Genomic DNA, 55,490 nt, shown 5'->3' with positions numbered 1-55,490 from the left:
ATTGGTCTGGCCGTCCTCGTACCACTTGATCGAGACGTTGCCGTTGAAGGAAGTGTTCTTGACCTTGGTGAAAGGCTTGAACCAATCGATGCGCTTGCCGTGCTTGCCCCAGAACTTATCCGGATTTTTCACGCTGTCGGCATACCATTTGAGATAGGTGTCGTTGTCGATCAACGCGTTCTTCTTCCACGCCGGCTGGACGCGGTGGACATGCACATCGGACATTTCTTTGCTTTCCTCCCGAACCATCCACCGGCTTGCGCCGCCGGCGGCATCGCGGCGAAGCGGCCGCGAATTCGCGGGCATTATTAACAGTTCCGCGGCGACGGCAACATTAGACGTTGGATTCGCGTGGCGGGATGACGCAGGGGCATGCCGAAGCGCTGTCAGCACTCGCGTTCAAAGGCTGCTAACCAACTGTTTTTTCGATGGAAAACTCGGGTCTGGTATGCGAAAATCAATAGACAGTTAAGCAACCGGGCGCAGAATCCGGCGTTGGGAGGAAAGGAGATCGACCGTAAGGGGCTGCGATGCATGACCATTCCGAAATGGACCTGATGCTCAGGGGCTATGGGCTGACCACGGCCAAGATTCTCTACCACTTCCCGGACCATCCGCATCTGCTGCAGAGCTATGTCTGGCAGGACTACGACCTAGCTCCGGAATTCCCGGTGCTGATCCGCTTCATCGAGTTCTGGAAGACCAAGCTCGACGGCCCGCTGCATTCGGTCACCTATACGCATCACAAGCTGATCGCGCCGAACGAGTGGCGGAAGCTGGATGGGGAGTTTCTGGTGCACTGAGGCGGCGCAGAGTGTTTGGCGGAAACGCCCCTCGCTTCGTCATCCACGGCGAAGCAAGGAGCGAAGCGCGCGGCTGCTCCGCCCGTGGATGACGAAGCTCGCAAGGGTGCGGCTAATCGCATAAGTTTCATGATCGCCCTGGATATGGACGGCCGCGACTTAGTTACACCGCCGGCGGGTTCAGCCGGGCGAAACCTTCCTGGCGGCGATAAGGGAAGTACGGATAAGGCGCCGTCACCGCGCTTGCTTCATCGAGCGCCTTGATCTGCGTCGGCGTCAGCTCCCAGCCTACGGCGCCGAGATTCTGGCGGAGCTGCTCCTCGTTGCGCGCGCCGATGATCACCGATGCCACGGTCGGCCGCCGCAGGAGCCAGTTGATGGCGGTTTGCGGCACGGTCTTGCCGGTCTCGGCGGCGACCGCTTCCAGCGCGTCGACCACCTTGAAAAGATGCTCGTCCTCGACCGGCGGGCCGAAATCGGCGGTGCCGTGCAGCCGGCTCTTTTCCGGCAAGGGTTTTCCGCGACGGATCTTGCCGGTGAGCCGGCCCCAGCCGAGCGGGCTCCATACCAATGCGCCGACGCCCTGGTCGCGGCCGAGCGGCATCAGCTCCCATTCATAGTCGCGCCCGACCAGCGAATAGTAGACCTGATGCGCGACATAGCGCGGGTAGCCGTGCCTGTCGGCCAGACCGAGCGACTTCATCACCTGCCAGCCGGAGAAGTTGGAGACACCGACATAGCGCAGCTTGCCGGATCGCACGAGGTGATCCAGCGTCAACAGCACCTCCTCGACCGGCGTCGAGGCATCGAAGGCGTGGAGCTGCAGCAAGTCGATATAATCGGTGCCGAGGCGCTTCAGCGCCGCGTCGACGGAGCGGATCAGGCGCGAGCGGGACGAGCCCCAGTCGGCCGGGCCATCGCCCATCGGCAGCGCGGTCTTGGTCGAGATCAGCACTGCGTCGCGGCGGCCCTTGATGGCCTCGCCCAGCACCTCCTCCGAAGCGCCGTTCGAATAGACATCGGCCGTGTCGAAGAGGTTGACGCCCGCTTCCAGGCAGATGTCGACCAGCCGGCGCGCTTCCTTCGCGTCGCTGTTGCCCCAGTGGCCGAACAGCGGGCCGGAGCCACCGAAAGTGCCGGCGCCGAAGGAAAGCGCGGGCACTTTCAGGCCGGAGGCACCGAGAGATCTATATTCCATGATTTTTCTCCTTGGGACGTTGAAGGCGGAGTTCAGCCGATCAACACTGCGCCGTGACCGGCTTGCCGATCGCCCGGCCGCGTTCGAGGCGCAGCGCCATGAGCACGACGCCGAGCGCGGCGAGCGGCACCAGGCCGGCAACGAGAGGGACGGCGCCGAGGCCGGGGCCGTGATCGATGACGAAGCCGCCAAGCCAGGCGCCGATGGCGTTGCCGAGGTTGAAGGCGGCGATGTTGAAGGAGGAGGCCAGGCCCTGGCCGGCGCCCTCGGCCTTGTCCAGCACCCACATCTGCAGCGGCGCGACGGTGGCGAAGGCTGCGGCACCGAGCAGACCGACGGCGACGATCGCTGCAATGGGCTGGTGGATCGCAGCGGCCATGACGAACAGCACCGCCGACAGCGCGACCAGCGTGCCGATAACCGTCGGCACCAGATGGCGGTCGGCGAGGCGTCCGCCGAGCAGATTGCCCGCCACCAGACCGCCGCCGAAGACCAGCAGGATCGGCGAGACAGCTGACTCGGAAAAGCCGGTGACGCGGGTGAGGCTGGGCGCCAGATAGGTGAAGGCCGCAAAGACGCCGACCCAGCTCAGCACCGTGGTCAAAAGGCCGAGCAGCACCGGCCGGCGGCCGAGCACCGCGAGCGTGCCTTCGGAGGTCTCCTCTTCCTCCGTGGCTGCGGGCTGGTCGCGCGGCACCAGCAGCGCGATCACGGCAAAGGCGATGACGCCGACAAGCGTGACGGCCAGGAAGCTCGAACGCCAGCCATAGGCTTGGCCGAGCCAGGTGCCGAAGGGCACGCCGAGGATGTTGGCGACGGTAAGGCCGGTGAACATCAGTGCGATTGCCGAGGCCTTCCGGTTGGGCGCGACAAGGCTGGTGGCCACGACGGAGCCGACGCCGAAGAAGGAGGCATGGGCGAAGGCGGTCAGCACACGCGCCGCCATCAGCGTCCAGTAGTCGGGCGCCAGCGCACAGGCGAGGTTGCCGACGGTGAAGACCACCATCAGGGCAAGCAGCAAGGTCTTGCGCGGCAGGCGTCCGGTCAAGGCGCCAAGCAGCGGCGCGCCGACGACGACGCCCAGCGCATAGCCGGTAATGAGCAGGCCCGCGGCCGAGATCGAGACGCCGAGATCGGCGCTGACGTCGAGCAGCAGGCCCATGATGACGAATTCGGTGACGCCGATGCCGAAGGCGCCGGCGGTAAGGGCATAAAGAGCAAGAGGCATGGCGATCGTCCGTTTGTGCTGAAGGACGCAATAAGTCCCGCGCCCGGACCGGAAGATCGTGATCCGCCAGGTTGTGAACCAGCCTTGCATCGGGCATATTTTCTGTGAAATAGATTCACGAATGGCGAGACCGGACATCAACCGCTCCGGCGAGATCGAAGTGTTCGTCCGCGTGGTCGAGGCGGGCAGCTTCTCGGCCGCGGCGCGGGCTTTGCGCATGACGCCGTCGGCGGTGAGCAAGCTGATCGCGCGGCTGGAGGCGCGGCTTGGCGCGCGGCTGATCAGCCGCTCGACGCGCAAGCTGCAGCTGACGCCGGAAGGAGCTGCCTTCCATGACAGCGGCCTGCGCATCCTCGCCGATCTCGACGCGGCCGAGCGTGAAGCGGCGGCGGGCGCTGCGCCGCGCGGCAGACTCAGGGTCAACTCCTATGTGCCGTTCGGCCAGCACCGGCTGATGCCGCTCTTGCCGCGCTTCCTGGAAAATTATCCCGAGATTTTCGTCGAAGCCGTGCTGACCGACAGTGTCATCGACCTTCTGGAAGAGCGCGCCGATGTCGCTATCCGCGCCGGGCCGCTGCGCGAGTCGCGTCTGGTTGCGCGCAAGCTCGGCCAGAGCCGGATGGTCCTGGTCGCGTCGCCTGCGTATCTTGCAGCGCGCGGCAGGCCACGCGCATTGTCCGACCTCGCTCGCCACAACATGCTGGCCTTCGGCTTCGCCAGGCACATAGAGGGCTGGCCGTTTGTCGATGCGACGGGCAAATCGATCATCATGCCTATTGTCGGAAACATGTCGCTGACCGACGGCGAAGCGATGCGGCGAACGACGCTGGCAGGAGCCGGCATAGCGCGGCTGGCGCGCTGGCATGTCGAACCCGACATCGCCGCCGGGCTGCTCGTGCCGTTGCTTGAGGAGTTCAATCCCGGCGACGAGGAGCCGACGCATGCCGTCTATGTCGGCCAGGGCAAGCATCTGCCGGCCCGCGTCCGAGCCTTCCTCGACTTCCTCGCGGAAACCGTTCGTCTCTGAATGAGGAAAGAGCCGCGCGCTAGTGGCACGCGGCTCCGACCTGTCTGCTTGAGCGGAATTACGCCTTCGGCACGAACGGCGCAGGGCGCCGGCCGGCGCCTTGCCGCTCCAGCATCCAGCCGGGATATTCGGCAGGCAGCGCGCTTACCTCATCGAGCCTGGCGAGGTCGTCGGCATCGAGCTTCAAGCCGGTCGCGGCGAGGTTCTGCTCGATCTGGTCCATGCGGCTGGCGCCGATGAGGACGCTCATGACGAAAGGTTTGGCCAGCACATAGCTCAATGCTACCGTGGCGACGCTGACATCGTGCTTCCTGGCGACCTCGCGCATGACGGCAACCGCCGCCCAGGCGCGGTCCTCATTGACCGGCGGGAAGTTGAAGGAAGCGCGGCGGCCCTCGCCATTGCCGGGCGCGCCGGGGCCGTATTTGCCGGAAAGCAGCCCGCCGGCCATCGGCGACCAGACCATCAGGCCAAGCTTTTCCTCGTTGATCAGTGGCACGATCTCGCGCTCGAGATCGCGGCCGGCGATCGAGTAGTAGGACTGGATGGTCTCGAAGCGGGCGAAGCCCTTGCGCTCCGCGATGCCCAGCGCCTTGGCGACGCGCCAGGCCTGCCAGTTGGAGACGCCGACATAGCGGACCTTGCCGCTGGCGACCAGATCGTCGAGCGCGCGCAGCGTCTCGTCGATCGGCGTCACCGTGTCGGTGCCGTGGAGCTGGTATAAATCGATATGGTCGAGCTGCAGCCGCTTCAGACTGCCGTCGACCGAATCCATGATGTGGCCGCGCGAGGAGCCGCGCTCGTTGGGTCCGCTGCCCATGGCGCCATGCACCTTGGTGGCGATGATAACATCCGAACGTTTCACGCCGAGATCCTTGAGCGACTGTCCCAGCAGCTGCTCTGACTGGCCGAAGGAATAGACATCCGCCGTGTCGAAGAAATTGACGCCGGCGGCAATCGAGCGGCCGACGATCTCGTTGACGCCCTTCTGGTCGAGACTGGCGATCAGGCCCCATTGGGCATTCTCGCCGGCGGCGCCGAACGTCATGGTGCCGAGGCAGAGTTCGGAAACGAACAGGCCGGTGTTGCCGAGCTGATTATAACGCATGGTGAGATTCCCCGAGAAAGGAGTGAATGTGCACCAAGCAAATAGGAACGGCCCGTTTCGTTTCAAGTTCTGGCGCAAGCGCGGTGGTCAACTTGATGTGAAGTTGCCAATCAGCGGATCTTGAAACGTCAGACTTCCCAGGGATTGACGACCGTCACGCCCACGTCTTCGAAGTCAGCGACGTTTCGAGTGACCAGGATCAGGTCGTGCACGAGGGCGGTCGCTGCAATAAGGGTGTCGGCGTTCCCTCGCGTACGTCCCGCCGTGATGCGGCCCCACGCGAGGGCGATCTCTTCCGTGATCGCCAGGATGCGGTCCGTATTGTCTCGGCGCAGTTCCCGCAGCCAGACGTCAAGCCGGGCTGCCCTGTCGGGGTCGGTCTTGCGCTGCTTGACGATCCCACGTTCGATCTCACCAATGGTGATCACACTGAGACTGATCGAGGTCGGATCAACCGAAGCCAGCCAGGCGGTTGGTTTCGGTTGCCGCCTTTGTACGTCTGAAACAACGTTCGTATCGAGCAGATACATTAGAAGTCGACGTCCCGGATCATCGTATCCGGGCGGCGGGTGATTTCCTTATCAAACTCATCGTCCCAGCCTGGGCCGGTCAGAAGATATTCGGCGAGCGATTTTTTCTTCCCGGCCAGGCGGTCGTAGTCCTCGGCGGACAGCACGACCGCTGCCCGTTCGCCGCGAAGCGTCACGGTCTGCGGCCCCTCTGTGCGGGCGCGCTGGACCACTTTTGAAAAATTGTTCTTCGCGTCCTGAAGATGCCAGTTCATCCGCAGCTCCTGGTTCCCCGACATGGGGATTTTGAAAGGTTGCCGTTTGTCTTGGTGCAAGATTTTCCGTTCATTTCCGTGAAATCAGCACAAACGCCGGGGATTGGTTGAAGCCGCCTCAACCTCGTCATTCTATGGCGGAGCAAGGAGCGAAGCGACGCGCGCAGACCATAGAATCCATTCCGTGACTTGGAAGCGCCGCCGCGGTGCAGAATTTTGCTCCGTTGCATTCCTTGGCGAAGGTAACGGCATGGATTCCAGAGTCTTCGCGACGGAGCTTCGCTCCTGCTCCGCCCTAGAATGACGATCGCGATGGGCGTTTCGGCCAATCTCCAACGCATGCCACCTGCCAACGCAAACAGAGCCGACCGGTCAATATCACTGTGCAGTGCCACTAGCTAGCTTGGCTAGATATAGCGCGCAGCGGAATATCAATCAACTCCAGCGAAAGGTAGCGGGTGACGGCGTCACCGGTTGCCGAAAATCGCCGACCCGACCCTCACGCCGGTCGCGCCGAAGGCGATCGCGGTCTCGTAGTCGCCGGACATGCCCATCGAAAGTTTCGCGACGCCCGCCTCGCGGGCGAGCTTTTCCAGCAGCGCGAAATGCGGGCCGGGGTTTTCATCGGCTGGCGGGATGCACATCAGGCCTTCGATGGCGAGACCATGCACGTCGCGGCAGCGTTTGACGAAGGCGACCGCCTCGCGCGGCTCGATGCCGGCTTTTTGCGGCTCGGAGCCGGTGTTGACCTGGACATAGAGTTTCGGCGCCCGGCCCTGCCGGGTCATTTCTTTTGAAAGCTCAGCGGCGATCTTCTCGCGGTCGAGCGTCTCGATGACGTCGAAAAGCGCCACCGCTTCCTTGGCCTTGTTGGATTGCAGCGGGCCGATCAGGTGCAGCTCGATATCGGCAAATGCCGCCTTCAGCGCCGGCCATTTGCCTTGCGCTTCCTGCACGCGGTTCTCGCCGAAGACGCGCTGGCCTGCCTCGATGGCGGGGCGGATGTCCTCGGCCGCGAAGGTCTTCGACACCGCCACCAGCGTGACGGCGCCGGCCGCTCGCTTCGCCTCGCGTTCGGCATTCGCGATCTTCGCCCTGACCGCGTGAAGCTGCTCTACGGCGCTCGTCATGCCACTATCCTGCCCATAGTTTTACGCCGGAGCCGGCTCGCCGCAGTTGACGGGTCCGGCAATCCATGGTGAACACCGCGACGACATTGTCTCGGCTGCCGGCCTAGGCGTGTCGAATATTCAGGTGACGCCGGCCTGCAAATGCCGGTTTCCTGCGCTTCCGGTGCTCACGTACGAAAAGTACGCTCCGCTCCGGTTCTCGGAACCCGCCATTTTCGGCTCGGCCTGACCTGAATATCGACACGCCTTAAATCCAGCACCGCGCACCTGCTTTTAAGTGAAAAACATCCGATGGCAACCGAACGTTACAATCCGCGTACGTCAGAGCCCAAATGGCAGAAGGCCTGGGCCGAAAAGAAGCTGTTCGAGGCCCGCAACGACGATCCGAAGCCGAAATACTACGTGCTCGAGATGTTCCCCTATCCGTCGGGCAAGATCCATATCGGCCACACCCGCAACTACACGATGGGCGACGTGGTGGCGCGCTACAAGCGCGCCAAGGGCTTTAACGTGCTGCACCCGATGGGCTGGGACGCGTTCGGCATGCCGGCCGAAAACGCCGCGATGCAGAACAAGGTCCACCCCAAGGACTGGACCTACGAAAACATCGCGGTCATGCGCGAGCAGCTCAAGATGATGGGCCTGTCGCTCGACTGGGCGCGCGAGTTCGCGACCTGCGACGTCGACTATTACCACCGCCAGCAGATGCTGTTCCTCGACTTCGTCGAGAAGGGGCTGGTGACGCGCAAATCCTCCAAGGTCAACTGGGACCCGGAGGACATGACGGTGCTCGCCAACGAGCAGGTCATCGACGGCCGCGGCTGGCGCTCGGGCGCGCTGGTCGAGCAGCGCGAGCTGACGCAGTGGTTCTTCAAGATCACCGACTTCGCGCAGGACCTGCTGGACTCGCTCAACGGACTCGAAGACTGGCCCGAAAAGGTCAAGCTGATGCAGCACAACTGGATCGGCCGCTCGGAAGGGCTGCTGATCCGCTGGCCGCTGGCAAAGCCGGTCGGCGACATGAACGAACTGGAAGTCTACACGACCCGGCCCGACACCATCTTCGGCGCCTCCTTCATGGCGGTCGCCGCGGACCATCCGCTGGCGAGAAAAGCCGCCGAGAACAATGTCGAGCTGGCGAAGTTCATCGAGGAGGTCCGCCACATGGGCACCTCGGTGGCCGCGCTCGAGACCGCCGAGAAGAAGGGCTTCGACACCGGCATCCGCGTCGTCCATCCCTTTGACGAGAACTGGACGCTGCCGGTCTATGTCGCCAATTTCGTGCTGATGGAATACGGCACCGGCGCCATTTTCGGCTGCCCGTCGGGCGACCAGCGCGACCTCGATTTCGCCAACAAATATGGCCTGCCGGTGATTCCGGTGGTGATGCCGGAAGGCGAAAACCAGGGAAGCTTCCAGATCATCGAGGAGGCTTATGACGGCGACGGTGTGATGATCAATTCGCGCTTCCTCGACGGCATGAAGCCCGAGAGGGCGTCCGATGAAGTGGCAAAGCTCCTGGAGCAGAAAAGCATCGGCGGCCGGCCGATGGCGGAGCGCAAGGTGAATTTCCGCCTGCGCGACTGGGGCATTTCGCGCCAACGCTACTGGGGCTGCCCGATCCCGATGATCCATTGCGAGGCCTGCGGCGTCGTGCCGGTGCCGAAGGCCGACCTGCCGGTGAAGCTGCCCGACGACATCGAGTTCGACCGCCCAGGCAACCCGCTCGACCGTCATCCGACATGGCGGCATGCCAAGTGCCCGCAATGCGGCCGCGATGCGCGGCGCGAGACCGACACGATGGACACCTTCGTCGATTCGTCCTGGTATTTCGCACGCTTCACCGCGCCGTGGGCAAACGAGCCGACCGAGCCGAAAGCGGCCGACGAATGGCTGGCGGTCGACCAGTATATCGGCGGCATCGAGCACGCGATCCTGCATCTGCTCTATTCGCGCTTCTTCACCCGCGCCATGCGCGAGACCGGTCACCTTAATCTGACCGAGCCGTTCAAGGGGCTGTTCACGCAGGGCATGGTGGTTCACGAGACCTACCGCGTCGGCGGCCCGTCCAACAATGGGCGCTGGCTATCCCCGAGCGAGGTCAGGCTCGAGGACGTCGACGGCAAGCGCCGCGCCGTCGAGATCGCCACCGGCGAGGAGGCGACGGTCGGCGCGCTGGAGAAAATGTCGAAGTCGAAGAAGAACACGGTGAGCCCGGAAGAGATCACCGACGGCTACGGCGCCGACACGGCACGCTGGTTCATGCTGTCGGACTCGCCGCCGGAGCGCGACGTCGAATGGACCGACGAGGGTGCGGCCGGCGCGCACCGCTTCGTGCAGCGCATCTGGCGCCTGGTGCAGATCGCGGCCGAGCAGCTGCCCGGCGTGAAGCCGGCGGCGGCGAAAGATGGCGATGCGGGCGCCGTTTCCAAGGCGGCGCACAAGATCCTGAAGGCGGTCGGCGAGGACATCGAGAAGCTCGGCTTCAACCGTGCGATCGCCCGCATCTACGAGCTCGCCAATGCGCTGGCCGCGCCGCTCGCCGACGTTGCCGAAGGCAAGGCCGATGACGCGCTGAAGGGCGCCTGCCGCGAGGCGGTGGAAATCCTGGTGCACATCATTGCGCCGGTGATGCCGCATCTGGCGGAGGAATGCTGGCAGGAGCTGGGCGGCGCCGAAATGGTCGCCGAGCGGCCCTGGCCGGTCTACGACCCGGCGCTCGTCGTCGACAATGAGATCGTGCTGCCGGTGCAGGTCAACGGCAAGAAGCGCGGGGATTTGACAATTGCTCGCGACGCGGATCAAGGTGCCGTCGAAAAAGCGGTGCTGGCTCTCGACTTCGTGCAAAAAGCACTGGAAGGTAAGGCTCCGCGCAAGGTGATCATCGTGCCGCAGAGGATCGTCAATGTCGTTGCCTGATCCGGTGAAGTCAGATGCGGTCCGCCTGCGCGGCCGCTTGGCGCTCTGCGGCATGGTCGCCGCGCTGGCGCTGGTCTCGGCCTGCACCGTGCGGCCGCTCTATTCCAGCCAGCCGCTGTCGCCCGGATCGCTCAGCGCCTCCGCCGAGCTCGGCTCGATCTCGATCAAGCCGGTCAATACCCGCTACGCGCAGCAGGTGCGCAACAATCTGATCTTCGCCTTCGGGCAAGGCTCGGGCGAGCCGGCCGCGCCGGCCTACACGCTCGATCTCGGCGTCACCGAGCTCGTCGAATCGGCGGCCATCGTGCAGGTGCAGACTCAGGAAGACGAGCCGACGGCGGGCACGGTCACGCTGACCGCCAACTACGTGCTCAGGGATACCGCGACCAACACGGTGATTGCCGTCGGCAAGCGCTCGATCCCCTCGTCCTTCGACCGGCCGCGCCAGGAATTCGCGGCTTACCGCGCACAGATCGACGCCGAGAACCGCGCCGCGCGGGAGCTTGCCGATCTGCTGCGGCTGTCGATCGCGCAGGATCTAGCCAAGCATGGCAAGAAAGCCTGAGCTGTGCCGATATTCAGGTGAGGCCGGCCTGCGAACGGCGGCTCCCTGCGCTTCCGGTGCTCACGTACTTCAGTACGCTCCGCTCCGGCTCTCGGAAGCCACCGTCCTCGGCGCGGCCTGACCTGAATCTCGACACACCTTGGCGCACCGTTTGAAACTAAAAAGGCCGGTCACCCGGCCTTTTAGGTTTCACGGGAGCCGGCGTCAGCCGATCTTCTGGCCGGTCTTGGCCCAGTCGGCGAGGAAGGCGGCGAGGCCCTTGTCCGTCAGCGGGTGATTGACCAGCGCCTTCAGCGTCGCCGGCGGCGCGGTCACGATATCGGCGCCGATCAGCGCGGCCTGCTTGACGTGGTTCACCGTGCGCACGGAGGCGGTCAGGATCTCGGTCTTGAAATCATAGTTTTCGTAGATCTGCTTGATTTCCGAGATCAGCTCCATGCCGTCCGAGCCGGTGTCGTCGATGCGGCCGACGAAAGGCGAGATGAAGGAGGCGCCGGCCTTGGCGGCCAGCAACGCCTGGTTGGCCGAGAAGCAGAGCGTCACGTTGACCATGCGGTCCATCTCGGTGCGGATGGTCTTGCAGGCCTTCAGGCCGTCGAGCGTCAGCGGCACCTTGATGGCGATATTCGGCGCGATCTTGGCCAGCACCTTGGCTTCCGCCATCATGTCCTTGTACTCGGTCGCCACGACCTCGGACGAAACCGGACCTTCGACGATGTCGCAGATCTGCTTGGTGACCTCGATGATCTTGCCACCCGATTTCAGGATCAGCGAGGGGTTGGTGGTGACGCCGTCGAGCAGCCCCAGATCGTTGAGCTCCTTGATTTCCTTGATGTCAGCGGTGTCGACAAAAAATTTCATGGCGGTCTCCTTGGGGATTGCCGGGCGCCAGCCAGGCAGATGCGAGGGTCCCCTTTGATCTAGACCAAAGTCAGGGCAAGGTCACGCCTGATGATGGAAGATTCGCCCTTTGTCGCAGCCGCTCCCGTGCTGGTGCCGATGCCGGCCGAGCGGCCCTACACCTATGCCGTGCCGCCAGGCATGCGCGTGGTGCCGGGCTCGATCGTGCGCGTGCCGCTCGGGCCGCGCCAGGTCGCGGGCATCGTCTGGGACGGCGCCGTCGAAACCGTCGATGCGAAGAAACTGCGGCCGATCGAGGAGGTGTTCGACTGCCCGCTGATCGACAGGGCGATGCGCCGCTTCGTCGACTGGATCGCGCAATACACGCTGTCGGCCCCTGGCATGGTGGCGCGCATGCTGCTGCGCGCACCGGAGGCGTTCGATCCGGAGCCATGGATCGAAGGGCTGCAGCGCACGCTGGCCGAACCGGACCGATTGACCGACGCGCGGCGGCGCGTGCTCGAAACCGCGGAGGGCGGCCTTGCGTGGACGCGCTCGGGGCTGGCGCATGCCGCGGGCGTGTCCTCGACCGTCATCGACGGGTTGCGGGCACAGGGCGTGTTCGAGACGGTGATGATCCCGCCGCGTCCGGTGGTGGCGGCGCCCGATCCCTCTCATGCCGTGCCGGAATTGATGCCTGACCAGAAAGCGGCGGCGGAGAAGCTGCGCGCGGCAATCGCGGCCGACACTTTCAACGTCACCCTTCTCGACGGCGTCACCGGATCGGGCAAGACGGAAGTCTATTTCGAGGCGATAGCGGCGGCGCTCGACAAGGGCAGGCAGGTGCTGATCCTGTTGCCTGAAATCGCGCTGACGCATGCCTTCCTCGAACGTTTCCAGGACCGGTTCGGCGCCAAGCCGGCGGAGTGGCATTCCGACCTGCCGCCCCGGATGCGCGAACGCGTCTGGCGCCAGATTGCGGAAGGCGGGGTGCGCGTCGTCGCCGGCGCGCGTTCGGCGCTGTTCCTGCCGTTCAAGGAACTCGGCCTGATCGTCGTCGACGAGGAGCACGATCCCGCCTACAAGCAGGAAGACCGCATCTTTTATAATGCGCGCGACATGGCGGTGGTGCGCGGCCATATCGGCGGCTTCCCGGTCGTGCTCGCTTCGGCGACACCCTCGGTGGAAAGCCGGGTCAACGCCGGCCAGGGCCGCTACGACCGGGCCGTGCTGTCGTCGCGCTTCGCGGAAGCAGCGCTGCCCGACCTGAAGTCGATCGACATGCGGCGTTCGCCGCCGGCGCGGGGCGGCTTCCTGTCGCCGGTGCTTTTGGAACAGATGCAGCGCACGCTGGAGAGGAAGGAGCAGTCGCTGCTCTTCCTCAACAGGCGCGGCTATGCGCCGCTGACGCTTTGCCGAGTTTGCGGCCATCGCTTCGGCTGCCCGGTCTGCTCGGCCTGGCTGGTCGAGCACCGGTTTCGCGGCCAGCTCGTCTGCCATCATTGCGGCCATAACGAGCGGCGGCCGGAAGCCTGCCCGGAATGCGGCACGCTCGACCATCTGGTGGCATGCGGCCCAGGCGTCGAGCGCATCGCCGAGGAAGTGGTCGGGCATTTCCCCGATGCCCGCACCATCGTGCTGTCGTCCGATCTTCTGGGCGGGGTGCGCCGGCTCAGGCTCGAACTCGAGGCGGTCGCCAATGGCGAGGCCGATATCGTCATCGGCACGCAGCTGGTCGCCAAGGGGCACAATTTCCCCGGCATGACGCTGGTCGGCGTGGTCGATGCGGATCTGGGATTGGCCAATGGCGATCCGCGCGCCGCCGAGCGCACTTTCCAGCTGCTCAGCCAGGTGACGGGGCGCGCCGGCCGCACCGGCAAGAAGAGCCTCGGCCTCCTGCAGACCTACCAGCCGGACCATCCGGTGATGCGGGCGATCGTCTCGGGCGATTCGGAAGCGTTTTACGAGCGCGAGATCGCCGAGCGCGAACGGGCGGCGCTGCCGCCCTTTGGCCGGCTCGCCGGCATCATCGTCAGCGCCGCGACACGCGGCGAGGCGGAAAGCCATGCGCGGGGGTTAAGGCGCGCGGCGCCGCAGGCTAGCGACCTCTTCGTGCTCGGCCCGGCCGAGGCGCCCTTGTCGCTGATCGGCGGCCGGCACCGCTTCCGGCTGCTGGTACAAGGCGAACGGCGCGCCGACATGCAGGGTTTTATTCGGGCCATGCTGGCGAATGGACCGAAGCTGCGCGGCTCGGTCAGGGTGCAGGTCGACATCGACCCGCAGAGCTTTTTGTAACTAGTCGGGGATTGGCGGGTCTTGCAGGATATTCCTGCACCAAACGCCCAGCGCCTCAAAGTGCCTGATATTTGCGGTTATCACAGTGAGTTCGTTGGTTGCCGCGGTGGCCGCGATCAATATGTCCGCCAGCCCCGGGTTCTTTCCTTGCGCCGAGGCCGCTTCCTCCATTTGACCCGCCCTGCGCGCTATATCGGAATTGACCTCCAGAATTTGATCCGCGAAGTCTTCGATAGTTTCGTTGAGCCAGGCAGCGAGACCCTCAGCGCGTTTTGTCGCTCCGGCGCGAGCCAGCTTGCAAATGCCTTTCTCGATCTCGGTGATGGCTATAACTGGTACGAAGAGTGCTTGCTTTGCGCCCTGCGCCACGATCCAGTCGGCGATGTCTTTTGGAAGAGGCGGTTTTCCAGGCTCGAGTTCCGATAAGATGCACGTATCGATAAGACAGCCGCTCAAAGATCGACGTCCCGTGACGGTGACGCGTCCCTTTCAAGCTCGATCCCTCCCGGATAAGTCAGAAGGAACTCTCCGAAGTTTCGACGTTTGACCGGATAAAGCTTTTGCAACTCTTCGACGGATACGATGGCCGCTGCTGGCTTGCCATGCCTGGTGATGGTCGTAGGCTTCCCATTTCCCGCGGCCTCGACAAGTGCCGACAGCCTTGCCTTAGCCTCCCGAAGCTGGACGGTTTTCAAGGTTGCCTCGCTTGTAGTCTCGTGTGGTCTCAATAAAGCGATTGCATAGCAAGGGAACAAGTCCGGATGAAAACCCTCGGCCTGATCGGCGGCATGAGCTGGGAATCGACGGCGATCTATTACCGCCTGCTCAACGAGATCGTGCGCGAGCGGCTGGGCGGGCTGCATTCGGCCAAGCTGTTGTTGTGGTCGTTCGATTTCGCCGAGATCGCCGAACGCCAGCATGCGGGCGACTGGGAAGGCGCGGGCGTCCTTCTGGTGGAAGCCGCGCGCAAGCTGGAGGCGGGCGGCGCGGAGGGCCTGGTGATCTGCACCAACACCATGCACAAGCTGGCCGACGCGGTGCAGTCGGCCATATCGATCCCGCTCATCCACATCGCCGACGCCACGGCGCATGCCGTCGTCGATGCAGGCGTGAAGCGGCCGGCGCTGCTGGCGACACGCTTCACCATGGAGCAGGATTTCTACAAGGGACGGCTCGCGGACAAATACGGCCTGCAGCCGATCGTGCCGGACCAGGCCGGCCGCGACATGGTGCACCGGGTGATTTATGACGAGCTTTGCCAGGGCATCATCAGGCCCGAATCGAAATCCGCCTATCTCGACGAGGTCGGCCGGATGCGGCGCACCGACCGGGTGGACGGCGTCATCATGGGCTGCACCGAGATCACCATGCTGATCGGCCAGGGCGATTTCGACGTTCCAGTCTTCGACACGACGCGCATCCACGCCGAGGCCGCGGTCGATTTCGCGCTCGCCTGATGCGGGATTCCCAATGCGCCCGCCGTCCTCTGGCGCGCCTTCATTCCCCGGCTAGAATGCCGCTGTTTCAGAACGAGAAATAAAGGGGGATTTTTTTATGGACTTCGCGTTTCCGTGGCCGGCGAGCCAGGGCGAATGGCTGGCCTGGTCGAGCGCCGTCGTGACTTTGGCGCTCGGCCTGTTCCTGTTCCTGGCGCCGGGGCTTGCGTTTCGCGCGCTGCGCCTGCAGCCAAGGCCCGAGAAAGCGGCGGCGATCGCCGAGGGACGCGGCCGCATGTCGGGCTTCTATCTCGGCGTCAGCCTGTGCTGCATTCTTCTGGCGCAGCCGCTGCTTTACATGGCGCTGGGCTTCTCCTGGCTGTTCACCGCCTTCGGCCGGCTCTTGTCGATGATGTCGGACGGCGCCAACACCCCTTTCAACTGGGTTTCGATCGTGGTTGAATTGGCGCTGGCGGCGCTGCCGCTGGCCTTTGCCTTCGGCTTTGTACCGTGAATCCGGCGCTTGGGGTTCACCCCAGCCGCCTGATGCGACAAAAGTGCCTGAAAACCATGCCGGACGATGCATTGCGGTCTTAAAAAGCCTGTGCTAGACGGCAATCGACTTTCGACCGGGGATAGCGGAAGCCGCGCCTCCGTGCTTGGAAAAATGCAGTAAGGTCAAAGATTTAGCCAGAGTTTTCGCTCGCGCCAACAATCTGCGGCCTGTCAGACAAGAGAAAAGACGGTCCGTGGCCCAATCGTCATCGCCAATCTCAGCTGTCGCCGAACGCTATGCAGGCTCGCTGTTCGAGCTTGCGCTGCAGGACAATTCAGTTGCCAAAGTCGAGGCCGACCTCGCCAGCTTCGAGGCAATGCTCAACGGCAGCGACGATCTCGCGCGGCTGATCAACAGCCCGGTGTTTTCCGGCGAGGACCAGGCAAGGGCCATCGCCGCCATCGCCGATAAGGCCCAGATCACCGGCCTGGTCGGCAATTTCCTGCGCGTGGTCGCCAAGAACCGCCGCCTGTTCGCGGTGCCCGGCATGATCAAGGCGTTCCGCCAGATCGCCGCCGACCATCGCGGCGAGGCGTCAGCCGAGGTCACCTCGGCGCATGCGCTGACGGCCGCGCAGCAAGATGAACTCAAGGCGACGCTGAAGAGCATCGCCGGCAAGGACGTGGCCATTGCCATGACCGTCGATCCGTCGCTGCTCGGCGGGCTGATCGTCAAGATGGGCTCGCGCCAGATCGATACGTCGCTCAAAACCAAACTCAATTCGCTCAAGCTTGCACTGAAAGAGGTCGGCTGATGGACATCCGCGCCGCGGAAATTTCCGCAATTCTGAAAGACCAGATCAAGAATTTCGGCAGGGAGGCCGAGGTTTCCGAAGTCGGCCAGGTTCTGTCCGTCGGTGACGGCATCGCCCGCGTCTACGGCCTCGATAACGTCCAGGCCGGCGAGATGGTCGAATTCCCGGGCGGCATCCGCGGCATGGCGCTGAACCTCGAGGCCGACAATGTCGGCGTCGTCATCTTCGGTGCTGACCGCGACATCAAGGAAGGCGACACCGTCAAGCGCACCGGGGCCATCGTCGATGCGCCTGTCGGCATGGGCCTGCTCGGCCGCGTCGTCGACGCGCTGGGCAACCCGATCGACGGCAAGGGCCCGATCAAGGCGACCGAACGCAAGCGTGTCGACGTCAAGGCGCCCGGCATCATCCCGCGCAAGTCGGTGCATGAGCCAATGTCGACCGGCCTCAAGGCCATCGATGCGCTGATCCCGGTCGGCCGCGGCCAGCGCGAGCTGGTCATCGGCGACCGCCAGACCGGCAAGACCGCCATCATCCTCGACACGATGCTGAACCAGAAGTCGGTGCACGACAACGGCCCAGAGAAGGAAAAGCTCTACTGCGTCTACGTCGCCGTCGGCCAGAAGCGCTCGACCGTGGCGCAGTTCGTCAAGGTGCTGGAAGAGCGCGGCGCGCTCGAATATTCGATCATCGTCGCCGCCACCGCGTCCGATCCGGCGCCGATGCAGTTCCTGGCACCGTTCACCGCCTGCACCATGGGCGAATATTTCCGCGACAACGGCATGCATGCGCTGATCAGCTATGACGATCTGTCGAAGCAGGCCGTCGCCTACCGCCAGATGTCGCTCCTGCTGCGTCGCCCGCCGGGCCGCGAAGCCTATCCGGGCGACGTCTTCTACCTGCACTCGCGCTTGCTCGAGCGCGCCGCCAAGCTCAATGACGACAATGGCAACGGGTCGCTGACCGCGCTGCCGATCATCGAGACGCAGGCCAATGATGTGTCGGCCTACATCCCGACTAATGTGATCTCCATCACCGACGGCCAGATCTTCCTCGAAACCAACCTGTTCTTCCAGGGCATCCGTCCGGCGGTGAACGTCGGCCTGTCGGTGTCGCGCGTCGGCTCCTCGGCGCAGATCAAGGCGATGAAGCAGGTCGCCGGCTCCATCAAGGGCGAGCTCGCGCAGTATCGCGAAATGGCTGCCTTCGCGCAGTTCGGCTCCGATCTCGACGCGGCAACGCAGCGTCTGCTCAACCGCGGTTCGCGCCTGACCGAGCTGCTCAAGCAGCCGCAATTCTCGCCGCTCAAGGTCGAGGAACAGGTCGCGGTGATCTTCGCCGGCGTCAACGGTTATCTCGACAAGCTGCCGCTGAACCAGGTCGGCAAGTTCGAGCATGGGCTGCTCAGCCATATGCGCTCGGCCGGCAAGGACGTGCTCGACGGCATCCGCAAGGAGAAGGCGCTGTCGGACGATTTGCGCGCCAAGCTCAAGGCCGAGATCGACGCCTTCGCCAAGACCTTCGCTTGAACGAAGCTGGACGGGATCGGGTTTGAAGCATGGCTTCGTTAAAAGACCTTCGTAACCGTATCGCCTCGGTCAAGGCGACGCAGAAGATCACCAAGGCGATGCAGATGGTCGCCGCGGCGAAGCTGCGTCGCGCGCAGGAAGCGGCGGAAGCAGCTAGACCCTATTCCGAGCGCATGGGCGCGGTCCTGGCCAACATCACCCAGGCGATCGGCGGCGGCGGCGATGCCCCGGCGCTGATGACGGGCACCGGCCGGGACGATGTGCATCTGCTCATCGTCTGCACGGCCGAGCGCGGCCTGTGCGGCGGCTTCAACTCGCAGATCGCGCGCCTCGCCCGCGATCACATCCGCAGGCTGCTGGCCGACGGCAAGCAGGTGAAGATCATCTGTGTCGGCAAGAAGGGCTATGACATCCTGCGCCGCGACTACGCTTCGATGATCCTGGAGCGTGTCGACCTGCGCGAGGTGAAGACTCTCGGCTTCGCCAATGCCGATGCGATCGCGCGCAAGGTCATCCATCTCTTCAACGATGGCGGCTTCGACATCTGCACGCTGTTCTATTCGCAGTTCAAGTCGGTGATCAGCCAGATCCCGACGGCCCAGCAGATCATACCGGCGGGCGCCGGATCCACAGCTCCTGAGGCGACCAATGGCGGCAATGCCGTCTACGAATACGAGCCGGAGCCGGGCGAGATCCTTTCCGACCTCATCCCGCGTAACATCGCCGTGCAAATCTTCCGCGCGCTGCTGGAGAACGCGGCCGGCGAGATGGGCGCCAAGATGAGCGCGATGGACAATGCGACGCGCAACGCCGGCGACATGATCAACAAGCTGTCGATCACCTACAACCGCCAGCGGCAGGCGCAGATCACCAAGGAACTGATCGAGATCATTTCGGGCGCCGAGGCGCTCTAATCACGCGCCGCGCGGGATACCGGCGGGCGGCGTGAACAACGGATAGACGAAAAGGGCAAAGACGATGGCGAAAGCAGCTACCCCGAAGACCGCCGCCAAGGCGGCACCGGCCCCCAAGGCGGCGAAGGCCCCGGCAGCAGCCGCGAAGGCCGCCGCTCCGGCGAAGAAGGCGGCCGCTCCGGCCAAGGCTGCGGCTCCGGCCAAGGCGGCAAGCGTATCGACGAAGCGGGTCGGCGCCGCCGGCAAGGTCCGCCAGGTCATCGGCGCTGTCGTCGACGTGCAGTTCGAGGATCACCTGCCGGCCATTCTGAACGCGCTGGAGACCGACAATGTCGGCAACCGCCTGGTGCTCGAGGTGGCCCAGCATCTCGGTGAGAACACCGTGCGCTGCATCGCCATGGACTCGACCGAAGGTCTCGTTCGCGGCCAGCAGGTCTATGACACCGGCGCGCCGATCTCGGTTCCGGTCGGTCCCGGCATGCTCGGCCGCATCATCAACGTCATCGGCGAGCCGGTCGACGAGGAAGGCCCGGTCGACGGCGTCGAAATGCGCGCCATCCACCAGCCCGCCCCGGCCTATGTCGATCAGTCGACGGAAGCGCAGATCCTGGTCACCGGCATCAAGGTTCTCGACCTCCTGGCGCCTTATGCCCGCGGCGGCAAGATCGGCCTGTTCGGCGGCGCCGGCGTCGGCAAGACCGTGCTGATCCAGGAGCTGATCAACAACGTCGCCAAGGCGCATGGCGGCTTCTCGGTGTTCGCCGGCGTCGGCGAGCGCACCCGCGAAGGCAACGACCTCTATCACGAGTTCATCGAATCGGGCGTCAACAAGAAGGGCGGCGGTGCCGGATCCAAGGCCGCGCTCGTCTACGGCCAGATGAACGAACCGCCGGGCGCGCGCGCCCGCGTCGGCCTGACCGGCCTCACCGTCGCCGAATATTTCCGCGACCAGGGGCAGGACGTGCTGTTCTTCGTCGACAACATCTTCCGCTTCACGCAGGCTGGCTCGGAAGTGTCGGCGCTGCTCGGCCGCATTCCTTCCGCCGTGGGTTACCAGCCGACGCTGGCCACCGACATGGGCGCGCTGCAGGAACGCATCACGACCACAACCAAGGGCTCGATCACCTCGGTGCAGGCGATCTACGTTCCGGCCGACGACTTGACCGACCCGGCGCCGGCGACGTCCTTCGCCCACCTCGACGCCACGACCGTGCTCAACCGGGCGATCTCGGAAAAGGGCATCTATCCGGCCGTTGATCCGCTGGATTCCACCTCGCGCATGCTCGACCCGATGGTCGTCGGCGAGGAGCACTACCAGGTCGCCCGCCAGGTGCAGTCGATCCTGCAGCGCTACAAGTCGCTGCAGGACATCATCGCGATCCTTGGCATGGACGAGCTTTCGGAAGAGGACAAGCAGACGGTTGCCCGCGCCCGCAAGATCGAGCGCTTCCTGTCGCAGCCGTTCTTCGTGGCCGAAGTGTTCACCGGATCTCCGGGCAAGCTGGTCGACCTCGCCGACACCATCAAGGGCTTCAAGGGCCTTTGCGCCGGCGACTACGACCACCTGCCGGAAGCCGCCTTCTACATGGTCGGCGGCATCGACGAAGCGGTCGAGAAGGCGCAGCGCCTGGCGGCTGAAGCGGCATAAGAAAGCGAATAGCGAATAGGGAGTAGCGAATAGGGAGCAAAGGGTTTGGCGAGTTTCTTCACTACTCGCTACTCGCTATTCCCTACTCGCTAAAATTGAACATGGCTGAAGCTTTCAAGTTCGAACTGGTCTCGCCGGAAAAGCTGCTCGTTTCCGAGCAGGTCGAGTCCGTCGTCATCCCGGGCGCCGAAGGCGAGATGACGGTGATGGCGCAGCACGCGCCGGTCATGACGACCATCAAGCCCGGCGTCGTTACGATAAAGACCGCGGGCGGCAAGGAAGAGCGCTTCGTCGTGTTCGGCGGTTTCGCCGACATCCTGCCTTCCGGCTGCACGCTTCTTGCCGAATCGGCGACGCATGTGAACGACATCGATCGCGCCGATCTGGCTCGCCGCATCCAGGAGGCCAAAGAAGACGCGGCCGACGCCAAGGACGACGAGAGCCGCAGCAAGGCTGAGCAGTTCCTCAGCCAGCTCACCACGTTGGAAGGCGCGCTGCTGCCGGCCTGAAGTCCGTCTCGGAAGACAGACCGATCCGCATCGGGCGACAATTTTGAAAGCGGGGCCTTGCCCCAGCCCCCTAACCTAAATGTGGAATACTTCCTGCCGCGAAAATCTGGCTTTTGCACCTGATTTTTGCGACGGAACTTCCCAGAAAATCAGCAATCCCGTTTTTGTCGCGGAAGTTAGGATTTCTGCGATACTACGCCATATAACCGCCATCGAGAATTAGCGGACTTCCGAGCATGAAGGATGCCGCATCCGAGCAAAGCCAGAGAACGCCGCCTGCGACTTCAGCAGGCGTTCAAAGCCGACCGATCGGCTCTTGCGCCGTGATCTAAGCGCCAATTTTCCCGTTCTTTTTTATGAAATTGTCGACAGGCGGTGTGCCGATCCAGCCAGGGCAAATCGCTGTAATACGAACGCCGTCCTTGGCATGTTCAAGTGCCGCGCTTCGCGTTAAGCCCAACACTCCGTGCTTGGCAGCGGCATATGCCGCCCCTCCGGAAGCGGATAACCTCGCAGTCCTTCGACCGACGAATTATTGACGATGACACCGCGCCCGGCTTTGAGCACGGCGGGCAACTGATAGCGCATGCAGAGAAAAACGGACGTAAGATAACCGTTGATCGTCTTACCCCATGCATCTTCGCTCATGCTCGCGATTGGAGACATTTTTCCTCCGCTGCCAGCATTGTTAAAGAGGCGTAGTCGATCTGTCCGTGTTCTTTCAGTATTGAAGATATAAGCCTATCGACATCGCGACCGTCCGTCACATCGCACTGCGTCCATCTTCCACGGCCATCGTCCGAGAGCGTTGTTAGAGCCTGCTTCGCGCTTTTCATTGCGGCTAGCGATGATGACGGTCGCCCCCTCATGAGCAAAGGCTTGGGCTGTCGCCAGACCAATTCCTGTGCTGCCGCCCGTCACAAGAGCAATCTTGCCGCTCATTTCAGGATATCTTCTTGGTGAAAGTTCATGCGCCACAGATTGTCTCCTTGCCGCGAAAAATGCCGGACCTACAACGCAGCGGATCTAGGATTGCGTGGGCCGTCAAGGTCACTCATGTACTGATCGAGGTGCCGTTCCCACAATGCTGGTTTGAATAGCAAAGCATGGCCCATTGGGGGCCGCTCGGCTGTTCTGGAACTCGAGAGGTCTCGATTATGCTTCGCGCCAGGTCGTGAACGGGTCGGCCGGTAAGCCGCCGTCGAGCCGCTAGTTTCCCGACACAGGGATTTTGAAAGGTTGGCGTTTGTCTTGGTGCAAGATTTCCGTTCATTTGCGTGAAATAAGCGCAAACGCCGGAGATTGGTTGAAGCCGCCCCAAGCTCGTCATTCTATGGCGGAGCAAGGAGCGAAGCGACGCGCGCAGACCATAGAATCCATTCCGTTACCTGTAGGCGTTGCAGCGGTGCAGAATTCTGCTCCGTTGCACGCCTTGGCGAAGGTAACGGCATGGATTCCAGGGTCTTCGCGACGGAGCTTCGCTCCTGCTCCGCCCTGGAATGACGATCGCGATGGGCGTTTCGGCCAATCTCCAAGGCATGCCGCCTGCCAACGCAAACAGAGCCGACCGGTCAAAGTCCCTGTGCAGGGCCACTAGACCTAATCGGCCTTTCTGCTCTTGCCATTAATGCCGAGCGCGGCGAGAGCCAGTTGCGGGCCGCCCTGCTTGAAATGGACGAGGTGCGTGGCGACAAATTCGATCAATTTCCGCCGTTCCGGGTGGCCTTTGGCGAAGCCGGCGAGGTCGAACACGGCCTCGGCCATTGTCGCCGTCGGCAGATTGCGGCCGAACAGCTCGCCGAGGGCAGCATCGAGCGGGTCGGTGAAATGGCCCTCAGGCAAGCTGCTACCGCGCGCGGCGCAGGCGGCGATCCAGGCGGCGACAACCAGCGACAGATGTTCCGGCAGCGAGCCGGCCTCCAGCCGGGCGAGGGCGGAGGCGACGATGCGTTGCGGCAGCTTCTGGCTGCCGTCATTGGCGATCTGCGCAGTGCGGTGGGCAAGCGCGGTGTTGGAAAAGCGAGCGGCGAGCTCGGCCGTGTAGGCGCTTGTGTCGAGCCCGGCATCCTGCGGCAGGGTTGGAATGGCCTCGGCCCAGAGCCTATCGACGAACTGCCGGATCGCCGGATCGGCAAAGGCGCGGTCGACGGTGGCGTGGCCGCTGAGCAGGCCGAGATAGGCGATGCCCGAATGCGCGCCGTTGAGCAGCCGCAGCTTCATGTCCTCGAAGGGGCCGACGTCCTCGACCATGGTGACGCCGAATTTCTCCCAGGCCGGCCGCCCGGCGGGAAAGCGGTCCTCGATCACCCATTGGCGGAACGGCTCGGTCATCACCGGCCACGCATCATCAATGCCGAGCTCGCCAGCGATGCGGGCGCGATCGGCGTCAGTGGTCGCCGGCACGATGCGATCGACCATGGAGGACGGGAAGGCCACTTCATCGGCGATATGGCCTGCCAACGGCCGGTCGCCGGAGCCTGTCTGGGCATCGCGCAATTTCGCGAACTCGACCAACAACCGATGCAGCGTCGCGCCGTTGGCCGGCAGGTTGTCGCAGCAGAGCACGGTGAAAGGGGGCGTGCCCGCCGCGCGTCTGCGCGCGAGCGACTCGGCGAGAAACCCATGCGCCGTCTTCGGCGATCCGGGGTTGGCGAGGTCGTGCACGATATCGAGGTGCGCAGTGTCGAGCGTGCCGTCGGCTGCCCTGAGATAGGCCTTTTCGGTGATGGTGAGCGTGACGATGCGGGTGCGCGGATCGGTGAGCGCGGCGAGCACCGCGCCAGGGTCCTCCGGAGCGACGAGCAAGGACTGAATCGAGCCGATGACCTGCAACTGTTCGCCGGCGCTGTCCCTGATTGCCAGCGTGTAGAGCCCGTCCTGCGGCTTGAGCGCATCGCGCGTGTCAGGGCTGCGCAGCGAGACGCCGATGATGCCCCAATCGCTCTCGCCATCCGCCAGACAGGCATCGACATAGACGGCCTGGTGGGCACGGTGAAAGGCCCCGACGCCAAGATGGACGATGCCGGGCGCGACGGACTTGCGGTCGTAGCGAGGCACCAGAACTTCGGCCGGCAGCTCCGCAAGGGTGGCGTTGGACAGGCGGCCGTTCATGGAAGCTGGGTCTCCGATCGGAAAACGACGGCAGCGACCTAACACCCGCTGTCGCCGTGCACAATGGCCGGGTTCCATTCGAAAGTCATCATACAACTGCATAATATTTGTATGTTGACATTATCTCCGGCCGATCTACCAATAGCGAAGCCTGGGAGGAGCTGCGTGGCCGCATTGACCGATCCGGACCTGTTGTTCGCGCCGGAAACGCGATCATTGGCGCGCGCCCTCTACGCGGGTGTGAAGGACCTGCCGATCGTCAGTCCGCACGGCCACACCGACCCGCGCTGGTACGCGCTTAACGAAGCGTTTTCCGACCCGGCGCAGCTCTTGATCGTGCCGGACCATTACATTTTCCGCATGCTGTTCAGCCAGGGCGTGCGGCTTGAGGAACTCGGCGTCCCGACGCTCGACGGCGCACCCGTCGAAACCGACGGCCGGGCCATCTGGCGACGCTTCGCCGAGCATTATTATCTCTTCCGCGGCACGCCGACGCGGCTGTGGCTCGACCATGCGTTCGAGCATCTGTTCGGCATCGGGGAGCCGCTCACCGCAGCCAGCGCCGACCGCATCTACGACACGATCGCCGCGCTGCTGCAACGCGACGACTATCGGCCGCGCGCGCTGTTCGAACGCTTCAACATCGAGGTGATCGCGACGACCGAAGGCGCGCTCGACGACCTCCAATGGCACCGGACGATCCGCGACAGCGGCTGGAAGGGCCGCGTTGTCACCGCGTATCGGCCGGACGCCGTGGTCGATCCCGATTTCGGGGGCTTCGCGGCCAATCTGGATAGGCTCGGCGAGATCACCGGATGCGATACCGGCACGTGGTCCGGATATCTCGATGCGCATCGAAAGCGGCGCGCCTATTTCAAGGAGTTCGGCGCGACCTCGTCCGATCACGGCCATCCGACGGCAGAGACCGCCAATCTCTCCGACGCGGCGGCGCAGGAGTTGTTCAACCGCATCCGGCGCGGCTCCGAGGATGAGCGCGAGCGAAAACTGTTCCGGGCCCAGATGCTGACCGAGATGGCCAAGATGAGCCGCGACGACGGCCTGGCGATGCAGATCCATCCTGGATCATGGCGCAATCATTCGCCTTCCGTTTTCCAGAAATTCGGCCGCGACAAGGGCTTCGATATCCCGACGCGGACCGATTATGTGTCGGCGCTGAAGCCGCTGCTCGACTGCGTCGGGCTGGAGCGCGACCTCACGATCATCCTGTTCACGCTCGACGAGACGAGCTATGCGCGCGAGCTGGCGCCGCTCGCCGGCGTCTATCCGGCGCTCAAGCTCGGGCCGGCCTGGTGGTTCCACGACAGCCCGGAAGGCATGCGCCGCTTCCGCGAGATGACCACGGAGACGGCGGGCTTCTACAACACCGTCGGCTTCAATGACGACACGCGCGCCTTCCCGTCGATCCCGGCGCGTCACGACGTCGCGCGGCGTGTCGACTGCGCCTTTCTGGCGCGGCTGGTCGCCGAGCATCGCCTCCGGGAGGAGGAGGCGCATGAGCTGGCGCGGGAGCTTGCCTACTCGCTTGCCAAGAAAGCGTACCGACTCTGAACCAAGGTATTCGTGATTTTTGAAGGGAGGAAAGACATGTTGCGTATTTCGAGATTGCTGGCGGCGACATTCGCCATCGGGTCCTTGATGATCGGCGCCGCGCAGGCCGAAACCGTCCTGCGCTCTTCGGACACCCATCCGGACGGCTATCCGACAGTCGAGGCGGTCAAATATATGGGCGAGCTGATCAAGCAGCGCACCAACGGGCGCTATTCGATCGAGGTCTATCATTCGGCGCAGCTCGGCGAGGAAAAGGATACGATCGAGCAGACCCAGGCCGGCGTCATCGACCTCGATCGCGTCTCCATGGGGCCGTTCAACGGCATCGTGCCGGAAACCGCTGTGCCGTCGTTGCCCTACATCTTCCGCTCGGTCGAGCATATGCGGCATGTCATGGACGGGCCGATCGGCGACCAGATCCTGAAGGCGTTCGAGGCGCATGACCTTGTCGGACTCGCCTTCTACGATTCCGGCGCGCGCTCCTTCTACAACACCAAGAAGGACATCGCCTCGATGGCAGACATGAAGGGCATGAAGTTCCGCGTCATCCAGTCGGACGTGTTCGTCGACATGGTGAACGCGCTCGGCGCCAACGCCACGCCGATGGCCTATGGCGAGGTCTATTCGGCGCTGCAGACCGGCGTCATCGACGGCGCCGAGAACAACTGGCCGAGCTTCGAATCCGCCAAGCATTACGAGGTCGCCAAGCACTACACGCTGGATCAGCACCAGATCGTGCCGGAGGTGCTGGTGATGTCGAAGGCAAGCTGGGACAAGCTGGCGCCGGAAGACCAGGCGATCGTGCGCCAGGCGGCCAAGGACAGCGTCGTCAAGATGCGCGAGCTGTGGGACGCGCAGGAGAAGAAGTCGCGCGACATCGTCGAGAAGGCCGGCGTCAAGATCAGCGAGATCGACAAGCAGCCGCTGATCGACGCCATGAAGCCGGTCTACGACAAATATCTGTCGACGCCCGAGCTCAAGGACCTCGCCGCCCGTATCCAGGCGACGAAATGACCGGGATGGGCAACGGGCCCGGCGGCACGGAGGCTTCTGTGCTGCCATCCAGCCGGTCGGGTCCGAAAGGCTTCTGGCTGCGGGTGGAACGGGCCCTTTCCGGGCTTGCGCGGTTGGCCTTATGGGTCAGCGGCACCGGGCTGACGCTGATGACCGTCATCATCTTCTGGCAGGTTTTCTCGCGCTACGTGCTGAACCGCTCGCCGAGCTGGACCGAGTCCTCATCCGTGCTGCTGATGGGCTGGTTCATCTTCCTGGGCGCCGCCGTCGGCGTGCGCGAGCGCACGCATCTCGGCTTCGACGTGCTGCTCTATGTCTTGCCTGCCTCGGCCAAGGCGGTGCTGCGCAGCATTTCCGATCTCGTCGTGCTGGCCTTCGGCGCCGGCATGATCGTCTATGGCGTGCAGCTGGCCAGGCTGACCTGGAACACGGTGATGCCATCGCTCACCTTGCCCGGCGGCGTCAGCTTCCTGCCGGTCATCCTGGGAGGCGGGCTGGTCTGCCTGTTTTCACTCGAGCGGCTGGCGGGACGCTTTGCCGGGCTGCCGGTCGATGCCGACATCTACGCGACCGGCGAGGAGCTCTGAACCATGGCGCTGATCGTGCTTTTCGGCACTTTCGTCTTCCTGCTGGTTATCGGCACGCCGATCGCGTTCTGCCTCGGCGTCGCCAGCTTCGCGACGATCCTCACGATCGGCCTGCCACCGGTCGTTGTGTTCCAGCGGCTCAATTCCGGCGTCAGCGTCTTTTCGCTGATGGCCATTCCGTTCTTCATCTTCGCCGGCGACCTTATGGTTCGCGGCGGCATCGCCGCCCGCCTGGTGGCATTGGCCGGGTCTCTGGTCGGCCACCTGCGCGGCGGCCTGGGCCAAGTCAACATTGCCGCGTCGACCATGTTCGGCGGTATTTCCGGTTCGGCGGTGGCCGATGCCTCAGCGGTCGGCGGGCTGATGATCCCGCAGATGAAGGCGCGCGGCTACGGCGTCGACTATGCCGTCAACATCACCTCCGTCGGCGCCATCATTGCGCTGCTGATCCCGCCGTCGCACAACATGATCATCTATTCGATCTCGGCCGGCGGCCGCATCTCGATCGCGGATCTGTTCACCGCCGGCGTTCTGCCGGGGCTGTTGCTGGCCCTGTCGCTGATGGTCACCGCCTATGTGGTGGCAAGCCGGCGCGGCTATCCGACGGAACCGTTTGCCGGTTTCGGCCGGGCCTTGCAGCTGCTTGTCGCCGCCATTCCCGGGCTGATCCTGATCGGCATCATCTTTGGCGGCGTCCGCTCCGGCATCTTCACCGCCACCGAAAGCTCCTGCATTGCCATCGTCTATGCTTTCCTGGTGACGTTGATCATCTACCGCTCGATGAGCTGGAACGATTTTGTCACCGCGACCACCGCGGCGGTGCGCACGACAGCGATGGTGCTGATGATTATCGGCTGCGCCGCGGCCTTCGGCTGGCTGCTGGCCTATCTCCGGGTTCCGGCAGCGCTTGTCGCGTTCTTGCAGTCCGTGTCCGACAACAAGCTGGTCATACTGCTCCTGATCAATGTCGTCCTGCTCATCCTCGGCACATTCATGGACATGTCGCCGCTCATCATCATCACCACGCCGATCTTCCTGCCGGTGGTCATGGCCTATGGCGTCGATCCCGTGCATTTCGGCGTCATCCTGATCCTCAATCTCGGCATCGGCCTCTGCACGCCGCCGGTGGGCGCGGTGCTGTTCGTCAGTTGCGCCATCGGCCGCATTCCCATCTGGACGGCAATGCGCTCGATCTGGCCGTTCTATGGAGCGGCCTTCATGGTGCTGATGCTTGTCACCTACATACCGGAAATCTCATTGTGGCTGCCGAGCCTGTTTCACTAGGAGGGCACCACGTGTCCCAAACAGTTGCCGACCTCAGGGTCGAACGCAAGCCGAAACTGTCGGAGACCGTGGTCGCGGCGATCCGCAAGCAGCTCTTGGCAGGCGAGATTCCGCCCGGACAGAAGCTGCCGACCGAAGGCCAGCTGACGGAGACCTTCGGCGTCAGCCGCACGGTCATCCGCGAGGCGCTGGCCAAGCTTGCCGCCGATGGCCTGGTCGAAGCACGGCAAGGCGCCGGCGTCTTCGTCAGCGAGCACATCTCAACGAGCTTCGGCGTTCTGGCCGCCGACATGGGAGCCAAGGATTCGGTCGCGCTCAACGTGCTCGAGGTCCGCCTCGCGATCGAGATCGAATCGGCGGGCCTGGCCGCCATCCGCCGCAACGCCGCCCAGGAGGCCGCGATCCAGGAGGCCTTCTTCGAGTTCGAGCGGCTGCTGCTCGCCAGCCAGCCGACCGGCCCGGCCGACCTCGCCTTCCACCGCGCGATCGCCAGCGCCACCAACAACCCGTTCTATGTCGAGATGCTCGATGTGCTGGGACGCCGCGCCATTCCCTGCGACGTGACCTCGCCCTGGTCGACAGAGCTCGTCCAGTCGGACGAGTACCAGCGCGGCCTGCAGCGCGAGCATCTCGTCATTCTCAATGCGATCTCGGCGGGCGATGCCGAGGCCGCGCGCGAGGCGATGCGCACGCATCTGACCCGCAGCCAGCAGCGCTACCGCGAGCGGCTGCAGGCCAGACAGGCCTATTATGCCAATTCGCTGAAAGCCGCATCGACCGAGTGACCATCAGACAAGGCTTAGAAATGGACCAGACACAATTTTCCTCGCGCTTCGCCATCGATCCCATCACCGCCGCGGCCATGGGAACAGACGAGCTGCGCCACCATTTCCACGTCGAGGGGCTTTTTCAGCCGGGCCTCGTCAGCCTGACCTACACGCATTACGACCGCATGATCGTCGGCGGCGCCATGCCTATCGACAAGATCCTGCCGCTCGAGGCGATCAAGCCGACCGGAACCAAGGCTTTCCTCGACCGCCGCGAACTGATCGCCGTCAACATCGGCGGCGCCGGCACCGTCACGGCCGACGGCCTGCCTTACGAATTGGCGGCGCGCGACATGGTCTATCTCGGCATGGGCACCGAGCAGGTGTCGTTCGCCTCGGCGGAGCCCGACAAGCCGGCAAAATTCTACCTGCTTAGCGCACCGGCGCATCGGCCCTATCCCAGCCAGTTGATCCGCATCGGCGACGCCAGGCGGCTCGACCTCGGCAGCCAGGCGACCAGCAACGAACGCTCGATCTTCCAGTTCATCCACGCCGACGGCGTCAAGACCTGCCAGCTCGTCGTCGGCATCACGCAACTCGCGCCAGGCTCGGTGTGGAACACCATGCCCTGCCACGTGCATGACCGGCGGATGGAAGCCTATCTCTATTTCGATCTGCCGAAAGGGCAGCGCGTCTTCCACTTCATGGGCGAACCGGACGAGACGCGCCACATCGTCATGCGCAGCGAGGAGGCGGTGCTGTCGCCGGGCTGGTCGATCCATTCGGGCGCCGGCACATCCAACTACGCCTTCATCTGGGCGATGGCCGGCGACAATGTCGACTATACCGACGTCGACCAGGTGGCGATGGATCAATTGCGGTGAGCGATCTTTCCGCCTTCAGCCTCACGGGCAAGCGCATCCTGGTCACCGGCGCCAACACCGGCATCGGCCAAGGCATCGCCGTGTCGATCGCGCGCGCCGGCGGCCTTGTCGTCGGCGTCGGCCGTTCGGCGATGGATGACACCGCCGGGAAAGTCGCGGCCGCGGGCGGCAGCTTCGAAGCGGTAAGGACCGATCTTGGAGATCCGACCGAGGCGGCCGCCATGCTCGACCGGGTCTGGAGCGAGAGCGGCCCGCTCGACGGCCTCGTCAACAATGCCGGCGTCATCCGGCGCGCCGATGCGGTCGACCTGAGCGAAGCCGACTGGGACGAGGTGATGGACGTCAATTTGAAGACGGTCTTTCGCCTGTGCCAGAGCTTTGCCAGGCGCGTGCTGGCCGAGCCCGGACGGCGCGGCAAGATCGTCAATATCGCCTCGGTGCTGAGTTTCCAGGGCGGCATTCGCGTCGCTTCCTATACGGCCTCGAAGCACGGCGTGCTCGGCCTCACAAGGCTGCTCGCTTGCGAATGGGCGGCGAAAGGCATCAACGTCAACGGCATCGCGCCGGGCTATGTCGAGACCAACAACACCGAAGCCTTGCGCGCCGACCCGGACCGCAGCGCCGCCATCCTCAGGCGCATTCCGGCAGCGCGCTGGGGCCGGCCCGACGATATAGGCGACGCGGCCGTGTTCCTGCTGGCGCGGGCGTCGGACTATATGCATGGCGCGGTGGTGCCGGTCGATGGCGGCTGGCTGGCGCGGTGACCTTCTGCCAATTTCGAACGGAAGCTGAGCGATGACCGATATCTTTTCCCATCCGGGCGAAAAAGCCTGGGAGCCGACGCCGGACGGCAACAGGCGGCGCGTGCTGGTGCATACCGATGAATTGATGATGGTCGAGTTCGCCTTCGACAAGGGCGGCGTCGGCGCGCTGCACTCGCATCCGCATGTCCAGGCAAGCTATGTCGCCGAGGGGCGCTTCGAGGTCACTGTCGACGGCCGATCGGAGATCCTCGAAACAGGCAGCAGCTTCATCGTGCCGTCCAATCTCGTGCATGGTGTCAAGGCGCTGGAGGCCGGGCGGCTGGTCGACAGTTTTGCGCCTTACCGGGCCGATTTCCTCGGCTAGGACAGGTCGGCAGTTCTATCGAACGCCGATTGCACCGGAGCGGTTTCACGCCTTTCCGGAACCGCTGCGATCGCCATGTGATCGCGGCGGCCTGCCGCGAGCAGGCGATGCGCGGCATCGAGTATGGCCTCGACCTGCGCGTCGGCGACATTGGCCGAACGGCCTCGCCTTGGCGCCGTGACGACTTCGACCGCGTTTGAAAGGGGGCGCCAGCGCTCCATATCGGCGCCGTTGTTGACGATCACCGCCGGCGTCATGACGGTGGCCAAAAGATGCGCCAGTCCGCCCTCCATGCCGATATAGGCGACCGCCATCTCGCCCAGCGCAAGCAGGAGATCGTCGAAGCTTGCAATGTCCGGCACCAGTTCCGGACCGGCCACCTGGAGGCGGCCTTCCCTTGCGAGGAGCGCCGGTGGCGTCGGTCCGCCGCCGGGGGTCGCCAGATACAGCACCCGGTAGCCGGCGTCGATGAGATTGCCGGCGACGGCCACCACCTGATCTTCGCTCATGCATTTCCTGCCCTGGGCATTGCCGCCAAGCAGGACGAGCGGCCGGCCGCAACCGCCGCGCAGCTGGCGCGCCAAACCCCGCGCGGCGTCCGGCACATCGAGCCTGTGGTCGAAAGGCAGGTGCCGCCCCGCCAGACGCTCGACCAGCCGGTGGTAGCGCCAGGCATTGTGCTCCGGCCGCAGCGTTAACCGCGTGCCCCAGCGCAGCGACAGAAGATGGCCGGCAAAGTTCGCTTCATAGCGGATGCCACGGCCTGCAAGTTGCAGAGCTGTGAGGATGAGGCCCGGCACGCCGGTGCGCAGATCGACGACGATGGTCTTGCGGCCGCGCGGCGCGAATTCGGCGAGGATGGCGGAAAGCGGCGTCTTTGTCCTGAAGTCATCGACGAGATGCGCGACATGCTTGCGCAACACATGAGAGAGCGATGAGCCGCGCATGGCGCCGTAGACGATATGGCTTTGCGGAAACGCCGTCCTCGCCGCCCGCAGGGCCGGAATCCGCAGCAAGCCGTCGCCAAGCGCGTCGTTGCGGGCATAGAAGATGAGCGCGGGCGCGGACGAATCCATGGCGGAGAGACGGATTCCATTGCTGGTGTCGGAGAAGCGGGACGACTGCGGAAGAATAATATCAGCAAGCCCCCGGCTGAGTTCTGCCAGAATATGTTTGGTTTCTTTTATAAAGAAAGCCCGATCTCGTCACCCCGCCGACGCCGGCCATGCGGGCCTTCTGTCGCGAATTCGGCTATGACATGCCTGCCTGGACCGGCGCCGCCGGGTGAAGCGTTTCAGCGCTGCTGCAGCGCCAGGCGTATGCCGAGCGCGCAATAGATGCCGCCGACCACCTTGCCCTGCCATTTCAACACCGCCGGATTGCGGCGCAGCAAGGAACCCAGGCCGCCCGCGCTGACGGCGAAGACGACCGTGCTGAAGAGCCCGAGCAGAACAAAGATGATGCCCAGCAGCATCAGCTGCAGCACCACGAAACCGCCTTGCGGGTGCACGAATTGCGGCAGGAAGGCCAGGAAGAACAGCGCGGTCTTCGGATTGAGCACTTCGGTCAGGATCGCCTGCCGGAAGGCCCGGCCCGCGGAAATGGGGAGCGTCCTGGCCGCCAGGTCTGCCGGCGCCTTTTCGAGAATGGCGCGGATGCCGAGATAAACGAGATAGGCCGCGCCGATATATTTGACGACGCTGAACAGCATCGCCGAAGCGGCGATGACGGCCGAGATGCCGACGATGGCCATGATGGTGTGGATCACATCGCCGGCGGCGACGCCGGCGCCGGTGGCGATGCCGACCTTCGTGCCCGAACTCGTCGCCCGCGCGACCGTGAGCAGCGTCGCCGGCCCCGGGATGAAGACGAAGCCGAACACGACCGCGATGTAGGTGACGAGCGTCGCGGGATCGATCATGCCAAGGTTCCTTTTGCGGCGGCCGCCGGCAGCGGTCGGCTCAAAATCATAGCATCGGAGAATGCGTCGGGGGAACTCTCCAGCCGATGGGCCAGCGATGACTTTTCGATGACGGCATCGGCGTGAGGCGGCAGGTTTCCCGCGAAGCGCGGTTGTGGCCGGATGAGCGCTGCGCTACTCCAAGCCATCACGCGGTGAATCACTTGGCTGGTCTTCAGATAAACCCGAAAACGACCTCCTGTCCGGTGTCTGCCTGATGCCGGCACAGGCAGCAGGCCTGCCGGCCGAGGATCACAAGCGGCGCGTCCTGAAAGACGTGTTCGGCTTCGACGATTTTCGCCCCGGGCAAGCGACCGTGATCGAGGCGTTGCTCTCCGGACGCCACGTGCTGGCGGTGATGCCGACAGGCGCCGGCAAGTCGCTCTGCTATCAGGTTCCGGCGCTGGTCAAGGGCGGGCTCACCATCGTGGTGTCGCCGCTGGTGGCGCTGATGCAGGACCAGGTCGCCGCCTTGCGCCTTGCCGGCGTGGCCGCCGACACCATCAATTCCTCACTGGACCGCGACGCCAATGTCGCTGCCTGGCGCCGCGTGGCGTCCGGACAGACGCGGCTGCTCTACATGGCGCCGGAGCGGCTGATGACGGAGCGGATGCTCGAAGCCCTGTCCCGGCTCGATGTCGGCCTGATCGCCATCGACGAGGCGCATTGCATCTCGCAATGGGGACCGGCCTTCCGGCGCGAATATGAAGACCTGTCGCAGTTGCGCGGCGTGTTTCCGCAGGTGCCCATCATCGCGCTGACGGCGACGGCTGACGAGGCCACGCGCGCCGACATCGAAGCGCGGCTGTTTGCCGGGCGCGCCGAAACCCTGGTGCTGGGCTTCGACCGGCCCAATATCAAGCTGGCGATAGAGCCCAAGCAGGATAGCAAGCGCCAGCTGTTGCGCTTCGTCGAGCGTCACCAGGGCAAGAGCGGCATCATCTATTGCCTGTCGCGCCGCAAGACGGAGGAAATGGCGGCTTTCCTGGAGAAGAACGGCGTGCGCGCGCTCGCCTACCATGCCGGCATGAGCAAGGAGGCGCGGGAGGCGAACCAAAACACCTTCATGAGCCTTTCGGGCGTCGTCATGGTGGCGACCATCGCCTTCGGCATGGGCATCGACAAGCCCGACGTCGCCTATGTCTTCCACACCGACCTGCCCGGCAGCCTGGAGGCGTATTACCAGGAGATCGGCCGCGCCGGCCGCGACGGCCGGGCGGCGGAAGCGCACATGCTCTACGGCGCCGGCGACATCCGCACGCGCCGGATGTTCATCGACGACGAGGATACCTCGCCCGAGCACAAAAGACGGGCGCATCGGCGGCTCGACACGCTGATCGGCTATTGCGAGACGGCGCAGTGCCGGCGCCAGGTGCTGCTCGGCTATTTCGGCGAGGAGGCGCAAGCCTGCGGCAATTGCGACAACTGCCTCGACCAGGCGCCGCGCGCCGATGGCGGGGCGGAGGCGCGGATTATCCTCGCGGCCGTCGCGCAGAGCGGCGAGCGCTTCGGCGCAGCCCATGTCATCGACATCCTGCTCGGCCATGAGACCGAAAAGGTGCTGGCCAGAGGCCATCAGCAGCTCGCTAGCTTCAGGACCGGCATCATGCACAGGAAGCCGGTCTGGCTGTCGCTCATCCGGCAACTTGTCGCCGGCGGCTTCCTGGTGCCGGATCCCGACGGCCATGGCGGCCTCACCATCTCGGAAAGCGGCCGCGCGCTCGGCCGCGGCGAGGTTGCGTTCGAGTATCGTGTCGAAGGCCGGGACCGTCTGGCGCGCGGCAGGAAGCGGGCCGCGCAGGGTTCCGCCATGGGCGGCGAGGGCGTGGACACTTCCTTGCTGGCCGCGCTCAAGACGCTGCGGCTGCGGCTCGCCAAGGAACGCCAGGTGCCGGCTTATGTGGTGTTTTCCGACCGCACCCTGATCGACATGGCCGAGCGCCGTCCGCGCGACCTCGACGACTTCGCCGAAGTGAACGGCGTGGGAGGGGCGAAGCTCAAGGAGTTCGGGGAGATCTTCCTGAGCGCGATCGCGGCGCATGAGGCGAGCGGGTCGAGCTGAGGAACGGGCTTTCCTTGACGCGTCACCCAGTCATTCCACGATTGCCAAGCAGCATTTCTTGAATTTCTTGCCGCTTCCGCAAGGGCACGGATCGTTGCGCCCGACGTCGCGCCAGGGGTTGGTGGCTGGAGTGACGCTGGTCAAGGCCCGGTCCAGCCATGAGGCTTGCCCATCCTCGTCCTCGTCAAGATCGAAATCGTCGTCGCCGAACTCGAAATCATCGTCGCTGAACTCGAAGTCGTCGTCGACGAGCCCGAAGTCGTCGTCGTCGTCAAGGCCGCGGGTCCAATCCAGTGCCACAAGGACATCTTCGATGTAACTCAGACTGGCGCGATCGAACCGGTCGATGTCGCCGGGTTGCTGCTCGGCTTCCCGCAGGTCGCTTTCGAAATCACTGCGCTCAAGCACATCTTCCGGGATACGGCCCTCATCCCAGGCGCTGTAGGCAAGCGGAACGAGGTCTCGCAGGGCAAGCATCGCGATGGCTTGCAGCCAGCCGATCCACGCGTAATCCCAGTCGTCGGCCAGCCTCTCCCTGTAGAACCGTTCCACGAAATCCCTTGTCCGGTCGCGCTCGATGCGACCTTCCCAGGTCAAGAAGGTCACCGCGCCAAATGCCGCGTCGCGGATGAATTCGTCGCCGGAGCGGTCGGCAATGACGCCGAACAGCGCGTCGGCGTCGCCGTCGAACACGCCCACGATGATGCGCGACAAGGTTTCGGTTATGGCGTCGCCAAGCAGCCAGTCGGCCTCCTTCCCAGGGCGGCGCAGCAGACGCAGCAAAGCTTGGCATGCCTGGGTGTCGCGGGCGCCGCCGAGGATATACACGCCTCTGAAGAGCAGCATCTCTTCATCGTCCGACAAAGGCTGTCCGTTGGCGGCGCGTTCAAGGACGGCGCGCAGCGCAGGCGCTGATTCTTCTATCCTGATCGTGCAGACCACGATTGCGAGATTTGGCACCTGCCGTTCGGTCGCCACGGCCTGGAGATAGCGGTCTATCGGATACAACTCGAAGTCGCCGCTGTCGTTGGAGAGCAGTTTTTCCAGATCTTCTTTTTTCATCGCGTCCAGTCGCGTCGATAGAGCCCCGGCCCAGCGGTATGCTATCGATCCCCCAGCCGCACACTTGTGTCAATCCTGAGAGCGACGATGAGCGAATACCAATACTATGAATTCCAGGCAGTCGACCGTCCCCTTGGCAGCGCGGATCGCCAGGCGCTTCGCGACCTGTCATCGCGGGCGCGGATCACCGCCACAAGCTTCGCCAATTTCTACGAGTGGGGGGATTTCAAGGGCGATCCGGACGAGCTCATGGAGCGCTGGTTCGATCTTCATCTTTATTGGGCCAATTGGGGTTCCCGCCGCCTGATGATCAAGCTGCCGGCTCGGCTGGTCGATCGGGATCGCGTGGACGCCTTCCTTGGAGCGACCGACGACGTCATGCTCAGGGTCGCTGGTGAGAACATCATTATAAGCATCGCGCGCGACGAGTTGGAGTTCGAGTACCCTGACGGTGAGGATTCGGGTTGGCTCGCGGCCTTGGCGCCGTTGCGGGCCGACCTGCTCGCGGGCGATCTTCGGCTTTTCTATCTGCTTTGGTTGATGGCCGTCGAAACCGACGCGATTGAACCCGAGGAACCCGAACCGATGCCGGGAATCGGGCCGCTGACCGAGGCGCTCGAAGCGTTTGCCGAGTTCTTCGGCATCGGTCGCGATCTCATCCAGGCGGCGGCTGAGCGAAGCGCGACAACGGGTCCCGATGGCGCAGCGCCGGAGATCGCCCGACGGCTGGTCGCGGCGATGAGCGACTTCGAGAAAACCAGCCTGCTCATGCGGGTTTTCAATGGTGAGCCGAATATGTCCGCCGAGTTGCGGGCCACGATCCGGGCACGTTTGGAACCCGAAACGACAATCTCGCTTGGCCCTTTGCGCACAGCGGCGGATCTGCAGGCGCGGGCCGAAGAAATCCGCCTCGCCCGCAAGCGCGCCGAGGCGGAGCTGGCGGAAGCGCAGCGGCGATCGCAAGCGGAAGCGGCTGAGAAGGCCCGCGATATCCGGGTCGAGGTCCTTCGCCAGCGGGGTGAAAATGTCTGGGAAGAGGTCGAGATCGAGATCGGGCGGCGCAACCCCGCCGGCTACGACAAGGCGGCGGCGCTCCTTTCTGATCTCTTGGCACTTGCCGAAAAACAGGGCAGCACCGAGGACTTCCGTCTCCGGCTTCAGTCGATCCGGGAGCGCCATGCCGGGAAGGGGCGTTTCCTCGAACGCCTGGTGGCGCTGGGATAGTTCTTGCAAGGGAGCCGGCTAACGCCAAAGGCACACCTTGACATCCTTCCCGACATAGCAGGCACCTTCGCGGCGAAGCTCTCCCCAATCGCCTGCCTCGCCGTGCGTGTCGCGAATGTCAGCGTTCGCATAGCCTGCCCAAAGATCGCCGTCCTTGTAGACGACGGCCCAGTAATCCTTCGACATCTCACCGGCCCCGCTGTGAGTGTCGGGATAATCGATGCCCGCAAAAACCTGACGAGGCCCCTGGATATTGAAATCGCCACCCTTCTCGATTTGGTAGGAGCATCTTCCGGAGATGCGGGTCTGACCATGAACGACAAGCAGGCAGCGGCCCCATTTATAACCGCTTGGCAGACGATGCTGCGGTTGCGCATGCGACGGTGAAAGCGAAAAGGCGATTGCAAGGGCAACCGCGATTGTTCGCGCGATCATCTTGTCCCCCGTTGTGAAGCCGCGACCGGACATTCTTGGATTTCGCCCCGAGCGCATGTCGAATGGGCCTGCGCAATGACTCGCCGAGATCATACTACTATCGATCACGGTCGGATTTTTGTCACGTGAAGGCTCGAAATTTCATTCGCGAGGCCGACGTGGCGCGGGTGAAAGAATGCAGACAGCTCCCAGGCCGCCTTCCTTCGCTAAAGCTTCGGAGGGCATCCTGCTTGGCGCGGAAAAGAATTCGCTGGACCTGTCCTGCGAAGCGCGCAGCGCGAAGCAGGATGGCGGAGAGGGAGGGATTCGAACCCCCGATACCCTTGCGAGTATGCCGCATTTCGAGTGCGGTGCATTCGACCACTCTGCCACCTCTCCGCGAGGTCATGGTCGGCCGTTGCCGGCGCGGCGCACTAGATAACGGCTGACCGCTCCGGTTACAAGGCCCTATTCCACCAATTTCCGGCTTGCGCGAAAAGCGATTGCGACGGGACGGGCCGATATTTGCCGGCAACGTCGCTCGCGGCCTCTCCAAGGACAAGCCTCCCAAGGACAAGCCGCTTGCCTTGACTCCGGCGCAACCTTCGGTTAGGGACAGCCCGCATTCGGCGTGGAGGCTCTTCCGCGCCGCTTGTTTTTTGAACCCGCAGACTGACAAAAAGACGGCCGAACCGCCCGAGGCGGTTCATCGAGGCCGACCGAACAGCGAAAGGCAAAAAATGTTCGCAGTCATCAAAACGGGCGGCAAGCAGTATCGCGTTGCCGCCAACGATCTCCTGAAGATCGAGAAACTCGAAGCCAAGGTCGGCGACATCGTCGAGATCGGCAATGTGCTCGCGCATGGCGAGGGCGAGAATGTCACCTTCGGCGCGCCGTTCGTCGACGGCGCTCTGGTCACGGCGGAAGTCGTCGAGCAGGGCAAGAACCGCACCGTCATCGCTTTCAAGAAGCGCCGCCGCCAGAATTCGCGCCGCAAGATCGGCCACCGCCAGCTTTTGACCACCGTCAGGATCGCCGAGATCCTGCTGGGCGGCGCCAAGCCGTCGAAGAAGGCCGCCGCCAAGCCGGAAGCCAAGGCAGAGGCCAAGGCCCCCGAAGCCAAGGCGGAAGTCGCCGCCGAGGCAAAGGCCGAAGCCGCTCCGAACGAGGCCAAGGCCAAGAAGGAGCCCAAGGCTGAGGCCGCTTCCGGCGAAGAGGCAAAGGCTGCGCCGCTGTTCAAGGCGCCGAAGGGTGAGCCGGATGACCTGACCGTGATCAAGGGCATCGGCCCGGTCGCGGCGAAGGACCTCGCCGAGCAGGGCATCGTCACCTTCGCGCAGCTCGCCAAGCTTTCCGACAAGGATGTCGCCAAGATCGACGAGCACATGCCGTTCAGCGCCGACCAGATCAAGGACTGGCGCGAGCAGGCCAAGGAACTGGCGAAGAAGTAAGGCAAGTTGAAATAAGATGGCCCGGCGACGATCGTCGCCGGTACGGACTTGAAACGGAACGCGAACGCGTTCATAAGACCATTCAAGCGCCTTTGGGCGCATCGGAGTTAGTCAAATGGCACACAAGAAAGCTGGCGGTTCGTCGCGCAACGGTCGCGATTCGCACTCCAAGCGTCTGGGCGTGAAGAAGTTCGGCGGCGAAGCCGTCATCCCGGGCAACATCATCATCCGCCAACGCGGCACCTCGTGGCATCCCGGCGTCAATGTCGGAATGGGCACGGACCACACCCTTTTTGCGCTCGAAGCCGGCGCAGTCACCTTCAACAAGAAAGCCAACGGCCGAACCTACGTATCGGTGAACCCGATTACCAAAGCAGCGGAGTAGCCGGTTCCGCACCATAACACCGGCGCCCATCTCGGGAACCGGTGTCTGGCCAGGCCAGGAAAAGGATCAGGAGAGATGGGTTTGCCCTCTCTCCTTTTTCATTTTTTCTTGCCCTGGAGGACTAAAATGGTTGCCGAAGCGGAAGACACCGAAGACGAAAGTTACGCGATCGATTGCCCGGTGCTGGCCACCGAGCGTCTGGCCATGCGCGCCCCGCGCGAGAGCGATCTCGAGCAACTCGTCACGCTGGCCGACAACCGGCATGTCGCCGAAATGCTGGCCCGCATGCCGCATCCCTACGGCGAGGCCGAGGGCCGCACCTTCCTCGCCATGGCGGCGTCGCGCCGCGCCGGCATCGTCTATGCCCTGACGCTCAAGGATACCGGCACCTTCGTCGGCTGCGCCGGGCTCAACACCACCGATCGCGGCCTGGAACTGGGCTACTGGATCGGCGAGCCTTACTGGAAGCGCGGCTATGCCACCGAGGCCGCGCACGCCCTGGTGGACCTCGCCTTCCAACGGACTTCGATCCAGGTGCTGCATGCCTCGACCCGGGTGATCAATCCGGCCTCGCGCCGGGTCATCCACAAATGCGGCTTCCAGTATGCCGGCCAGGGCATGCTGAACTCGATCGTCGCTGGGCAGGTGCCGGTCGAGCGCTACAGGCTAGACAGGAAGACCTGGACGAGCCTGAGGTCATGGAGGTCCAGCTAGTGGGCGAGGGGCACGACGACAACGCAGCCGTTTCGATCGTGCCCATGACGCTGGCGCATATCGAAAGCTTCCATCGCGCGCTGGACGTCGTCGCGCGCGAACGGCGGTATCTGTCCATGCTGGAGGCGCCGCCGTTCGAGCAAACCCTTCAATTCGCGAAGGGCCGTATCGAGAAAGGCGATCCGGGGTTCGTGGCCGTTGTTGGCGAGAAGGTTGTCGGCTGGTGCGACATCACCCGCCACGACATGCCCGCACACGCGCATCGCGGTACGCTTGGAATGGGCATTTTACCCATCTATCGCGGGCGCGGCCTCGGATTGAAGCTCATCAATGCGGCCCTGGCGCGAGCGCGAAGCGCCGGCATGGTGCGGGTTGAGCTTTCCGTACATGCCGACAACGCCCGCGCGATCGCCCTTTACGACAAGGTGGGCTTTGTCAGGGAGGGTGTGGTGCGCGATGCCGTCCGCGTCGACGGAGAGTACCGCGATGCGATCATGATGGCGATCATCGACCGTGAAAATGCGATCAAACCAGATGAATAATCCCGCTCAGCCCAGCTCGGCCCAGAGCGGCAGGTGATCGGAGCCGACGGCGTCCCGGTCGGACCATAGACGCTTCAGCGATCTGGCCAGCGAAGCGCTGGTGAAGATGTAATCGATGCATTTGTACCGGCTTTTGTCGCCGGGACGGTCGGGATCGACCCAGGTCACGAGGTCGGCGACGGCAAGGCGCTGGGCGACGTCGACGGCGAGATCGGCTGTCAGCGGCATGCCGAACTCATGGTCCGGGCGGCCTGCGAGTTCGACATATTCGGGCGAGCCCGGCAGCATGTTGAAGTCGCCCATGACGATGAAGGCTTCCGGGTAGGGCAGATCCGGCAGGCCGATCTCGGGAATGCCCGACAGGCCGCCGCCTTCGAGCGCATAGTTCAAGAGGCGCTGGCGCAGGAAGCGGATCTGGCTCTGGCGCTCGACCGGGCTGCGGTGGTCGAGATGGGTGGAATAGAAGCGGATGAAGCCGAGCGGCGTCTCGATCAGCGCCTCGAGCGCGCCGCGCTGGAAGTTCATGGCCTCGAGGCTGCGGCTGCGCGGCAAAAGGAGATTGCGCGACAGATGAATGGGCGTCTTCGACAGCACCATGTTGCCGAGCTGGAAGGAAGTCGAGATGGCGCGGCCGTTCTCCAGCCGCGAGCCGATATTGACCTCGAAATTGCTGCCATAGGCGGCAAAATAATCGGGCAGCGCCTCGCTGATCTCGGCCACCATGTCGCGGTCGCCGTTGCGCGGGTTGTTGCGGGTCACTTCCTGCAGCGCGATCACGTCGGCGCCGCGCACGGCCTCGGCGATGCGCCCGACATCGTATTTGCGGTCGAGGCCAATGCCGTACTGGATGTTGTAGGAAACGATCTTCATTCCCGCGCCCCTTCAGTCCCCGCCAGTGCTACCGCGTGCGCGCCGAAAGGGCATCCGGCGCTTTAGTCGCAAATCGGCCTCGCCCTCGGCCCTGCCTTGGTTTAGAGCAATCCCGCAAGTGCAATAGCAGAAACTTGAAACGATGAAATTCCTCGACCAAGCCAAGGTTTACATCCGTTCCGGCGACGGCGGTGCCGGTTCGGTGTCGTTCCGGCGTGAAAAATTCATCGAGTTCGGCGGGCCCGATGGCGGCGATGGCGGCCGCGGCGGCGACGTGTGGGCGGAAGCGGTCGACGGGCTGAACACGCTGATCGACTATCGCTATCAGCAGCATTTCAAGGCCAAGACCGGCATGCACGGCATGGGCCGCAACATGACAGGGGCCAAGGGCGCCGACATCACGCTGAAAGTGCCGGCCGGCACGCAGATCTTTGCCGAGGACAATGAGACGCTGATCTGCGACCTGACCGTCGTCGGCCAGCGCTTCCTGCTTGCCAAGGGCGGCAATGGCGGCTTCGGCAACCAGCATTTCAAGACCTCGACTAACCAGGCGCCGCGGCGCGCCAATCCCGGCCTGCCGGGCGAGGAGCTGAGCATCTGGCTCCGGCTCAAGCTGATCGCCGACGCCGGCCTTGTCGGCCTGCCCAATGCCGGCAAGTCGACCTTCCTTGCCGCCGTCACCGCGGCCAAGCCGAAGATCGCCGATTATCCGTTTACCACGCTCTATCCCGGCCTCGGCGTTGCCCGCATCGACGGCCGCGAATTCGTGCTCGCCGACATTCCCGGCCTGATCGAAGGGGCGCATGAGGGGGTGGGCATCGGCGACCGCTTCCTCGGCCATGTCGAGCGCACGCGCGTACTGGTCCACCTCGTCTCCGCACAGGAGGAAAACCCGGGCAAGGCCTACAAGACGGTTCGCGCCGAGCTCGATGCCTATGGCAATGGGCTGACCGACAAGGTCGAGATCGTCGCGCTCAGCCAGGTCGACATCCTCGACGCGGAAGCACGCAAGAAAAAGGCGGCCTCGCTGAAGCGCGCCGCCGGCCGCGCGCCGATGCTGGTCTCGGCTGTCACCGGCGAAGGCGTCGAGGCCGTGCTGCGCGCGCTGATGGCGGTGGTCGCGGAAGCGCGCGATGCCGTTCCGGCTCCTGTCGACACGCGCTGGCGATAAGACCGATGAAATCGCTGAAATCATACCGGCGCATCACAGTGAAGATCGGTTCGGCGTTGCTCGTCGACCGCGCGACAGGTTTGAAGCGCGACTGGCTGACCTCGCTTGCCGACGACATCGCGGTGCTTGCCGGTGCCGGCGCCGAAGTGCTTGTCGTCTCCTCGGGAGCCATCGCGCTCGGGCGCACTATCCTGGGCCTCGGCAAACGCGCGCTGAAGCTCGAGGAGAGCCAGGCGGCGGCCGCCGTCGGCCAGATCGCGCTTGCCGGTGCCTGGTCGGACGCGCTTGGCAAGGACGGGCTGAAGTCGGGCCAGATCCTTTTGACGCTTGGTGACACCGAGGAGCGTCGCCGCTACCTCAACGCGCGCGCGACGATCTCGACCCTGCTCAAGATGAAGGCGGTGCCGGTCATCAACGAGAACGACACGGTGGCGACCTCGGAAATCCGCTACGGCGACAATGACCGGCTGGCCGCGCGGGTGGCGACGATGATGGGCGCCGATCTGTTGGTGCTGCTTTCCGACATTGACGGGCTCTACACGGCGCCGCCGGCCAAGGACCCGCAAGCGAAGTTCATCCCGGTGGTCGACCGCATCACGCCGGATATCGAGGCGATGGCGGGCGCGGCCGCATCCGAGTTGTCGCGCGGCGGCATGCGTACCAAGCTCGATGCCGGCAAGATCGCCAATGCCGCCGGCACCGCCATGATCATAACGTCCGGCACAAGGCTGTCGCCGCTGATGGCAATCGAACGCGGCGAGCGCGCGACCTTTTTCAAGCCGAGCGCCAATCCGGTGAAGGGCTACAAGACCTGGATCGCCGGGCAGCTCGAGCCGGCTGGACGGCTCACCGTCGATGCCGGCGCCGTCGGGGCGCTCATGTCGGGCAAGTCGCTGCTGGCTGCCGGCGTCAAGCTGGTCAGCGGCAATTTCTCGCGCGGCGACACGGTGGCGATCCTATCTCCGGAGGGCCGCGAGATCGCGCGCGGGCTGGTTGCCTATGATGCCGCCGATGCCGTAAGGATCGCTGGCCTGAAGACGGCCGAGATCGAAAACGTGCTCGGCTACGAGGCGCGTTCGGCGATGATCCATCGCGACGACCTTGTGGTAAGCGTTGCCGGCGACCAAGTATTGGCCGACGACTAGAGCAATTCCGGGAAAAGTGTGAAGCGGTTTTCCGTTCGGGTTGCGTGGAATAAAGAGATGGGCGGAGGGATGAACCATGCTGAAGCTGCATGAAAAGTCCGGCGAAGACACCGTGGCGCTGATGGCCGATATCGGCCGTCGCGCTCGCGCCGCCGCCCGACCGTTGGCCGTCGCTTCCGCCAAGGCCAAGAACGATGCGCTGGTTGCCATGGCCGAAGCCATCCTGCGCAACGAGCAGGCCATTCTCGACGCCAACGCCATCGATACGTCGAATGGCGAGGAGGCCGGCCTGTCGGGTTCGTTCATGGACCGGCTGAAGCTCAATCCCTCGCGCATCAAGGCCATGGCCGACGGCATTCGCGAGATCGCCGCGCTCAAGGATCCGGTCGGCGATGTCATCGCCGCCTGGGACCGGCCGAACGGGCTCCATATCGAGCGCGTGCGCACGCCGCTCGGCGTCATCGGCGTCATCTATGAGAGCAGGCCGAACGTGACGGCGGACGCCGGCGCACTTTGCCTCAAGGCGGGCAATCCGGTGATCCTGCGCGGCGGTTCGGACTCGCTCAATTCGTCGGCCGCGATCCATGCCTGCATGGTCGAGGGTCTGAAGGCCGCCGGCCTGCCGCAGGACGCCATCCAGCTGGTGCCGACCACCGACCGCGCCGCCGTCGGCGAGATGCTGAAAGGTCTCGGCGGCAATCTCGACGTCATTATTCCGCGCGGCGGCAAAAGCCTGGTCGGGCGCGTGCAGACCGAGGCGCGCGTGCCGGTCTTCGCGCATCTGGAAGGCATCTGCCATCTCTATGTCGACCGCTCGGCCGATCTCGACATGGCGGTCAAGATCGCCGTCAACGCCAAGATGCGGCGCACCGGTGTGTGCGGCGCTGCCGAGACCTTGCTGGTCGACCGCGCGGTGGCCGCCACGCATCTGGTGCCGATCCTGGAGGCGCTGCGCGCCGCCGGCTGCGAGATCCATGCCGATGCCGAAGTGATAACAGCTTTTGCCGACGCCAGCCCGGCGACCGATGCCGACTGGGTGACGGAATATCTCGACGCCGTCATCGCGGTGAAGCTGGTCGACGGCGTCGCCGGCGCGATCGAGCATATCGAGACGTTTTCCTCGCACCACACCGAGGCGATCGTCGCCGACGATACGGCTGCGGTTGAGCGCTTCTTCAACGAGATCGACTCGGCGATCCTCTTGCATAATGCCTCGACGCAGTTCGCCGATGGCGGCGAGTTCGGCATGGGCGCCGAGATCGGCATCGCCACCGGCAAGATGCACGCGCGCGGACCGGTCGGCGTCGAGCAACTCACCTCGTTCAAATACCGCGTGCGCGGATCTGGGCAGGTGAGGCCTTGAAGTCGTTTGCCTTAAAGGGTTGAAGCTTGCGCCCAGGCCCCCCCCTCTGGCCTGCCGGCCATCTCCCCCTCAAGGGGGGAGATTGGCAGCTTCGGCGCCGGCGCTCGGCTTGCAACGCCGGCGATTGGCGAAAGTCGCGGCGACATCTGATCTCCCCCCTTGAGGGGGAGATGGCCGGCAGGCCAGAGAGGGGGGCCTAGCACCATGCTTTCCCAACCTGAGCAGCCAGTCCCCGCCCGCTACCTTCGCATGCCCCATGCCGGCAAGGGGCTGACGGTCGGGCTGTTCGGCGGCTCGTTCAATCCGCCGCATGCCGGCCATGCGCTGGTCGCCGAGATCGCGCTGAGAAGGCTCGCGCTCGACCAGCTGTGGTGGATGGTGACGCCCGGCAATCCGCTGAAAAGCGCGCGCGAACTGGCGCCGCTCGCCGAGCGTGTCGAGCTGTCCGAAAAGATCGCCAGGAACCCGAAGATCAAGGTAACCGCCTTCGAGGCGGCGCAGCATGCGCGTTACACCGCCGACACGCTTGCCTTGGTCAAGGCGCGCAACCCGGGCGTCGATTTCGTCTGGATCATGGGCGCGGATGGTTTGCGCGACTTCCACCGCTGGCAGCGCTGGCGCGAGATCGTGCTGACCTTCCCCATCGCGGTCATCGATCGTCCGGGCGCCACGCTCTCCTTCCTATCGTCGGTTGTCGCAAAGACCTTCGACTACGCCCGTATCGACGAGGGCGACGCGCCGCTGCTTGCCCGCATGCCGGCACCGGCCTGGACCTTCATCCACGGTCCGCGTTCGTCGCTGTCATCCACCGCGCTCCGCAACGCGGCGGAGGGGTAGGCGCCCTCCTTCTCCCCTTGTGGGAGAAGGTGCCGCCGAAGGCGGCGGATGAGGGGTGTTCCAGGGAATGCAGACGTCTCATTTTGCTGGAACACCCCTCATCCGTCTCGGCGCTATGCGCCGATCCACCTTCTCCCACAAGGGGAGAAGGGGAAGCGCGGCATGTCGCTTTTGAGGCGGCTTTTAACCTGCGGCTAAGCCAAGCTGCACAAGCATGCTGAAGCAGAACCCCACCACAACCGAACCCGCCCGCGCCGCGCAATCGGCGCCGCTTATCGCCATTGCCAGCGTCATCGTGTCAATGGCGCTGATCGCGATCGGCAATGGGCTGATGTTCGCCTATATCCCGGTGCGTCTCGGCGCCGACGGTTTCGACCCGACCTGGGCCGGACTGATCGTCACCGGGCTTTCGGCCGGCGGTCTGGCCGGCTGCATCCTGACCGGGCCGCTCGTCAAGCGAGTGGGTCACGCCCGCGCCTTCATGGTGCTCTCGGCGCTGATCGCGCTTTCCAACGCCGCGATCGGCGCCGGGCCGATCCCGCTTTTATGGATCGCAGCGCGGGCGCTTTACGGCTTCGCCATCTGCGGGCTGTTCATCGTCGCGCAGAGCTGGCTGAACGATGCCTTGCCGAATTCGATCCGCGGCCGGGTGATGGCGGTGTTCTATGTCGCCTATATAGGCGGGCTCGGCGTGGGTTATGCGACGCTCGCCGTGATCGATATCCACACGGCCGCGGCATCGCTGATCGGCATCACCTTCACGGCGCTTTCCATCCTGCCGGTCGGCATGACGCGGCTGGCGCAGCCGCCGGCGCCGCAGGCCGCATCGGTGGCGTTGCGCCGCGCCTGGCGCATCTCGCCGGTCGGCGTCGCCGGCATGCTGGCGGTCGGCGGCCTGTCGATGATCGTCTCCGGCTTCGCGCCGATCCATGCCACCGCCAAGGGCTACAGCCAAGCCGACGTCGCGCTGCTGTTGTCGGCGATGCCGGTCGGCACGCTCATCCTGCAGATTCCGCTCGGCTGGATATCCGACCGCACCGACCGTCGCTACGTGCTGGCGGGCGCGGCGGCGCTCGCGACGATCGCCAGCGTGCTCGCCATCGTCTTCGACGGCGGCGCGCTGATGGCGCTGGTGGTGATCTATCTCATCTGGGACGGAGCGTCGGAATCGATCTACGCGCTCTCCAGCGCGCATGCCGCCGACCGCGCCGGCAAGGACGAGCTTCTGGCGCTGTCGAGCTCGATGCTGTTTGCCTGGTCGCTGGCCGGCTTCATCGTGCCGGGCATCGTGACGGCGCTTTCCGCCGTCTTCGGCACCGCGACCTTCATCTATGTCGGCATCGTCATCGCGGCGGCCTTCTGCCTGTTCGTCCTGTGGCGCGTGATGGCCGGCCGGCCGACACCCGCGGCCACAAGCGGCAGTTTCTCGCCGATGTCGGCGCAGACGCCCTTGCCGGTGGAGCTAGCCTTCGCGCCGGACGAACAGCAGCGACACGTCAAAGATTGACAAGCTGCGCATCTTCGCGACTTTTTGGCCCAAATTCGAGCAAGATCAGAGATGTCGAAGAGCTATAATCCCGCAACGATGTGGAAGCCTTTTGGCGCGTTCTCCATGGTGAAAATCCATGAGGGCGGGCAACTCGTTCACCTTAAAGGCCAAGTTTCGCTTGACCGTGAAGGGCAGATTGTCGGGAAGAGCGACATGCGGGTTCAGGTCCGGCAAACCCTCGAAAACATCAAGGCCGTGCTCGCGGCTATCGGTGGGGAGATGGCCGATATCGTATCGCTGACCCAGTATACGACCGATATCGAGCGGTTCATGGCGTCCGGAGATATCCGCAAGGAGTTCTTTTCAGAGCCCTATCCCGTGACGACAACCGTCGAGATCGTGCGCCTTTATCGTCCGGACTTGCAGATCGAAATCACGGCAATAGCCGAGATACCTCGAAATCGGTTCAGGATGCCGGCAGATTGAAAATCGCTGTTGCGAGACTACTGCTTGCGCGCCTCCGGCGCCGGCATTTCCGGAGGCGGCAGCGGGATCGAGATGCCCTCGGTATCGAAAGCCTGCTTGGCGCGCTTGGTCATGTCGATCTGGGTCGAGAAATAGTCGGCGGCCGACGTCCAGTAGCGCAAGGTGAGCGAAACGGTGGTGTCGCCGAGACTGGCCACGAAAGCGATCGGCGCCGGTTCGCGCCGGATGCGCTTTTCGGCGGCGGCGATGGCAAGCAGCGTCTTTTGCGCGCGGTCGATGTCGTTCCACGAGCCGATGCTCAAGGTGACGTCGGTGCGCCGCACGCCGTTGCGGGTGAAATTGCGCACCGGCTGGTTCCAAAGTGTCGAGTTGGGTGCCATCACATAGACACCGTCGACGGAACGCAGCTTGGTGGCGAAGAGACCGATCTCCTCGATGGTACCGGCAATCGCGCCGACCTCGACATATTCGCCGATGCGAAAGGGCCTGAGCGCCAGAAGCATGATGCCGGCGGCGATGTTCTGCAGCGTGCCTTGCAGCGCCAGCCCGATGGCCAGGCCCGCAGCGCCTATTGCCGCAATGATGGAGGCGGTCTGCACGCCGAATTGGCCGAGCACCATGATGACGACAAGGATCAGGATGGCGTAACGCACGACCTGCGAGAAGAAATGCCGCAAGGTCTCATCGAAGCCGTGGATGTGGCCGAGGCCGGCATAGATCGAGCGCTCGGCAAGCCCAGCCACGAGATACCCGACAACCAGGAGGATGACGGCGCCGACGGCCGAGAAGGAATAGGAGACGATCAGCGTGCTCAGCTGCGCAAGCCCGGCCTGGATGGTGATGAGGGCGCTTTGCGGGTCGGTGGGCATGGCGGGGGTCCCGTTGGTCAATGCGCCGATAACCCGTGCGCCTGGCATCGGTTCCCGCCTTTTGCGGCCTGGCGGAGCGCCTCCTCAACATCGCGCGGAGATCACGCTTCGAAGGCGCCCGTCTTGAAACTGCAACGGAACTCTGCCTATCTAAGTGGTGTCACCTGATTTGCCTGGTGATTTGGTTGTTCTTGTTGGGAAAGGAAACACACTGAGAACAGCACTGCGGAAGAAGGCTGACATCATGCCTTCGCCGGCAGGGATCAGCGGAAACGACGCCGCGTCCCTCGCCATCGACACAGTCCTTGCCAGTCTGGAAGACTCCAAGGCCGAAAACATCGTCTCAATCGACATCCAGGGAAAATCGAGCCTCGGCGACTATATGGTCATCGCCTCAGGCCGATCGCACCGTCATGTCTCGGCTGTCGCCGATCATCTCCTCAAGGCGCTGAAGGATGCCGGCCTCGGCAATGCGCGCGTCGAGGGGCTGGCCAGCGCCGACTGGGTCCTGATCGATTCGGGCGACATCATCGTCCACGTCTTCCGCCCCGAAGTCCGCGAATTCTACAATCTCGAAAAGATGTGGCAGGCGCCGGATCTCGAGGAAGAGACCTTGCACTGAGCCTTGATCCGCGTGCCGTGAACCGTCACGGTGCGCGTTAGGACAAGCTCGCCGGGGCGAGGATGAAGATCACCGTTCATGCCGTGGGCCGGATGAAGACCGGCCCCGAGAGAGAACTCGCCGACCGCTATTTCGAGCGCTTCGCCAAGAGCGGACCTGCGGTCGGGCTGGAGTTTGCCGGCATTGTCGAAATCCCCGAGAGCCGCGGACAGAGCGCCGACGAGCGCCGCCGCGAGGAAGCCCAGAAGCTGCAGGCCCAATTGCAGTCCGGCACCGTTCTCGTCCTGCTCGACGAACGCGGCAAGTCTCTTTCCTCGGAAGACCTGGCCGCCCGCATTGGCCAGTTGCGCGACGGCGGCCGAAAGGCGCTGGTCGTCGCCATCGGCGGCGCCGACGGCCATGACAGATCCTTGCGCGAGCAGGCCGACCTTGTGCTGTCCTTCGGCGCGCTGACCTGGCCGCACCAGCTGGTGCGCGTTATGTTGGGCGAGCAGCTTTACCGGATCGCGACGATCCTGGCGGGTCACCCGTATCATCGATCGTAATTCGCTGTGGCGATATTTGCGGCGTTTTCGTATTTTCAACGAACACAGTGGATTGGGTCATGGCCGCAGATAACAGCATTCATGTCCGCGCCGGCGAGCATATCCGTTCCCTGGTTCGTCGCGATTTGCAGGGCAGCAACGAAGTGTGGGCCCTACTGAAGGGCGAGCTTGAGCCGGGTCTTAGAGCTGAAGAGAGCGAATTCCGCGCTGCGTCGGCCCACGATGTTATTCAGCGCAATCAGGGCCGAAGCCTCTAATTGCACTGCACACGGATTTGACGGTCGGCTCTGTTTGCGTTGGCAGGCGGCATGCGTTGGAGATTGGCCGAAACGCCTACCCCTTCGTCATTCCAGGGCGGAGCAAGGAGCGAAGCGACGCGCGCAGACCCTGGAATCCATGCCGTTACCTTCGCCAAGGATCACAACGGAGCAAAATTCTGCACCGTGGCGTCGTTTCGAAGTCACGGAATGGATTCTATGGTCTGCGCGCGTCGCTTCGCTCCTTGCTCCGCCATAGAATGACGAGATCGGGCGGCTTCAACCAATCTCCGGCGTTTGCACTGATTTCACGGAAATGAACGGAAAATCTTGCACCGAGACAAACGGCAACCTTTCAAAATCCCTGTGTCGGGGAACCAGGAGACACATGGCTATCCAGATTCCCGCCTCAATGGCGCGACATCACGGTCATTATTGTGCTTACGCAATTCCGGGACGGAAAACCGTACACACTTTTCCTGGAATTGCTCTGAGCGGCGCTTCCAACATGGTTGATGGTTCGTTAACGAAGCGGCGGATAGGTTAGAGGCCTGATGTCTGAAGGCTGGTACCCGATTACGCGCGCCTGGCGCGGCCGCTGCGGCTTGACCGTTGTCGCCGCCCTGGTGGCGCTCGGGCCGGTTCGGGCGGCCGAAAATTCGCTCGACCTTGCGCCCGACCCGGATCAGAGCCGGGCCGAATACGAGCAGGTTTCGAAGGAGATCACGCTCTCGTCGGAGCGGCTGGGCAAGCTCGCCGCCGACATCGCTTCGGTGCGCAAGGACTATGCTTCGATCACCGCAGCGCTCATCCAGTCGGCGATGACGGAGCAGAAGCTCGGCCAGGACATCGAGGACATCGGCGCCAAGCTCGAAGGGCTGAAGGCCGAGCAAAATAAGCTGCGCGCCTCGCTCATGGCGCGGCGCGACGTGTTGGCCGAAGTGCTCGGCGCATTGCAGCGCATGGGGCTCAATCCGCCGCCGGCGATCCTGGTCAAGCCCGAGGATGCGCTGTCGTCGGTGCGAAGCGCCATCCTGCTCGGCGCCGTCGTGCCGGAACTGCGCCAGCAGACCGACCGGCTGATGGCCGACCTCAAGGAGCAGACGCGTGTAACGGCCTCGATCGAGGCCGAGCGGGCCAGGTTGACCGCCGCCGTCACGGACCAGACGGCGGAGAAGAAGCGGCTCACCATGCTGCTCGAGGCCAAGAAGAAGCTGCAGGCCGATACTCAAGCGGCGATGGCCGCCGAACAGCAGCACTCGCAGCAGCTGGCGGCGAAGGCGAGCAGCCTCAAGGACCTGATTGCCTCGCTCGAAGCCGACAAGGCGCGCAAGGCGCAGGACCAGGCCAAGGCGGGCGAGCGCAAATCGACGGACAACGACACCACGGCCTCGACCACCGAGCTCGCCGCGCTGCCGGTGCCGGAAGCGAACCGTCTCACGGGATCGGCGCCGTTCTCGGCATTGCAAGGCCAGATCGCGTTGCCGGTCATCGGCAAGATCAAGCTGCGTTTCGGCGCCGACGACGGCAATGGCGCGGCGATGCAAGGCGACATGGTTGCGACACAATCGGGAGCCATCGTCACCGCGCCGGCGGATGGAAACGTGCTTTATGCGGGGCCGTTTCGCTCGTATGGTCAACTCTTGATCCTCAACGCAGGCGACGGGTATCATGTCGTTCTGGCGGGGATGAGCAGAATCAGCGTCGCGACCGGACAGTCGGTGCTCGCAGGAGAGCCGATCGGCGCGATGGGAGAGGCCCGGGTGGCAAGCACCTCGGCCTCGCGAAATGGAAATGCGGCGCTGGAACTCTATGTTGAGTTCCGCAAGGATGGAAAACCCGTCGATCCGGCCCCATGGTGGGCGGACCGATTTTCTGGAAGGACGTGAAATGATGCGGAAACTGTCGCTTCTGTTTGCCGGCGCGCTGATGGGCGCATCGGCAATGAGCCTGGTTTACGGTGCACCGGGTTCGGCGGCGAATGCTGCGGGTTCGGAGACCTACAAGCAGCTGGCGATCTTCGGCGACATCTTCGAACGCGTGCGCGCCAATTACGTGACGCCGCCGGATGACAAATCGCTGGTCGAGAACGCCATCAACGGCATGCTGTCCTCGCTCGACCCGCACTCCTCCTACATGAATGCCGAGCAGGCGCAGGACATGCGCGTGCAGACAAAGGGCGAGTTCGGCGGCCTCGGCATCGAGGTCACCATGGAAAACGACCTCGTCAAGGTGATCACGCCGATCGACGACACGCCGGCCGCCAAGGCGGGCGTGCTTTCCGGCGATTACATCGCCAAGATCGACGGCGAGGAGGTTCGCGGCCTCACCCTCAACGACGCGGTCGAGAAGATGCGCGGGCCGGTCAACACGCCGATCAAGCTCACCATCCTGCGCCAGGGCGCCGACAAGCCGATCGAGCTGACGGTGGTTCGCGACGTCATCAAGGTCAAGGCGGTGAAGTACCGGGTCGAGAACGACATCGGCTACATGAAGATCACCTCCTTCACCGAGAAGACCTATGACGATCTCGAGAACGCCATCGAGAACATCAAGAAGCAGGTGCCGAACGATAAGCTGAAGGGCTATGTGCTCGACCTGCGCCTCAATCCGGGCGGCCTGCTCGACCAGGCGGTCAGCGTGTCGGACGCCTTCCTCAAGCGCGGCGAGATCGTCTCGACGCGCGGCCGCGATCCGAAGGACGTCACCCGCTTCGACGCCAAGCCGAAGCAGGTCGACGACATCAACGGCAAGCCGATGATCGTGCTGGTCAATGGCGGCTCGGCGAGCGCCTCGGAAATCGTCGCCGGCGCGCTGCAGGACCTGCGTCGCGTCACGGTGGTCGGCACGCAGTCCTTCGGCAAGGGCTCGGTGCAGACCATCATCCCGCTCGGCGAGAACGGCGCGCTCAGGCTGACGACGGCGCTCTATTACACGCCGTCGGGCAAGTCGATCCAGGGCAAGGGCATCACGCCCGACATCAAGGTCGACCAGCCGTTGCCCCCGGATCTGCAGGGCCGCGACCTGACCCGCGGCGAATCCGACCTCAAGGGCCACATCAAGGGCGCCGACGAGAGCTCCACCGGCTCGGGCTCGGCCGCCTATGTGCCGCCGGATCCGAAGAACGACCTGCAGCTGATCTATGCCGAGCAGCTTCTGCGCGGCGAAAAAACCGATCCGTCGTTCCCGCCGAACCCGGACAAGGCCGTGATGAACCAGTAATGCTGTCCGGCTCTGGCCGGCTGCGCGAAGCAATGCAATGCTGCCGGGGCCGCGAGGTTCCGGCAGTTTGATTCGGGGACCGCGGTTGGGGCGCCACGCGTCTGGGTATCGCGCCGGCGATTGCGAAGTTCACGCGAGATGTCACGAAAAAGTGACCTTGGCGTGCTTCCGGGGAAACACGACTTGGCTGAGATCGGCAAGGACATCGAACGCCCGCTCGGACAGACGCTCCGGCCTCAGCGCAAGACCTCGCGCGGCATCGGCTCCGGCTCGCTCATCGCTGTGCTGGCCGTGCTTGGCGTGATCGGTGTTTCCGGCGCTATTGCGCTGCGTGAAAGGCCGTTCCGCAAGCCGGAAGAAGTCGCCGTTTCCACGCCGAAGGTCAGCGCCGAGGCTGCTCCTGCGGCGACAGCGGCGCCGGCGCCTACGCCGGCTCCGATGGCGGCGGCGGCGCCACGGGCCAGCACGCCGATGAAGAGCGGCGGGCCGCAGGTCATCCACGTCCAGACCGAAGAAGGCGACGGCCCGCCGAAGGCCGCGATCGTGATTCGCGATCCGTCGACGCTCGGCCAGAACCTGAAGGTCGCCCATATCCCGGACAGGGCGCTGATCGAGGCCGGCGACACTGGACCGCTGCCGATACGCGGCGCCGACGGCCGGCGGCCCTTCGATGTCTATGCCCGGCCTTGGTCGGGCGCGCGCGGGGCACGGGTGGCGATCGTAATCGGCGGGCTCGCCGTCTCGCAGACCGGCACGCAGGCGGCGATCGCCAAGCTGCCGGCCGAAGTGACGTTGGCCTTCGCGCCGCAAGGCAACAGCATCGGCCGCTGGATGCAGGCGGCAAGGCAGAACGGGCATGAGATCGTCATGCAGGTGCCGCTCGAGCCGTTTGATTATCCCAAAGTCAATCCCGGCCGCAACACGCTGACGGTGTCGGCCAGCCCGGACGAGAACCTGAAGAGCCTGCACTGGGCGCTCTCCAGGACCACGAACTATACCGGGGTCATGAACTATATGGGCGCCCGCTTCTCGGGCGACGTTTCGGCGATGGAACCGTTCATGGCCGAGCTCGGCAAGCGGGGGCTTGCCTATATCGATGACGGCTCGTCATCGCGCAGTGTGGCGCCTGACCTGGCATTGAAGGATGGCGTACCATTCGTCGCCGGTGACACGGCGATCGATGCCGTGCAGGATCGCGGCGAAATCCTCAAGA

55 protein-coding genes and 1 tRNA gene (2 of these 56 only partly in view) are annotated in these 55,490 nt (G+C 64.1%); 38 read left to right on the top strand and 18 right to left on the bottom strand.

The window, feature by feature from the left end; genetic code table 11:
• Positions 1 to 225, bottom strand: partial view of an acetate--CoA ligase gene (gene acs, locus FJ425_RS11375; protein WP_140634227.1) — the beginning only. It extends 1,731 nt beyond the left edge of the window; 225 of the gene's 1,956 nt are visible here — the first part of the coding sequence; the start codon lies at positions 223 to 225; the stop codon falls past the left edge of the window.
• Positions 226 to 530: 305 nt separating this feature from the next.
• Between acs and FJ425_RS11370 the strand changes: the two genes are divergently transcribed.
• Entirely contained in the window at positions 531 to 803 is a 273-nt protein-coding gene (locus FJ425_RS11370; RefSeq protein WP_140546619.1) for an aspartate-semialdehyde dehydrogenase, read from the top strand.
• A 163-nt stretch (positions 804 to 966) separates the two neighbouring features.
• Here FJ425_RS11370 and FJ425_RS11365 read toward each other — a convergent pair whose 3' ends face one another.
• Positions 967 to 2,001, bottom strand: a complete 1,035-nt coding sequence (locus FJ425_RS11365) for an aldo/keto reductase (protein WP_140634229.1) — start codon at positions 1,999 to 2,001, stop codon at positions 967 to 969.
• A 40-nt stretch (positions 2,002 to 2,041) separates the two neighbouring features.
• Complete coding sequence (locus FJ425_RS11360) at positions 2,042 to 3,229, bottom strand: MFS transporter (protein WP_140634231.1); 1,188 nt, start codon at positions 3,227 to 3,229, stop codon at positions 2,042 to 2,044.
• Positions 3,230 to 3,350: 121 nt separating this feature from the next.
• On the opposite strand from FJ425_RS11360, the gene FJ425_RS11355 reads away from it, so the two are divergent.
• Complete coding sequence (locus FJ425_RS11355; RefSeq protein ID WP_140634233.1) at positions 3,351 to 4,256, top strand: LysR family transcriptional regulator; 906 nt, start codon at positions 3,351 to 3,353, stop codon at positions 4,254 to 4,256.
• 58 nt (positions 4,257 to 4,314) lie between these two features.
• Here FJ425_RS11355 and FJ425_RS11350 read toward each other — a convergent pair whose 3' ends face one another.
• From FJ425_RS11350 to FJ425_RS11335, 4 genes are all read right to left on the bottom strand, one after another.
• On the bottom strand, positions 4,315 to 5,364 hold the full coding sequence (locus FJ425_RS11350) for an aldo/keto reductase (RefSeq protein ID WP_140634235.1): 1,050 nt from the start codon (positions 5,362 to 5,364) through the stop codon (positions 4,315 to 4,317).
• Between the two features lie 128 nt (positions 5,365 to 5,492).
• Positions 5,493 to 5,894, bottom strand: coding sequence for a type II toxin-antitoxin system VapC family toxin (locus FJ425_RS11345; protein WP_140634237.1), 402 nt, complete (start codon positions 5,892 to 5,894; stop codon positions 5,493 to 5,495).
• A complete protein-coding gene (locus FJ425_RS11340) occupies positions 5,894 to 6,148 on the bottom strand; it encodes a type II toxin-antitoxin system Phd/YefM family antitoxin (protein ID WP_140634239.1) in 255 nt (84 codons plus the stop codon). The genes FJ425_RS11345 and FJ425_RS11340 overlap by 1 nt, the downstream gene beginning before the upstream one ends.
• Before the next feature lie 467 nt (positions 6,149 to 6,615).
• Positions 6,616 to 7,278 (bottom strand): YggS family pyridoxal phosphate-dependent enzyme, encoded by a 663-nt coding sequence (locus FJ425_RS11335; RefSeq protein WP_140723451.1) that lies wholly within the window; start codon positions 7,276 to 7,278, stop codon positions 6,616 to 6,618.
• 291 nt (positions 7,279 to 7,569) lie between these two features.
• Here FJ425_RS11335 and leuS point away from each other — a divergent pair, with 291 nt between their 5' ends.
• Both leuS and lptE read left to right on the top strand, forming a co-directional pair.
• Entirely contained in the window at positions 7,570 to 10,197 is a 2,628-nt protein-coding gene (leuS, locus tag FJ425_RS11330; protein ID WP_140723448.1) for a leucine--tRNA ligase, read from the top strand.
• On the top strand, positions 10,184 to 10,762 hold the full coding sequence (gene lptE / locus FJ425_RS11325; RefSeq protein ID WP_140723445.1) for an LPS assembly lipoprotein LptE: 579 nt from the start codon (positions 10,184 to 10,186) through the stop codon (positions 10,760 to 10,762). Before leuS ends, lptE begins: the two co-directional genes overlap by 14 nt.
• Before the next feature lie 204 nt (positions 10,763 to 10,966).
• On the opposite strand, the gene fsa is transcribed toward lptE, so the two are convergent.
• Positions 10,967 to 11,623 carry a fructose-6-phosphate aldolase gene (fsa, locus tag FJ425_RS11320; RefSeq protein ID WP_140547111.1) on the bottom strand — a complete coding sequence of 219 codons (657 nt, stop codon included), beginning with the start codon at positions 11,621 to 11,623 and terminating at the stop codon, positions 10,967 to 10,969.
• A gap of 90 nt (positions 11,624 to 11,713) precedes the next feature.
• Between fsa and FJ425_RS11315 the strand changes: the two genes are divergently transcribed.
• Positions 11,714 to 13,897 carry a primosomal protein N' gene (locus FJ425_RS11315; protein ID WP_140723442.1) on the top strand — a complete coding sequence of 728 codons (2,184 nt, stop codon included), beginning with the start codon at positions 11,714 to 11,716 and terminating at the stop codon, positions 13,895 to 13,897.
• On the opposite strand, the gene FJ425_RS11310 is transcribed toward FJ425_RS11315, so the two are convergent.
• Both FJ425_RS11310 and FJ425_RS11305 read right to left on the bottom strand, forming a co-directional pair.
• A complete protein-coding gene (locus tag FJ425_RS11310; RefSeq protein ID WP_140723439.1) occupies positions 13,898 to 14,353 on the bottom strand; it encodes a type II toxin-antitoxin system VapC family toxin in 456 nt (151 codons plus the stop codon). It lies immediately after the preceding gene.
• Positions 14,350 to 14,592, bottom strand: a complete 243-nt coding sequence (locus FJ425_RS11305; protein WP_140723436.1) for a type II toxin-antitoxin system Phd/YefM family antitoxin — start codon at positions 14,590 to 14,592, stop codon at positions 14,350 to 14,352. The genes FJ425_RS11310 and FJ425_RS11305 overlap by 4 nt, the downstream gene beginning before the upstream one ends.
• 66 nt (positions 14,593 to 14,658) lie before the next feature.
• Here FJ425_RS11305 and FJ425_RS11300 point away from each other — a divergent pair, with 66 nt between their 5' ends.
• From FJ425_RS11300 to FJ425_RS11270, 7 genes are all read left to right on the top strand, one after another.
• Positions 14,659 to 15,354, top strand: coding sequence for an aspartate/glutamate racemase family protein (locus FJ425_RS11300; RefSeq protein ID WP_140723433.1), 696 nt, complete (start codon positions 14,659 to 14,661; stop codon positions 15,352 to 15,354).
• Between the two features lie 97 nt (positions 15,355 to 15,451).
• Complete coding sequence (locus FJ425_RS11295) at positions 15,452 to 15,847, top strand: DUF4345 family protein (RefSeq protein WP_140546140.1); 396 nt, start codon at positions 15,452 to 15,454, stop codon at positions 15,845 to 15,847.
• A gap of 235 nt (positions 15,848 to 16,082) precedes the next feature.
• The gene (locus tag FJ425_RS11290; RefSeq protein ID WP_140546139.1) at positions 16,083 to 16,643 is read left to right on the top strand and encodes a F0F1 ATP synthase subunit delta; all 561 of its coding nucleotides are present in this window, start codon (positions 16,083 to 16,085) and stop codon (positions 16,641 to 16,643) included.
• Entirely contained in the window at positions 16,643 to 18,172 is a 1,530-nt protein-coding gene (gene atpA, locus FJ425_RS11285) for a F0F1 ATP synthase subunit alpha (protein WP_140546138.1), read from the top strand. Before FJ425_RS11290 ends, atpA begins: the two co-directional genes overlap by 1 nt.
• Positions 18,173 to 18,201: 29 nt before the next feature.
• Positions 18,202 to 19,086, top strand: a complete 885-nt coding sequence (locus FJ425_RS11280; protein ID WP_140634252.1) for a F0F1 ATP synthase subunit gamma — start codon at positions 18,202 to 18,204, stop codon at positions 19,084 to 19,086.
• 64 nt (positions 19,087 to 19,150) lie between these two features.
• A complete protein-coding gene (gene atpD, locus FJ425_RS11275) occupies positions 19,151 to 20,734 on the top strand; it encodes a F0F1 ATP synthase subunit beta (protein WP_140634254.1) in 1,584 nt (527 codons plus the stop codon).
• Between the two features lie 101 nt (positions 20,735 to 20,835).
• Complete coding sequence (locus tag FJ425_RS11270) at positions 20,836 to 21,243, top strand: F0F1 ATP synthase subunit epsilon (protein WP_140634255.1); 408 nt, start codon at positions 20,836 to 20,838, stop codon at positions 21,241 to 21,243.
• A gap of 1,599 nt (positions 21,244 to 22,842) precedes the next feature.
• Here FJ425_RS11270 and FJ425_RS11250 read toward each other — a convergent pair.
• A complete protein-coding gene (locus FJ425_RS11250) occupies positions 22,843 to 24,354 on the bottom strand; it encodes a mannitol dehydrogenase family protein (protein ID WP_140634262.1) in 1,512 nt (503 codons plus the stop codon).
• Between the two features lie 165 nt (positions 24,355 to 24,519).
• Between FJ425_RS11250 and uxaC the strand changes: the two genes are divergently transcribed.
• From uxaC to FJ425_RS11210, 8 genes are read left to right on the top strand one after another with little or no spacing between them, the layout of a single operon-like run.
• Entirely contained in the window at positions 24,520 to 25,923 is a 1,404-nt protein-coding gene (gene uxaC, locus FJ425_RS11245) for a glucuronate isomerase (RefSeq protein ID WP_140634264.1), read from the top strand.
• 36 nt (positions 25,924 to 25,959) lie between these two features.
• Positions 25,960 to 26,937 carry a TRAP transporter substrate-binding protein gene (locus FJ425_RS11240; protein ID WP_140546131.1) on the top strand — a complete coding sequence of 326 codons (978 nt, stop codon included), beginning with the start codon at positions 25,960 to 25,962 and terminating at the stop codon, positions 26,935 to 26,937.
• Positions 26,934 to 27,524, top strand: coding sequence for a TRAP transporter small permease (locus FJ425_RS11235; RefSeq protein ID WP_181175874.1), 591 nt, complete (start codon positions 26,934 to 26,936; stop codon positions 27,522 to 27,524). Before FJ425_RS11240 ends, FJ425_RS11235 begins: the two co-directional genes overlap by 4 nt.
• 3 nt (positions 27,525 to 27,527) lie before the next feature.
• Positions 27,528 to 28,808, top strand: a complete 1,281-nt coding sequence (locus FJ425_RS11230) for a TRAP transporter large permease (RefSeq protein WP_140546130.1) — start codon at positions 27,528 to 27,530, stop codon at positions 28,806 to 28,808.
• Between the two features lie 11 nt (positions 28,809 to 28,819).
• Complete coding sequence (locus tag FJ425_RS11225; protein ID WP_140723430.1) at positions 28,820 to 29,593, top strand: FadR/GntR family transcriptional regulator; 774 nt, start codon at positions 28,820 to 28,822, stop codon at positions 29,591 to 29,593.
• 20 nt (positions 29,594 to 29,613) lie between these two features.
• The gene (gene kduI / locus FJ425_RS11220; RefSeq protein ID WP_140723427.1) at positions 29,614 to 30,459 is read left to right on the top strand and encodes a 5-dehydro-4-deoxy-D-glucuronate isomerase; all 846 of its coding nucleotides are present in this window, start codon (positions 29,614 to 29,616) and stop codon (positions 30,457 to 30,459) included.
• Complete coding sequence (gene kduD / locus FJ425_RS11215) at positions 30,456 to 31,223, top strand: 2-dehydro-3-deoxy-D-gluconate 5-dehydrogenase KduD (RefSeq protein WP_140723424.1); 768 nt, start codon at positions 30,456 to 30,458, stop codon at positions 31,221 to 31,223. The genes kduI and kduD overlap by 4 nt, the downstream gene beginning before the upstream one ends.
• A gap of 31 nt (positions 31,224 to 31,254) precedes the next feature.
• Positions 31,255 to 31,587, top strand: coding sequence for a cupin domain-containing protein (locus tag FJ425_RS11210; protein ID WP_140723421.1), 333 nt, complete (start codon positions 31,255 to 31,257; stop codon positions 31,585 to 31,587).
• Here FJ425_RS11210 and FJ425_RS11205 read toward each other — a convergent pair.
• Positions 31,584 to 32,663 (bottom strand): glycosyltransferase family 9 protein, encoded by a 1,080-nt coding sequence (locus tag FJ425_RS11205; RefSeq protein WP_140723418.1) that lies wholly within the window; start codon positions 32,661 to 32,663, stop codon positions 31,584 to 31,586. The genes FJ425_RS11210 and FJ425_RS11205 overlap by 4 nt on opposite strands.
• Before the next feature lie 218 nt (positions 32,664 to 32,881).
• The gene (locus FJ425_RS11200) at positions 32,882 to 33,508 is read right to left on the bottom strand and encodes a LysE family translocator (protein WP_140723415.1); all 627 of its coding nucleotides are present in this window, start codon (positions 33,506 to 33,508) and stop codon (positions 32,882 to 32,884) included.
• A gap of 256 nt (positions 33,509 to 33,764) precedes the next feature.
• On the opposite strand from FJ425_RS11200, the gene recQ reads away from it, so the two are divergent.
• The gene (recQ, locus tag FJ425_RS11195; protein WP_140723412.1) at positions 33,765 to 35,609 is read left to right on the top strand and encodes a DNA helicase RecQ; all 1,845 of its coding nucleotides are present in this window, start codon (positions 33,765 to 33,767) and stop codon (positions 35,607 to 35,609) included.
• Between the two features lie 30 nt (positions 35,610 to 35,639).
• Here recQ and FJ425_RS11190 read toward each other — a convergent pair whose 3' ends face one another.
• Entirely contained in the window at positions 35,640 to 36,671 is a 1,032-nt protein-coding gene (locus FJ425_RS11190) for a DUF1186 domain-containing protein (protein ID WP_140723409.1), read from the bottom strand.
• Between the two features lie 87 nt (positions 36,672 to 36,758).
• Between FJ425_RS11190 and FJ425_RS11185 the strand changes: the two genes are divergently transcribed.
• Entirely contained in the window at positions 36,759 to 37,895 is a 1,137-nt protein-coding gene (locus tag FJ425_RS11185; RefSeq protein ID WP_140723406.1) for a hypothetical protein, read from the top strand.
• A gap of 18 nt (positions 37,896 to 37,913) precedes the next feature.
• On the opposite strand, the gene FJ425_RS11180 is transcribed toward FJ425_RS11185, so the two are convergent.
• Complete coding sequence (locus FJ425_RS11180; RefSeq protein WP_140546790.1) at positions 37,914 to 38,363, bottom strand: hypothetical protein; 450 nt, start codon at positions 38,361 to 38,363, stop codon at positions 37,914 to 37,916.
• A gap of 255 nt (positions 38,364 to 38,618) precedes the next feature.
• Positions 38,619 to 38,708: transfer RNA gene (locus tag FJ425_RS11175), tRNA-Ser, on the bottom strand.
• Between the two features lie 341 nt (positions 38,709 to 39,049).
• On the opposite strand from FJ425_RS11175, the gene FJ425_RS11170 reads away from it, so the two are divergent.
• The 4 genes from FJ425_RS11170 to FJ425_RS11155 all read left to right on the top strand — a co-directional run bounded on the left by FJ425_RS11170 (position 39,050) and on the right by FJ425_RS11155 (position 41,401).
• The gene (locus FJ425_RS11170) at positions 39,050 to 39,760 is read left to right on the top strand and encodes a 50S ribosomal protein L21 (RefSeq protein ID WP_140634285.1); all 711 of its coding nucleotides are present in this window, start codon (positions 39,050 to 39,052) and stop codon (positions 39,758 to 39,760) included.
• 115 nt (positions 39,761 to 39,875) lie between these two features.
• Positions 39,876 to 40,145 carry a 50S ribosomal protein L27 gene (gene rpmA / locus FJ425_RS11165; RefSeq protein ID WP_006327539.1) on the top strand — a complete coding sequence of 90 codons (270 nt, stop codon included), beginning with the start codon at positions 39,876 to 39,878 and terminating at the stop codon, positions 40,143 to 40,145.
• 126 nt (positions 40,146 to 40,271) lie between these two features.
• Positions 40,272 to 40,859, top strand: a complete 588-nt coding sequence (locus FJ425_RS11160; RefSeq protein WP_140723403.1) for a GNAT family protein — start codon at positions 40,272 to 40,274, stop codon at positions 40,857 to 40,859.
• Positions 40,844 to 41,401 (top strand): GNAT family protein, encoded by a 558-nt coding sequence (locus tag FJ425_RS11155; protein WP_140723399.1) that lies wholly within the window; start codon positions 40,844 to 40,846, stop codon positions 41,399 to 41,401. Before FJ425_RS11160 ends, FJ425_RS11155 begins: the two co-directional genes overlap by 16 nt.
• A 6-nt stretch (positions 41,402 to 41,407) precedes the next feature.
• On the opposite strand, the gene FJ425_RS11150 is transcribed toward FJ425_RS11155, so the two are convergent.
• On the bottom strand, positions 41,408 to 42,271 hold the full coding sequence (locus FJ425_RS11150; protein ID WP_140723396.1) for an endonuclease/exonuclease/phosphatase family protein: 864 nt from the start codon (positions 42,269 to 42,271) through the stop codon (positions 41,408 to 41,410).
• A 142-nt stretch (positions 42,272 to 42,413) separates the two neighbouring features.
• Between FJ425_RS11150 and obgE the strand changes: the two genes are divergently transcribed.
• From obgE to FJ425_RS11115, 6 genes are all read left to right on the top strand, one after another.
• On the top strand, positions 42,414 to 43,442 hold the full coding sequence (gene obgE, locus FJ425_RS11145; protein WP_140723393.1) for a GTPase ObgE: 1,029 nt from the start codon (positions 42,414 to 42,416) through the stop codon (positions 43,440 to 43,442).
• A 5-nt stretch (positions 43,443 to 43,447) separates the two neighbouring features.
• Positions 43,448 to 44,587 (top strand): glutamate 5-kinase, encoded by a 1,140-nt coding sequence (gene proB / locus FJ425_RS11140; protein ID WP_140546824.1) that lies wholly within the window; start codon positions 43,448 to 43,450, stop codon positions 44,585 to 44,587.
• Between the two features lie 76 nt (positions 44,588 to 44,663).
• Complete coding sequence (locus FJ425_RS11135) at positions 44,664 to 45,950, top strand: glutamate-5-semialdehyde dehydrogenase (protein WP_140723390.1); 1,287 nt, start codon at positions 44,664 to 44,666, stop codon at positions 45,948 to 45,950.
• Positions 45,951 to 46,199: 249 nt separating this feature from the next.
• The gene (locus tag FJ425_RS11125) at positions 46,200 to 46,787 is read left to right on the top strand and encodes a nicotinate-nucleotide adenylyltransferase (protein ID WP_140723476.1); all 588 of its coding nucleotides are present in this window, start codon (positions 46,200 to 46,202) and stop codon (positions 46,785 to 46,787) included.
• A gap of 214 nt (positions 46,788 to 47,001) precedes the next feature.
• Complete coding sequence (locus tag FJ425_RS11120; protein WP_140723387.1) at positions 47,002 to 48,294, top strand: MFS transporter; 1,293 nt, start codon at positions 47,002 to 47,004, stop codon at positions 48,292 to 48,294.
• Positions 48,295 to 48,345: 51 nt separating this feature from the next.
• The gene (locus FJ425_RS11115; protein WP_140723384.1) at positions 48,346 to 48,762 is read left to right on the top strand and encodes a RidA family protein; all 417 of its coding nucleotides are present in this window, start codon (positions 48,346 to 48,348) and stop codon (positions 48,760 to 48,762) included.
• Between the two features lie 17 nt (positions 48,763 to 48,779).
• Here the strand turns inward: FJ425_RS11115 and FJ425_RS11110 are convergent, their stop codons facing one another.
• On the bottom strand, positions 48,780 to 49,631 hold the full coding sequence (locus FJ425_RS11110; RefSeq protein ID WP_095767214.1) for a mechanosensitive ion channel domain-containing protein: 852 nt from the start codon (positions 49,629 to 49,631) through the stop codon (positions 48,780 to 48,782).
• A gap of 244 nt (positions 49,632 to 49,875) precedes the next feature.
• Between FJ425_RS11110 and rsfS the strand changes: the two genes are divergently transcribed.
• The 6 genes from rsfS to FJ425_RS11080 form a co-directional block, all read left to right on the top strand.
• A complete protein-coding gene (gene rsfS / locus FJ425_RS11105; protein WP_095767215.1) occupies positions 49,876 to 50,253 on the top strand; it encodes a ribosome silencing factor in 378 nt (125 codons plus the stop codon).
• Positions 50,254 to 50,315: 62 nt separating this feature from the next.
• Positions 50,316 to 50,798, top strand: a complete 483-nt coding sequence (rlmH, locus tag FJ425_RS11100; RefSeq protein WP_140546819.1) for a 23S rRNA (pseudouridine(1915)-N(3))-methyltransferase RlmH — start codon at positions 50,316 to 50,318, stop codon at positions 50,796 to 50,798.
• 59 nt (positions 50,799 to 50,857) lie between these two features.
• The gene (locus FJ425_RS11095; RefSeq protein ID WP_140723382.1) at positions 50,858 to 51,055 is read left to right on the top strand and encodes a transcriptional regulator; all 198 of its coding nucleotides are present in this window, start codon (positions 50,858 to 50,860) and stop codon (positions 51,053 to 51,055) included.
• A gap of 554 nt (positions 51,056 to 51,609) precedes the next feature.
• Positions 51,610 to 52,944, top strand: coding sequence for a murein hydrolase activator EnvC (locus tag FJ425_RS11090; protein WP_140723379.1), 1,335 nt, complete (start codon positions 51,610 to 51,612; stop codon positions 52,942 to 52,944).
• A 1-nt stretch (position 52,945) separates the two neighbouring features.
• Entirely contained in the window at positions 52,946 to 54,277 is a 1,332-nt protein-coding gene (locus FJ425_RS11085; RefSeq protein ID WP_181164986.1) for a S41 family peptidase, read from the top strand.
• A gap of 183 nt (positions 54,278 to 54,460) precedes the next feature.
• Positions 54,461 to 55,490, top strand: the 5' portion of a protein-coding gene (locus FJ425_RS11080) for a divergent polysaccharide deacetylase family protein (protein WP_140723376.1). The gene runs 170 nt beyond the window's last position; only the first 1,030 of its 1,200 coding nucleotides appear in the window; its start codon is at positions 54,461 to 54,463; its stop codon lies beyond the right edge, outside the window.

The sequence above is a fragment of the Mesorhizobium sp. B2-7-2 genome, assembly GCF_006440775.1.
GTDB lineage: Bacteria > Pseudomonadota > Alphaproteobacteria > Rhizobiales > Rhizobiaceae > Mesorhizobium.
This window is presented reverse-complemented; position numbering and strand designations above follow the sequence as displayed.

What these genes read in the sequence shown, in the direction of transcription:
- FJ425_RS11370 (WP_140546619.1), top strand. Translation starts at nt 531, where the DNA reads ATGCATGACCATTCCGAAATGGACCTGATGCTCAGGGGCTATGGGCTG.
- FJ425_RS11365 (WP_140634229.1), bottom strand. Translation starts at nt 2,001, where the DNA reads ATGGAATATAGATCTCTCGGTGCCTCCGGCCTGAAAGTGCCCGCGCTT.
- FJ425_RS11360 (WP_140634231.1), bottom strand. Translation starts at nt 3,229, where the DNA reads ATGCCTCTTGCTCTTTATGCCCTTACCGCCGGCGCCTTCGGCATCGGC.
- FJ425_RS11355 (WP_140634233.1), top strand. Translation starts at nt 3,351, where the DNA reads ATGGCGAGACCGGACATCAACCGCTCCGGCGAGATCGAAGTGTTCGTC.
- FJ425_RS11350 (WP_140634235.1), bottom strand. Translation starts at nt 5,364, where the DNA reads ATGCGTTATAATCAGCTCGGCAACACCGGCCTGTTCGTTTCCGAACTC.
- FJ425_RS11345 (WP_140634237.1), bottom strand. Translation starts at nt 5,894, where the DNA reads ATGTATCTGCTCGATACGAACGTTGTTTCAGACGTACAAAGGCGGCAA.
- FJ425_RS11340 (WP_140634239.1), bottom strand. Translation starts at nt 6,148, where the DNA reads ATGAACTGGCATCTTCAGGACGCGAAGAACAATTTTTCAAAAGTGGTC.
- FJ425_RS11335 (WP_140723451.1), bottom strand. Translation starts at nt 7,278, where the DNA reads ATGACGAGCGCCGTAGAGCAGCTTCACGCGGTCAGGGCGAAGATCGCG.
- leuS (WP_140723448.1), top strand. Translation starts at nt 7,570, where the DNA reads ATGGCAACCGAACGTTACAATCCGCGTACGTCAGAGCCCAAATGGCAG.
- lptE (WP_140723445.1), top strand. Translation starts at nt 10,184, where the DNA reads ATGTCGTTGCCTGATCCGGTGAAGTCAGATGCGGTCCGCCTGCGCGGC.
- fsa (WP_140547111.1), bottom strand. Translation starts at nt 11,623, where the DNA reads ATGAAATTTTTTGTCGACACCGCTGACATCAAGGAAATCAAGGAGCTC.
- FJ425_RS11315 (WP_140723442.1), top strand. Translation starts at nt 11,714, where the DNA reads ATGATGGAAGATTCGCCCTTTGTCGCAGCCGCTCCCGTGCTGGTGCCG.
- FJ425_RS11300 (WP_140723433.1), top strand. Translation starts at nt 14,659, where the DNA reads ATGAAAACCCTCGGCCTGATCGGCGGCATGAGCTGGGAATCGACGGCG.
- FJ425_RS11295 (WP_140546140.1), top strand. Translation starts at nt 15,452, where the DNA reads ATGGACTTCGCGTTTCCGTGGCCGGCGAGCCAGGGCGAATGGCTGGCC.
- atpA (WP_140546138.1), top strand. Translation starts at nt 16,643, where the DNA reads ATGGACATCCGCGCCGCGGAAATTTCCGCAATTCTGAAAGACCAGATC.
- FJ425_RS11280 (WP_140634252.1), top strand. Translation starts at nt 18,202, where the DNA reads ATGGCTTCGTTAAAAGACCTTCGTAACCGTATCGCCTCGGTCAAGGCG.
- atpD (WP_140634254.1), top strand. Translation starts at nt 19,151, where the DNA reads ATGGCGAAAGCAGCTACCCCGAAGACCGCCGCCAAGGCGGCACCGGCC.
- FJ425_RS11270 (WP_140634255.1), top strand. Translation starts at nt 20,836, where the DNA reads ATGGCTGAAGCTTTCAAGTTCGAACTGGTCTCGCCGGAAAAGCTGCTC.
- FJ425_RS11250 (WP_140634262.1), bottom strand. Translation starts at nt 24,354, where the DNA reads ATGAACGGCCGCCTGTCCAACGCCACCCTTGCGGAGCTGCCGGCCGAA.
- FJ425_RS11240 (WP_140546131.1), top strand. Translation starts at nt 25,960, where the DNA reads ATGTTGCGTATTTCGAGATTGCTGGCGGCGACATTCGCCATCGGGTCC.
- FJ425_RS11235 (WP_181175874.1), top strand. Translation starts at nt 26,934, where the DNA reads ATGACCGGGATGGGCAACGGGCCCGGCGGCACGGAGGCTTCTGTGCTG.
- FJ425_RS11230 (WP_140546130.1), top strand. Translation starts at nt 27,528, where the DNA reads ATGGCGCTGATCGTGCTTTTCGGCACTTTCGTCTTCCTGCTGGTTATC.
- kduI (WP_140723427.1), top strand. Translation starts at nt 29,614, where the DNA reads ATGGACCAGACACAATTTTCCTCGCGCTTCGCCATCGATCCCATCACC.
- FJ425_RS11210 (WP_140723421.1), top strand. Translation starts at nt 31,255, where the DNA reads ATGACCGATATCTTTTCCCATCCGGGCGAAAAAGCCTGGGAGCCGACG.
- FJ425_RS11205 (WP_140723418.1), bottom strand. Translation starts at nt 32,663, where the DNA reads ATGGATTCGTCCGCGCCCGCGCTCATCTTCTATGCCCGCAACGACGCG.
- FJ425_RS11200 (WP_140723415.1), bottom strand. Translation starts at nt 33,508, where the DNA reads ATGATCGATCCCGCGACGCTCGTCACCTACATCGCGGTCGTGTTCGGC.
- recQ (WP_140723412.1), top strand. Translation starts at nt 33,765, where the DNA reads ATGCCGGCACAGGCAGCAGGCCTGCCGGCCGAGGATCACAAGCGGCGC.
- FJ425_RS11190 (WP_140723409.1), bottom strand. Translation starts at nt 36,671, where the DNA reads ATGAAAAAAGAAGATCTGGAAAAACTGCTCTCCAACGACAGCGGCGAC.
- FJ425_RS11185 (WP_140723406.1), top strand. Translation starts at nt 36,759, where the DNA reads ATGAGCGAATACCAATACTATGAATTCCAGGCAGTCGACCGTCCCCTT.
- FJ425_RS11180 (WP_140546790.1), bottom strand. Translation starts at nt 38,363, where the DNA reads ATGTCCGGTCGCGGCTTCACAACGGGGGACAAGATGATCGCGCGAACA.
- FJ425_RS11170 (WP_140634285.1), top strand. Translation starts at nt 39,050, where the DNA reads ATGTTCGCAGTCATCAAAACGGGCGGCAAGCAGTATCGCGTTGCCGCC.
- rpmA (WP_006327539.1), top strand. Translation starts at nt 39,876, where the DNA reads ATGGCACACAAGAAAGCTGGCGGTTCGTCGCGCAACGGTCGCGATTCG.
- FJ425_RS11160 (WP_140723403.1), top strand. Translation starts at nt 40,272, where the DNA reads ATGGTTGCCGAAGCGGAAGACACCGAAGACGAAAGTTACGCGATCGAT.
- FJ425_RS11155 (WP_140723399.1), top strand. Translation starts at nt 40,844, where the DNA reads ATGGAGGTCCAGCTAGTGGGCGAGGGGCACGACGACAACGCAGCCGTT.
- FJ425_RS11150 (WP_140723396.1), bottom strand. Translation starts at nt 42,271, where the DNA reads ATGAAGATCGTTTCCTACAACATCCAGTACGGCATTGGCCTCGACCGC.
- obgE (WP_140723393.1), top strand. Translation starts at nt 42,414, where the DNA reads ATGAAATTCCTCGACCAAGCCAAGGTTTACATCCGTTCCGGCGACGGC.
- proB (WP_140546824.1), top strand. Translation starts at nt 43,448, where the DNA reads ATGAAATCGCTGAAATCATACCGGCGCATCACAGTGAAGATCGGTTCG.
- FJ425_RS11135 (WP_140723390.1), top strand. Translation starts at nt 44,664, where the DNA reads ATGCTGAAGCTGCATGAAAAGTCCGGCGAAGACACCGTGGCGCTGATG.
- FJ425_RS11125 (WP_140723476.1), top strand. Translation starts at nt 46,200, where the DNA reads ATGCCCCATGCCGGCAAGGGGCTGACGGTCGGGCTGTTCGGCGGCTCG.
- FJ425_RS11120 (WP_140723387.1), top strand. Translation starts at nt 47,002, where the DNA reads ATGCTGAAGCAGAACCCCACCACAACCGAACCCGCCCGCGCCGCGCAA.
- FJ425_RS11115 (WP_140723384.1), top strand. Translation starts at nt 48,346, where the DNA reads ATGTCGAAGAGCTATAATCCCGCAACGATGTGGAAGCCTTTTGGCGCG.
- FJ425_RS11110 (WP_095767214.1), bottom strand. Translation starts at nt 49,631, where the DNA reads ATGCCCACCGACCCGCAAAGCGCCCTCATCACCATCCAGGCCGGGCTT.
- rsfS (WP_095767215.1), top strand. Translation starts at nt 49,876, where the DNA reads ATGCCTTCGCCGGCAGGGATCAGCGGAAACGACGCCGCGTCCCTCGCC.
- rlmH (WP_140546819.1), top strand. Translation starts at nt 50,316, where the DNA reads ATGAAGATCACCGTTCATGCCGTGGGCCGGATGAAGACCGGCCCCGAG.
- FJ425_RS11095 (WP_140723382.1), top strand. Translation starts at nt 50,858, where the DNA reads ATGGCCGCAGATAACAGCATTCATGTCCGCGCCGGCGAGCATATCCGT.
- FJ425_RS11090 (WP_140723379.1), top strand. Translation starts at nt 51,610, where the DNA reads ATGTCTGAAGGCTGGTACCCGATTACGCGCGCCTGGCGCGGCCGCTGC.
- FJ425_RS11085 (WP_181164986.1), top strand. Translation starts at nt 52,946, where the DNA reads ATGATGCGGAAACTGTCGCTTCTGTTTGCCGGCGCGCTGATGGGCGCA.